This window comes from Allobaculum stercoricanis DSM 13633, from assembly GCF_000384195.1.
Classification (GTDB): Bacteria; Bacillota_I; Bacilli_A; order Erysipelotrichales; family Erysipelotrichaceae; genus Allobaculum; species Allobaculum stercoricanis.
On record NZ_KB913034.1, the window covers coordinates 663,460 to 721,130 of the forward strand.

A 57,671-nucleotide genomic window follows, 5' to 3' on the forward strand; every position below is an offset into this window, starting at 1 on the left:
CAAAATCGCTATGGTCATCCGAGTATTGAAGTTTTAGAACGATTAAATACATTAGGAATTGATCGAATCAACACTGCGGATCATGGTTGTATTCATATGATGAGTTTTCAGGGGCTGATGAGTATTGATACAGGTGATGGGATGGTTAGTTGGATCTTTGCGAATGAATCAGAAAAGTAATCATTGCAAATTCAAGAAGAAACAAAAGAATTAGAACAATGATTTGTTGGTCTCTTTGAAAAAATGTTATGAAATGGCTTCGTTTTCTGTAAAGTTGAAATAAAATGGAGGTATAAAGTTGTGGCAAATTTGCTACATGCGTCTTGAGAAATCAAGGCGCTTTTTTTGTGCCGGAAAGTAGGTGGTTAAGATGAGGGTTTGAATGAGAAGGACTAAATAGCCAGGTATGGCTTAGAAAGGAAAACATGATACATCTAAAATTACGAAAATTATGGTTCTAAGTAAAACTGTGTGGGATTTGTCTTTTGGATTAAAAGTTTAAATCTCTTTTTTCGCAAAAGAAAAGAGATCTCTTTAAAATTGTAATAACCACAAAACAACTTAAGGAGATCTCATATGCATACTAACTGTTCTGTGACGATCAGTCAAACTATTCCTGGGGCTATTGTTTATCCTGAATCACTGACTGGATTCATCAATCAAACAACTGATCTAATCGTCAGCGATTCCGGACAACTTTTTTATCATATTTATGGTGAACAATTCATTACTCCAGAAGATTCTGTTTGCCCTTGTTGTAAAACGACGATGCATGTTCATGGTCAAATCACTCGAGTACTCAAGCATGAATCCAAGGGAAATTCAACTTGCAGAATTTTTGTGAAGGTTACTCGATTCAAATGTCCAAAATGCCATAAAACCCATGTGCAGCAGATCCCTTATGAATGCCCCAATCATAGAATGACCACTGATCTTTATAAACAGATCACCTATCATCTTGAACGACACGATTTATCGCTTAAAAAGATCGCACAGATCTGTGGAGTGGATCCACATACTGTAAAAGCGATTGATAAAGATCGTCTCTCAAAGCTCTACACGACAGAAGATGGATCTCATCGCAAACTCAAGAAACCTATGGAGTATTCTCGTTATCTAGGCATTGATGAATTTAAACTTCATAACCATCATCAATATGCCACTCATATTATCGATCTGGATACAGGACATATCCTATGGATCGCTTTTGGAAAGAAAAAACAGATTGTATATGATTTTATCAACCATGTAGGATACAACTGGATGCGCCACGTTAAAGCGGTGAGCTGCGATATGAATGCCTATTTCTACTCGGCATTCCATGAAAAGTGTCCATGGATCCAGGTTGTGTATGATCGTTTTCATTTGATCAAAAACTTTAATGACAAGGTCATTTCTATGGTCAGAAAAGACGAGCAGCGCCGCTTAATAGAAGAAGGTAATCTTTGTAAGGCTCGTTCATTAAAACAAACCCGATATATTCTTCTATCCTCTCCAGAAACACTTGAAAGGAAGGATGCGTTAGCGAGTCAAGGAACTCTTCTTGATTCTGGTCATGTCCTATTTCGAAAAGAACCAAAAATTCGCAAAGGCGGGTTAATGAAGAAATATAAACAACTATTGAAAGAGAACGAACTGTTTTTCGCCATAGATCTCATTAAAGAAGAACTAAAAGAGGCATATGCGACAAGTGACGAAAATACAATGGCAAATCATCTTACGCATATTGTAGAAATCTGTAATGCGACAAAGAATGAACATTTTAAATGGTTCTCTAACTTAATCCTCAAACACTGGAATGGATTGATTAGTCATGCGATTCTACGCTTGTCTAATGGCAAAATAGAAGGGATCAATAATAGAATCAAAACGGTTCGAAGAATGTCTTATGGTTTTCGAGATGACGAATATTTCTTCTTGAAATTAATTGACATGAGTCGTTATCGATCAGCTTGATTTATAGATAATCCCACACGATTTTCCATAGAGCCAAAATTATTAGCGCTATGCATAACGGGCGTGATGATGATCAGTTCTGGATTGTCATCCTTTCCGATCTATGCAGCAGAACATACTCCTTCTGGCACGATTGGATAAAATGGTTCTGGACGTACAATGATTGACAGAAAAATAAGAAAAGGACAGGGATGGCTCCGAAATATGGAGCTATCTCTGTCCTAAAAAAGACACATCTGCATGTTTTATTTAAATTCAATAAGATTATTTATTTGTTTCCTGGTCACCTTTGAATAATTGTTGCAGTTTTTGCCAAAAGGAAAGATCTTCTTCTTGGTTCACTACTTCTTCAGTCTTTTTTTCTCCTTCGATCGCTTCTGTAGAAATCACAAATTGTACTGAATCGACATGGGTATTTTTATCAGAAACGAAGGAAGTAGGGTTATCCATATTTCCACCGATGGAATTCAAAAGACTGTCGATTTGTTTATCTACATCACTGTTCATATTGGATGTTTCGGAACGGAATTGACTAGTTCCATCGGCCATTTCTTGGGCACCATCGCAAAGGGTTGCAACGCCATCGTATAATTCTACGGTTCCGTCATACAATTCGCCAGAACCGGATACTAATTCTTTGCTACCTTCAGCTAAAGAAGATACGCCGTTCATGACTTGTGTGTATCCTGCTACGATTTGTGCTACACCATCCGTGTAGTCATTAATACCGGTATCTAGAGTTTCATAATTCGATACAAGTTGATTAATTCCATTTGCTAACGTAGACAGGTTTCCCGTCATACTGCCTAGGCCATTGACAAGTTGGCTGATTGAACTATCAAAGGTCGAATATTGCGTATTTAAGGTCGTTAGACCTTGAGTAAGTGCAGGTACTTTAGCGGAGATGCCATTCAAATAGCTTTGCATGCCTTCAATAGCAGCACTGTTGCCATTTAATAAGCCAGAAATTTGGCTTGATGCGGCGGATAATTGACCTTGAATAGCGGCAACCTGTTCTGCTACGTCTGGATTAGATGCAGCAAGACCATCTAGTTGTGCTTCAATTCCTTGAAGAGAAGCTGCAGCACTTGAATTTCCTGCAAGCAAGGCATTAAGATCCACTCTATTTTGAGCCATGATTGCTGCATATTGAGAATAACCAAGGCTTGATTGCAAAGTGTTTGCTCCATCATAAAGATCACTGATCGCTTGTTTGATTTGGCCGGAGGCTTTTGTCAGTTCGGATAAATCTTTATTTGTTACAGAAACAGAGTTAACTGCTGATTGGATTGTCGTTAACGCGGATTTAAATTTTGCTGAACCAGAAGTTAGACTTTCTGATTTTGAGTTGAGGGTATCCAATCCGTTTTGAACTGTAGTTAGACCATTTTGCAATGTAACTACGCCATTATCCAAAGAGGAAATTCCACTTTTCAAAGAGGATGCACCATTCTTTAATTGAGAACTTCCGGTTAATAGATTTTCAGAACCACCGGAAATTGCTGATGCACCATTATCGAGCTGATCTACAGCACCGATCAATTCATTGACTTTGCCTTTGAGATCTTTATCGTTGACTTTGACATTCAGATTCAAATGAACCCCATTGATGGCCACAGCAGGCATTTCAAAATCTTTTACATCAGCAGTAATGGTCGTATCAATGCCTTCGCCAGGAAGGATTGTATAAGTCAATTGCTTTTTGCTTCCGACATTGGCAACTGTTGCTTCTTTTGCTGAAATGTTGCTGCATTGTTTTGTATCCAATGTGAAATTGGTTTGCAGGGCATAATCGTTATAAAAGGAGCCTTTGCAATCCGCGTTTTTCGTAATTTGAAAACGGATTTTAAGTTTTCCACTTTTTCCTGCAATCTCATTTGCCGGGTATTCTTTCCCATCCAAATAGTAATGTAGAGAAATATTCCAAGGGATTTTTGTATCTTTCAATTTTCCTTCATAATACGCTTTTGGAGCAGAGGTAGAGAAGGTAATCGTATCTCCATTTTGTTTAATCGGATCGCTAGTGTTTAACATCTTTACCGAATCGTAGTTGCCATAGTCGGTAATGTCTCCTTTGGAAAAACTGTTGACGACATAGCCACTTTTTGGTTTTCCGTTGGCATCTAGCGTAATGTAGATCACTTCTTCTTTTTCAGAAGGAGCTTTTTTTGTTGGTTGGGCAGCAAATGCTGGCATTGTTGAATTCAAAATGAGCAAGTTCGCAAGTGCTAAAGGTAATACTCGATTTAATCGTTTCATTTCGCAATCTCCTCATGATTTGGTTTATAAAACTGTAAATGTAAAGTTGTACGCTGGATAAAGCCATCCAGTAAGTACATAAATCCTGGTAATACAAATAGGACAATGAACAGGGAGAGCAAGCTTCCAATTCCTAAAAACATTCCTAATTGGGCAAGTACGCCGTGAGTGGATAGATTTCCAAGTAAGAATCCAACTACTGCAAGAACGGTACCCGAGGTCATAATCGAAGGCGTTACTGTTGCTATAGTATTGATAATTGCCTCTTTCTTTGCCATCTTTTCTCGGTACTCGGTATAACGTTCGGTGAATAAAATGGCGTAGTCCACTGTTGCTCCAAGTTGAATTGAGCTGATAATTAAGTAAGAGATATAGAAAACAGTGTTTCCTTGGAAATATGGAATGGCCACATTAATCCAAACAGCCGTTTCTATTGCTAATACTAAAATTACAGGCAAGGAGATAGATTTCATCGTCAACAGAAGTACAAGGAATACTGCGCCAATGGCAATCATATTAACCTTGACGGTATCTGCAGTAATGGTATCCATCAAGTCATAAGTACTTACGCCACTTCCGGCTAGATAGTAAGAGTCTGGGTAATATGTATTCAGGGTGTTTCGGATTTTTTCGACGAGGTCAAAGGTTTCTTTACCTTCATAATCAGCGTCTACTGTAATGACGAATCGGCTGTAATGATCAGAGATCAGCTTTGAAACTGTTTTTTGATCTAGATATTCCATAGGAATTTCCGCTCCAACAGTATCGACATAGGAGAGGATACTTTTGACTTGGGGAATATCATGAAGGGCATGGGATAGTTTTTGTTCAGTAGCGAAATCGCCACGAGGGACCATCGCTACATAGGTGTCGCTTTTGCCATATAGATCTTCAATAGCGGCTGTATCTTGTCCTAACTGAGTTTTAGGTCCATAAATTTGTGATGCGCCATAGTAATAATCGTTGGCGTTGGAAGCAAGATAACTTGGCGCGATCATCACAATAAATACACAAACCATAGGGATCATAAGCCGGTAGACAAATCGTCCAAAGCCTTTGAAGCTTGGTAAAAAGCTGCGGTGTTTGGATTTTTGTAACCATTTTTGAGTGGCTAAAATCAAGACAGGCATAAAGACAAATACGACAATTAAGCTAATCGCAACACCTTTGGCAAGCACTCGTCCAAGATCTGGTCCAATTTCAAATTGCATGAAGATTAAAGCGAAAAATCCAATGACGGTGGTCAGCCCACTTGAGAGAATTGAACTTGTCGATTTACACAAGGCATCGACCATCGCTTCTTTAGGATTTGGGTTTTCGGTTAGACATTCTTCAAATCGGTGGATTAAGAACACTGAATAATCCAACGATACAGCGATCTGTAAAATAGATCCTGCGGCATTGGTCACAAAGGAAATTTCCTTGAAAATTAAGTTGCTGCCGGAGTTGATCATGACCGCTACACCAAGTCCTAACATGACAAGAACCGGTTCTACCCAAGAAGTCGTAGTGAGAATCAGCATCAAAAAAACGAACAAAACCGCAAAGATAGCAATTTTTGTTACTTCATTGACTGTTCCCACGGTCGCAACTGCTGTAGAAACAGCATCGCCGGTCAGTGAATTTTTGTCGCCAATTACCGCCCGAATGGCATCGACAGCTTCAACTTGCTTGCCATCCTCGATCGTTACGGTAAAAAGCGCGGCTTTATCTTTGTAGTAAGTGTCCACGGTATCGGCATCCATCGTTTCAATAGGTTGCAGAATATCGTTTACATCATCCAACCACATTACATCGCTAACACCTGGGCAGTCGGCGATTTTTTTCTTGTATTCCAAAGCTTCAGGAATGGTAACGTTTTGAACCATTACACGGGCGTTAGGAATTCCACCATCGAATTCATCTTCCATCGTTTTTAAAGAGACAGTAGAAGCTGTTTGGGCTGGTAGATAATCAGTTAAGTCATAATTGACTTTGACCATGCTTTGCAAGCCAGCACCAATGAGTGCTAACATTAGAAAACTAATCAATATCTTTTTGGGGTTGTTTACAATCTTCTCAAAAAACTTTCTCATATGCTTTCCTCCTTTTTTATGGTTGGAACATGAGCAGAAGCTGTGCCGGAAAGATCAAAGATTTCATGTTCACTTTTGAGTTGTAGATCCATTTTTTCTTTGGTGATTCGGCCAGTGGCGTGATAAGGAATCGTTCGCATGAGTGTTGTTACTTTTCCTTTGATCGAACAGTCGCCATTTTCATCGATGTTTCCGGAAAATGGGTTGGATTTCTTCAAAATGACGAGGACACCTTTGATTTTGTTGTTCTCAATGGAAACGGACATCGTTCCATATCGAGCTCCAATAGGTGTTCGCATTTTGACATCGTAGTCGCGATTAAACATACGCCATCGCTCCTTTCCTAAAAAATAAGGTGTCCATCATCATACCTGCCTGACCAGAATAGATCGTGTCCTTGCGATCTTTTGGATCATATGGTCAAGATAGAGGCCGTTGTGATCGGGTGTGTTCCAGTTGTTAGAGGAGTAGAAGTTATGGTTGTTTTTTTGATGTTTATCCATCTTGCAAACCAATTCTTTTACAGCGTGTTTTGCATAACTTTTTAGGATTAAGTTTTGCCAGGCATAGTCACATATCGGATTGATGGTTGCCTTTATGAACAAAGCTTGATCGTAAAAATTGTATCTAGATGTATCGGCGAAGCGTTCTTTGAGTTTGGGGTTGTCGCTTGCCCATACAGGCTTGATACAAGTGAACATATCTTTTTCCTCCATTCTTTCTATTACGGCCTTTAATATAGCCATGTAGTTCAATAGATAAAACGGGCAAATACTATGCAAATGGGAGATATGGGACAAATCTAGGCATCTGATGAAGAAAATATTGGACAAAGCTTTATGATTGTCCGTAGAAAAATTTATCAGTCAGCTGTGTAATAAGTTGCCAGGTAAATGTGGAGGAAAAAACACAATGACCAATGAAGAATTGTCACTCAAAACCAAGCAATCGCTTGCCCAAGCACTGAAACAGGAAATGAAGCATAAACAACTTTCTAAAATCACTATTACGGAATTGTGTGATGTCTGTCAGATCAATAGAAAGACGTTTTATTATCACTTTGAAGACATCTATGATCTTTTGAAATGGACTTTGGAACAAGAAGCGATAGAAGTGGTCAAGAATTTTGATTTGGTCGTCAATACGGAAGAGGCCTTACGCTTTGTTATGGCATATGCGGATGAAAATAAAGACATTATTAACAGTGCTTTAGATTCTATGGGCCATGAAGAGATTCAACGCTTTTTCTATAATGATTTATTTGATGTGATTTATGGAGCGATTGAAGAAGGGGAATACGATTTGAAAATTGTAGTGGATCCGCAATTCAAAAACTTTTTAGCAGCGTTTTATACAGAAGCGTCCGCAGGTATTTTGATTGAATGGGTTAAAAATAGGATGAAACAAGATAAAGAAACAGTGATCAAAAGTCTTTTATCGATTTATACAGTTTCCATTCCGGCAGTTTTATTAGAAAACAAACTTTCAAACTAGCTCTTTACAAATGCCCATTTGCTTAACCTACAAAGATTGTTATAGGACAATGGATTTGCGTGTCGTTAATAGGCGAAACTTATCTTTAAATGGGGAAAACAAAAATGCTATGCAATGAGAAAATCCTTTTGCATAGCATTTTTTCTTGATTGAGAATAAATTTTGGATCGGGAACGATGGATTAAGATTAGGATTTGAAGTCTGGCGTGTCTTTTTTATTGGCATCATTTTTATGATGAATAACATGAGAAGAAGCTTTGTTCAAATTCGCACTTGTTTTAGTGATAAAAGAAGAAATCGCATTCGATAAGCTACTTACCCAATCTTGTTCATTCTTCGGTTCTTCTAAATTTAAATTTGGATCAGGCAATGTTGTTGGCAAAAGAAAGTGCTTTTTTTGCTCGATCATATCCAAATCCCTTTGTTTGGAAGCAATGACTTCAAGCGTGATTTGCAGTTCGACGCCTAATTTTTGAATCTCTTCATCGGTATCTTCAATAACATGTTTATAATGAGTGATCACCATCGATTCAATCCACTTTTTAAGTGGATTGGTCTCTTGATCTTTTAATTCGGTATAGCTTTTGATTTTATTTTCGGCTTTTTGAATGGCACGTTCTTTAAGATGAATGCTCTCAATGATTCGTTCTTTTTCATTTTCTATCATTCAAATCACCTTCCTTTTGTGTAATGTCTTTTTTTAATTTTAAACCTATTTATCGTATTTTATGGGATCTTTGAAAAATAAAGTATGGATTCTATGAAATAAAACTTAAATGGGTTACATTTTGCGAGAATCAACAGTTCACTTTGATCAATAATAAAAATGCAGAATGGAGAAATCATCCATTCTGCATACATTTGAATCATGAAGATTTGGACTATGCTAGATGCAAGAATTGTAAAAGGAATAACCAAGCTAGTCCATAGTAGGTAACGACACCGACCATATCGTTGACTGTTGTAATCAATGGTCCACTGGCAACGGCAGGATCGACACCAATTTTTTTGAAGAATAATGGAATTGTGGTTCCTGTTAAAGAAGAGATAACCATGGAAACCCACAAAGCAACGCCGATGCAAAGGGAAATCGCATAAGCTTGATCCCAAACATAACCTTTGAAGAAGTGGATATATACACCAAGTGATGCACCAGCAACAAGACCGATGATCAACCCATTGGTAATCCCGACGCGAAGTTCTTTCCAAATTAATGAGAACTTCTGTTTGCGATCTAATGTTTCATCCATTAAAACACGGATCGTTACGGCTAGTGATTGCGTACCGGCGTTTCCGGACATCCCTAGAATCAAGGACTGGAATGCCATGATGACGGTCAATTGAGCCACGACACCTTCAAATAAGGAAACGACTACGGAAACGATTAAGCCAAGGAATAATAAGATGACAAGCCAAGGTAAACGTTTCTTTAAAGATTGAGATAAAGATTCTTCTAAATCTTCTTCAGCGACTAAACCGGCAAGCTTGGCGTAGTCTTCTCCCATTTCTTCATCCATGACTTCTAACAAGTCTTGGGAAGTAATGGCCCCTAATAACAAGTTGTCATTGTTCAAAATAGGGATGGAGTCTTCATTATAGTCTTTTAATTCTTCAACGACTTTATCAATAGGTTCATTGGCATATAAGTAAGGGTAACTTGTGACAATGATTTCTTCTAAAGGCGTATCTGGTTTTTCGATAATTAAATCTTTTAAGTTTACAGCACCATAGTACATCCCATTTTCATCATGGACATAAATGGTGGTGATATTGTCGTTTTCTGGAGCTTGGCGAATTAAATCACGCATAGCTTCGCGAACGGTTAATCCTTTGGCAACTTCGATGTAGTTAGTTGTCATTTTTGAACCGATCTCATCTTCATCATAAGAGAAGATCACAGAAATTTTCTTACGAACTTCAGGTTCCAATAATTCAAGAATGATTTCGCTTCTTTCTTTATCGAATCCTTTTAATAAGTCGGCTGCTTTGTCTGTTTCCATTTCATTGAAAATGGCAATGACTTTACGGATGTTCATCTCACTTAAAAAGCGAGCTTGATCTTGATCATCCATATACTCGATAATTTCAGCAAGTTGTTCTGTATCGAGCATTTTATAAAGCTTTTCACGTTCAAATGAAGTCATGCTGTTGAATGCTTCAGAAATGTCATAAGCATGATATTCATCGAGTTTTTCTCGTAAAAGTTTAGGGGAGTTGACGTTACGAACTAACTCTAAAATTTCGCTTTCATAGTCAGGACGAGAGTGGATGACGTCTTCTTCTAATTCTTTTGTTTCTGTTTTATCTTGAGTTTTGGATTCAATAAGTTCATTGGAATGGGTTTGTTCAAGATCTTGTTTTGCATCCAATTTTTCTTTTAAATCGTTCATCATCTACACCCCTTTCTATAATTGCATCACTTGAATTAAGAAGAACCAAACCATTGAATAGTAGGTGGTTGCTCCAATCAAGTCGTTTAAAGTTGTAATCAATGGACCACTAGCTGCAGCAGGGTCAACTTTGATCATTTGGAAGAAAATTGGAATGACCGTTCCAGTAAAGGAAGAGATCACCATCGCAACGACCATCGCACAACTAATGCATGTTGCGATCGCATAAGATTGATCCCAGGCAAAGCCATTAAAGAAGTGAATGAATGCACCTAAAACAACGGCGGATCCACTTCCGATAATAACCCCGTTGGTCAAACCGGTTTTAACTTCTTTACCAATTAAATATAATTTTTGTTTTTTCGTGACGTTTGGATCCGCTAAAACACGAATAGAAACGGCTAGAGATTGGGTTCCGACGTTTCCGGCCATGTCCAAAATCAAAGATTGGAAGACAAGCGCAACCGTTAATTTGGCAACGACGGATTCGAATAGAGAAATGACACCCGAAACTAAAAGGGATAAAACTAACAATAATAAAAGCCAAGGTGTACGTTTTTTGATGGATTCGAATGTCGTTTCGTCTAAGTCTTCTTGAGCAGATAAACCGGCTAACTTAGCGTAGTCTTCATCCATCTCACGAGCAAAAACTTCCAGTAAGTTTTGTTTTGTGATAATCCCTTCGATTTGGTTATCGTTATTTAAAACAGGGATGGAATCTTCGGCATAATCTTTTAAATCTTCCATCAAGGAGTCAATCGTTTCGTTAGCATAAACGATCGGGAAGTTGACCTCGATAATATCTTCAAGTTCGGTCGAATCAGCGCGAGCTGCAAATAAATCTTGAATGCGGATGGCACCATAATAAAGATCATTTTCATCGACGACATAAAGAATAGATAAGTTATCCGTATCTGTTTCGCGAACTTGATTGCGCAAAGCGCGCATAGTGTCTTTGATATCGTAGTAATGAGGGATTTTGATAAAATCTGTCGACATTTGCGAACCAATTTCTTCATCACTATAGGCGTTGATTCGCTTAATCATCTTTCGAGTATCCGCATCAAGTAGTTCGAAAATAACATCACGTCTAGTTTTGGATAGACGCTTTAAAATTTGACCTGCATCTTGCGGTTCCATTTCCGATAAAATGGAAAGACTTTTTTTGATGTTAATCTCATTTAAGTACTCCACCTGCTCATCCATTTCTAAATATGGAATGATTTCAGCTAAGCGGTCCGTATCGAGAAGTTTAAAAAGCTTATCCCGACTTGCGTCATCAAGTTTTGTGAAGGCGATCGCAATATCGTTAGCGTGGAATGCTTCTAGTTCTTCGCGCAATGCTTTTGGAGATAACGTTTTTTGAATCAAATCGAGAATTTGATTTTCATAGTCTGGACGCTGTTGCTGAAGGGTGTTTGTTGCAGGAGTTTGTTGTTCTGTCATCGTTCTTCTCCTTTCAACAATTGTGCATCATCAGAAAACCGAGAATTCAAATTAAAATGTTCCAATTGTTCATCTTGTGCTGCGATAAGCGCAGATCAGACTGATTGTCGAGAAAAGTGCTAGATGGACAAAAACAAATCATTTTGAAATCGGGTTTTGCATAAAAATCTAGTTTGAATCTAGATCATTGGTGTCGATCTTTAAGACTTCAAATCTAGAAAGAATATAGGAAAGATCAATCGCAAGTATGATCGGCTTAATCCGATCAATACATTCGATTTTTCGTTGGGGTTAAAATTGAAAAAGACAAACAAAAAGGGAAAATGATGAATAGCTCTGTGATATTCAATATCCAAGAGATCAGTAAAATGGATGTTCATCCACAAAGAAATATTCAATCATTTACAAAGAAAAATATTTGTGAGTCAATTGAACCCCAATCAACACAAATGTCGCATCCGGAGCTGGATCATCATTATTTAACATTGGGGTCACCTCACTTTCGTTCTCTATTATAGACTAAATAGGGTAAAATCGATGTGATAATCTCCCCATAAATTGAAAAATTTTTGTAAAAAATATCGATTGTTTGGCAACGAAAAAAACACCTATATATATGGATCAGCACATTTTACAATGAAGTGAGAAACATTCATTCCGAATCGAAATGGATTTCGTTATAATGCTAACATTGCGCAAAAATGAGAATGTGCAAAAATAAACTTGAACCGATCAAGGGACAAGGTTGAAACAAAAAGGATTTGAATGGCCAATGACCATTCACTTTAAACAATAGAAAATCTGGAGGTAAATAAATATGAAATGTCCAGTAGGAAAATTATGCGGAGGATGCGAATATCTTCCAATTGAATATGCAAAACAAGGAGCACTCAAACATCAAGCAGTTTGTGATTTGCTAGAACAAAATAAATTACATTTGAATGTTAATCCAGTTCACATGGCAAAATCTCCTGTTAGCTATCGCAACAAAGTGATTTATGGCTTTGCTAAAGATCGCAATAAGAAAGTTTATAGCGGATTATATGTCCCAAAATCCCATCGTGTGATCAACTCAAAAGGCTGCAAGATGCAACCTAGAATTGTGAATGAAATCCTCGACGAAATCACAACTTTAGTCGACTCGATGAAAATCCAGTTATATTCTCCAAAAACAGGAACTGGATTATTAAGACATGTCATGATTCGTTATGCTAAGGCAACGGATCAAGTGATGGTTGTCTTTGTCACAGCCGCAAGAGAATTTCCATCACGCAAAAATTTGGTCAATGCTTTACGCCAAAAATTCCCACAGATCAAAACAATTGTTCAAAATGTCAATTCTCGCGATACATCCATCGTTATGCAAGATCAAACTTTGTTGTTATATGGTGATGGCAAAATTACCGATGAACTTTGTGGCATGAAAATCACATTCGATTCTTCATCGTTCTACCAAATCCATCATGACCAATGCGAAGTGCTCTATAACTTAGCTAAAGAAATGTTGGATTTAAAACCAACAGATGAAGTTCTCGATACGTATTGTGGTGTAGGAACAATTGGTTTATCTTTAGCAGACGCTTGTAAACAAGTGACTGGTGTCGAAATTAATAAACAGGCCATTGAAAATGCGCGCTTTAACGCAAAACAAAACCATATTAAAAATATTCGCTTTTTAGCGATGGATTCGACTCGCTTTATGCAAGAAGCAGCGCGCAACCATAAACCATATAATGCGATTATCCTTGACCCACCACGCGCTGGGACAAGTATGGAATTTATTAAATCCGCTTGTTCTTTAAAACCAGAAAAGATTCTGTATATTTCTTGTGATCCAAAAACGCAAGCTCGTGACTTACGACAATTTGCGCAAAATGGATATCGTGGTCAAGTGATGGAACTTGTGGATATGTTCCCTTATACAAAACATGTGGAAAGCTTAGTGCTTTTGACTCCATATAAACCGAAAAATAAAAAACGTAGATAAGTAAATGTTAAAAAGAGATGTAGGCTTTGGCTTACATCTCTTTTTAAGTGAAGCGAAAAGTACGTTCAATATGATAAATTATTGATACTTTATATAGGACATGTATTCATGCAGGTAAGTTTTGAATAAGATTTCTATAAGCGCAAAGAAATTGAAAAAGAGTAGAAAGATAATCGTTTATAAATATTTGTAACAGGCAGTGAGGTGATACGTTGTGAATAGAGATCCGTTTGAAGAATATATGAAAGAATCAGAGCCGGGAAAACGGGACAAGGGTTATGCGTGGCATACGGCTATTGGCTTGCAGGCAGTTGACGGACTCAAAACGTCAAACTATTTAGTACAGACGGCTGTTCGCAATATTGAAGGAGAAATTACCTTTGAGCAAGCCAAAGCGCTTTTGCAAAGTTATTATGAGCAGAATCCGGTTTCTGATTTAAATGATCGCACCGAGGAAGCGGATAAAGTCGCTGCTCGAATTGCGAGACTACTTTCAGAAAAAGCGTTCAGCTTTACACCAAATGAGTATCTTTCCATTCACAGGAAGTTGTTTACTGGAATTTATTCTCATGCTGGATGTATTCGAGACTATAACATTACGAAAAAAGAATGGGTATTAAATGTCGCAACCGTACTATATGGAAGTGCTACGGAGTTACAGGCAACGCTTGATTACGATTTTTCACAGGAAAAGATGTTTTCCTATAAGAATTTGACGATGAATGAAATGATTCATCACCTTGCACTATTTGTGTCTAGACTATGGCAGATTCACGTGTTTGGTGAAGGAAATACGCGAACGACAGCAGTGTTTTTTATCAAGTATTTACGGACACTAGGTTTCGAAGTGACCAATGATATTTTTGCCAAGAACGCCTGGTATTTTAGAAATGCATTGGTTCGGGCAAACTATAATGATTTAAAAAACGGTATTCACGAAACGACAGAGTACCTTGAGTTGTTTTTACATAATCTTAGGTCAGTTTACAAGGAACTACACGCAGACCGTGAAACGGGCTGCTGACAACAAACGGCGCTATGCTCCCGGCTGGGTGCATAGCACCTGTTTGTTGCGGGGGTTTCCAAAGGGGGCAGCGCCCCATTTGGCACACGACTTTGCGGAGCAAAGTGTAGTGTGTTATACGCTCTGTCGGCGTTGCCCTGAAAATACCGTTGCCGCCGGGGAGGGCAAGGGCATTTGACGCGGCAGGAAAGCAGGGCTTTGTTTGGGGCTGGTAAGCCGGAAACAAAGGGCTGATTTCAGCAGCAGACAGGGCGTATTATGAAAGCCCCCGTCCCTCGTCCTCCGCCCCCGGCCTATGGGACAAAAAGTCCCAAAGCTCTGGACACCGTGACCAGATGTGTGGCCACACTCCGGGAAAAGTAGCAGGACGGCAGGAAACCGTCAAGGCTGAAATGAATGGGCTGACGCCTGGCTTTGCTACTGCCCGTAAGAGATGGAAAAACAAGATGGAAAACAAGATTAAAAATGGTTGACAAGTCTATCGGATGTGTGTTATACTGTGCGACAGTTTGAGATTGGAAGGAGGCTTACGTGTGTTAATTTGTGTACGCTAATAAGCAATAAAAAGTAGAAGTACCTTTCCACATGATGGTGGGCTTTTTTTGCGTGCGTATGCAAAGGAACACGTAGGTTTGACACGAGCAGTCTTTGAACTGTATCGTGGTGTTTTTTCGTGCTTTGTTGTTATGCAGGCGTCTGCCCTCTCTGTGGGACAACGCCTGCTTTTTATTGCAGAAACAAAGGAACAATGCAATAAAAAAGGAGGTTCGCATTATGACCCAAAACAACAATTCATGGAGAAAAACTTATTTTACACTTCTTGCCGGACAAGCAATATCCTTTATTAGCAGCGGTATTTTGCAAATGGCCATTATCTTTTATTTGGTTGCGAAAACTAATTCTGCAATCATATTGACGGCGGCAACACTGATTGGATTTTTGCCGCAAGCCTGTTTAGGCCCGTTTGCAGGTGCTTTTGTTGACCGGCACAGCCGTAAAAGCGTAATGATTGGTGCGGATTTGATAATTGCCGCCGCTGGCGGTATTCTGGCGCTGGTGGCGTTTTACATGGAATTGCCCGTATGGTCTATTATGGTTGTCCTGTTAATCCGAAGTGCGGGAACTGCTTTTCATTCTCCAGCATTCAGCGCAGCAACACCTATGATTGTGCCAAAAGAGGAACTTACAAAATGCGCTGGTTACACGCAGACCATGCAAGCAGTAAGTGCGATTATCAGTCCAGCTGCCGCAGCGTTTTTATATGCTGTTTGGCCTCTTAATGCAATTATATTGTTAGATATTGTGGGTGCAATCCTTGCCTGTGTGACTGTTGCGATTTCGTCCATACCAACGCCTGAACTATGTCCAGAAACGAAAAGACAACAGTTTTTACAGGATATGAAAGAGGGGTATGTGGTATTAAAGCAAAACAGGGGCCTCTTTGCTCTGCTCTGGATTGGTGTAATTTATATGTTCTTTTATATGCCAATCAGTACGCTTTTTCCTCTCATCTGTATGTCATACTTCAAAGGAACACCGGCCCATGCCTCTGCCGCTGAAATTGCTTTTGCGGTTGGTATGCTGCTTGGCGGAGTCATTCTGAGCATTTGGGGCGGTTTTAAGAAACGGCGGTACACCATCGGTCTTTCCGTTCTCCTGATGGGCGTTAGCAATATGCTCTCCGGGCTTTTGCCGCCAGACGCATTTCTTGTCTTTGTTGTGTGCTGTACTGTTATGGGAATTTCCGCTCCATTTTACGGTGTGCAAAATGCGATTTTTCAAGAAACGGTCAAACCAGAATATCTGGGGAGAGTTTTTTCTCTACTGACAAGCGCCGCTTCCCTCGCCATGCCGTTTGGCCTTGTCATTTCCGGGCCTCTGGCGGAGCGGCTGGGAGTTGAGAAATGGTTTGTCATTTGCGGAATTGGCATTATCATCGTTGCGCTTGCCGTATTTTTACTACCCGGTTTGAGAGAGATTGACAATACGCAATAATCAACTGCACCTTTTTCTATTACTAAACAAAATGCCTGGATGGTGGTTCTGAAAAACCAGAACCGCCGTTCAGGCATTTTTTATCTTCGTCCTCTCTGCGGTTTTGGATTCTTCAGCAAGTCGGATTTTTCCGCAATCTTTTTCAGCCACTTCCGTTCTTCTACTGACAGCTTCCTAAAATTCAGCTTGAGCCGTTTGCAGATAAACGCCAAGTACGCTTGTTCCGTGTCGCTGTCCTGGCTGACGATTTCACCAGCAGTTTCCAGCATTTCTTTTAGCGGGTTATCCTCTGGGACGCTGAAAAAATCGTCCTTGTGTGTTTCCCGCAGAGCAAGGGCAATCCCGTTTATGTCCCGTTGTATCACATAGCGGCAAAACTCGTCCTCATCAATATGGGCGGTGATAAGCTGTCTTAACTGCGTATCACTCATGCCAGGATTATGCTTTTTTATAACAGTTGCGCTCATCGTGTCCACTATGGCGTTTGCACCCTGCGCCTGTTTCAGTGCCGTTCCGTTCACATAGATTTCAAGGTCAGCCATCAGCCGGGGGAAATCCGGGTGCGCCGCCAGCTCACACAGCAGGGTATTGTCTATCCTCCCGCTTTTCAGCAGGTCAATCATTTCATCACTCAAACGCAGGTCTGCAAGATCGGCGTTTGGGTGATTTTTCATTTCAGACAGCCCCAGCAGATAATCAGCGGTCACACCGTAAAACTTCGCCAGCCGGATAAGGGCATAGTGGCTGATGTCCTTGAAGTCTTCCGTTTCGTAACTGCCCAGCGCAGACTTGGAAAGCCCGGTCTGCTCCGCAAGCTGCCCCAGCGTCAAGCCACGCTCCACACGTAGGTCTTTTAATCGCTCTTGTATGGATAAAGACATATTCACCCTCCTTGCTAGCTCAACGAAAGAGAAGCCGTTATGCTATGTACTATGCTCATAGCATAACGGCATAGGCATTTACAGTTTTATTTTACCATTTGCTACATCTTCACGAAATTTATCAACAAGCTTCGCTGTCAGCTTGGATTTACCGTAGTGTTCAAGTACAAAAGTACGATAACTTCTTTTAGACGAAACAAATCCACTACATAACCGGACAATGCATATCAGTAGAATTTTCAAAGAACGAGAAAAAGTGAACATTGATATGGAAAAAGCGAACATTGGGTTGAAAAAAACGAATCTTGGAGAAGAAAAAGCGAACATTGAATCTGTGTTCACAGCAAAAACCGCTTCACATATTGATACGTTACAAAAAGCATTGAAAGCACAGTTGTTCTTTGGAAGATCAGATGTTCAACGCTTGCTCAACTTAAAGCCGACAAGATGTTCAGAACTTTTACGTGAAATGGCAGAGCATGGAATCATTGAACCAGTGTCAGGACATGGAAAAGGTAAGTATCGATTTCGATATCAAGAAAATAGAGACAAGATAGAGCAATAATTGACTTGTTATAAAGAAGGTCAGAGGTTAAATAAAAGTTAGTGTTTCTTACTTTATGTAAACCTAAAAATAAAAAACGCAGACAAGCAAATGTTAAAAAGAGATGTAGGTTAGGCTTACATCTTTTTTTCTAGGAAAAACAATGCGATGTTTATGATGAAGTAACAATAAAATTTTTTTATAGGCAAAGGTAAACAATCCAATGATTCAGAACATTTTATGTGAGCGAAATTTCTGTTTTAGCACTATGGGATGTTAGAATGAAAACGATTTCCTTTTTTTGCATGAGTGAGTGGATTTTCTCGTTTGTCGGCCTTGTTTTTCAAAAAGACAAGCCGGTGGTCCGTTTGAAAATTGTAAACTTGTGACAAAATGCGAGTATTGAGTGAAGGTGACATAAATGAAAACGATGAAGGATATTGTATTCGAATTTATCCAACGAGAAATGTTGTCGAATGGAACAAGTAAAGAAGGCGTAACGACCAAAGAAATTGCAGAGGCTTTAAATTTACAACGATCCAATGTGTCTACACTTCTCAATGATTTGGTGAAAGAAGAAAAATTAGAAAAAACAGCTACCCGTCCTGTTCTCTATAAGATTCGCAATAATACAACATCGGATTATGGATTGTCGCAAATGAAATTCATCGGGATTGATGGAAGTTTATCGAAGGCAATTCAAATCGCAAAAGCAGCGATTTTGTATCCTAAACATAGCTTAAACGTTTTAGTTACGGCAAAGGCAGGGTGTGGGACGAGTTTCTTTTGCAATTTTATGTATATGTTTTGCAAAGAAGCTAAAATCATGCAAGCCGATGCACCTTTTATTAAGGTGAATTGTCGCCATTATCGAAATCATATGGATGAATTAGATAACCTTTTATTTGGCCAAGAGAAAGGCAAGTTGGATAACTGTTATTTCTCTATGGCCAAAGGGGGCATGTTATTTATTGATAATGCGGAATTACTGAATGCCCACCAACAAAGCTTAATCTTCGATTTTTTAGAAACTGGAATGATCTATAGTGCAGATCGAAAAGAGTATATGGATTGTAAAGATGTCTATCTTGTCCTTTCTTGCAATCCATCCCATGTTGGCCAATATAATCAACGCATTCCGATGATTATTGAATTACCACAATTAAAAGATCGTCCGCTAATCGAACGATTTGATTTTGTAAACTATTTTTTCTCCATTGAGGCTAACAATGCAAAACGCAATATTGAAATCTCGCAAGAAGTGATGCAGGCATTGTTATTAACAGAATATTCGCGAAACATCAAAGAATTAGAGATGGAAATTAAAAAAGCTTGTGCGACTGCTTGTGTCCGAGTGATGGATGTTCCTAATTCACCAATTGTTGTGGATTTACATGACTTCAATTCCAATATTCAAAAAAGCTTAGTCAAAATGCGGTTTCGTTCGCAAGACATTTTATCTCTAGTCGGTTCGCAAAATTGCTTTATTTATGATTGCAATGGAACATTCCAAAGCAATCATCATGATGAACTCTACAATGAGATGCATACGCAATATAAAGAATTATCGAATCGGGGAATTAATGCCAAAGCAATCCAAGATGTGATTAATAATCACGTAACAAATTTGTTTAAACAATATAACTATAATCATGGTTATGATGAATCGTATGACACGGAGCAGTTATCCAAGATTGTAGATTTTCGTATTATTGAACTCGTGCAAAAGTTTTCAGAAATGACGAAGACAGAATTAAAAATCATTTTAAAACCGAGCGTCTTTTATGGGCTTTGCTTGCATATGAATTCACTATTAAGTATCAAGTCTTCACACTCGCGAGTAGATAACGATCAACTTAACTTTATTGTTCAAAATTATCCAAAAGAATATGCATTATCCGCACAATTTGCTTTAGATTTTAAGGATATGTTTGGGATTGAACTGCCCCCTGAAGAAATTGCGATTATTACGATGTTTTTAGTCAAAACAAAAGATGAGATCGATAATGGACATCCTGTTTTACTCTATATTTTGCATGGTTCGGGAATTGCGGAAGCTTTAAAAGAAGTGACGATTAGTTTAACGCATTGCAATAATGTGTATAGCTATGATTTACATTTAGAAAAAGATAACTTGAAAGCAATGGACGAAATCCGCTCATTGATCTTAAAAATAGATGAAGGTCAAGGGGTGATTGTCATTTACGACATGGGTTCCATTCGAACAATGCTCGATACGATTTCCCAAGAAAACGATGTCAAAATTCGTTATATCCATATTCCAATCACCTTAATTGGGATCGATGTGGCTCGAAAATGCCTGCAAGAAGAAGATATTGATTATGTATACCATACGACTTTATTAGAGATGAAATCGCTCGATGATAATAAAAATTATAAACGAGAAGTCGTAATCACCTTATGTCAAACGGGTGATGGTGGGGCATTCCAGTTAAAACAATATATTGATCAATATTCTAAGTTAGGCTTCAAAACGATACCGCTAGCTATTTCTAAACGCGATGAATTGATTAAAAAAGTCATGGAGATCAAAAAAATCTATACGATTCATTGTTTTGTGGGAACATATAATCCTAACTTACTTGGAATTCCGTATATCTCCATTAATAAGGTGTTTGAAAATAGAGCAGAAGACATTGATCGCATCTTAATGTTTGAACCTCTTCAATCGAAATGTATGGGCTATTCTGGAATTTATTCATTTTTAGAAGAACAGTTTAAGTTTATCTCTGTCTCGAAATTAAAATCGATTTTGCCATCGATTGTCGACCAGCTAGATGTTGTTTATTCATTGAATTCAGAACAAAAAATTGGCTTATTTATCCATATCGCTTGTCTTTTAGAAAAGTGTAAGGAAGGAATTCATTTTGCGCTTGGCAAAGAAGAAAGACAATTGATTGATTTGTATGAAGACGACTATAAAACAATATCGAAAATTATTAAACCTTTAGAGAAAAGCTTTAAAGTCATCATTGATGATTCGCAGATTGCTTGTATCATTCGAATTGTCAACAAAATATAAAAAAAGCAGCGAATTGATAAGTTCCCTTTTAGTAGACACTCGAAATAACTCAATCGAGATGTCACTAAAAGGGAACTTTTTTATGTCTAGAAAAACAAAATATACTGCTGAACAAAAACTTTGGGCAGTTCATCAATACCTCAACCATATGATGTCTGCTTCATCTATTGCGTCAGCCCTCAATATGTCTGCGACAGGGCGCAATTTAATTTTCACTTGGGCTCGGCAATATAAATGTAATGGCGTCGACGCATTTAAAGCCAGACCATCTAATAGCTCATACACTAAAGAGTTCAAAGAACTTGTTTGCCAAGAATATCTAAGTGGGCAAGGTGGGTTAAAAACCCTTGCTACTCGTCATGGAATTCCATCTGATTCGATCGTTTTCAACTGGGTTAAGAAGTATACTAAAAAAACGAACGAACTGAAGGATTACACTCCTCAGCCGGAGGTATACGTGGCACCTAGAAAGAAAACAACTTTAGAAGAAAGACGCAAAATTGTTGCATGGTATTACGCTCATGGTTGTAGCTATAAAGAAACTGCTGCTCATTTTGAATGCAGCTATTCTCAAGTCAGAGATTGGGTTATCAAATTCAACGAGCAAGGTGAAGAAGGTCTGCTGGATCGACGAGGGAAAAGAGTCCCTAAAGAAGAACTCGATGAGAATGAACAGTTACGTAGAGAGTTGAAACGACTACAAGCGATTAATCGTCATCTTGAAATGGAGAATGAACTCTTAAAAAAAGCCGAAGCAACAGAAAGGAGATGGTGGAACGATATAGTCGAGTCAAACGAAATCAAATAATGCAAGAATGGAAAGAACATGACTATAAACTGATCGAACAATATCACGTTCAAAAAAATTGGCCGATTCGGGAAATGTGCCAAATTTTAAGTATTAGTCGTGCGGCTTACTATAAATGGCTTCATCGCAAGGAAAAAGGACCAAATCCATATGAAATCGAGCTGATCGAAAAAATCCAAGAACTCGCAAAGAAAAAGAAACGTTTATATGGATGTAGAAAAATGTCCAGAAAACTGAAGGACATCTATGGAATTGAAGTAGGTGTCAAGAAAGTGTATCGGATCATGGCGAGATTGAATCTTCTTTCTGTTTATCGTCCAAAGAAACATACTTGGATAAAATCTAATCCTGGACAAACTGCAGAAAATATTTTGAATAGAGATTTCGAAAGTACTGCACCGAATCAAAAATGGGTAACTGATATTACTGAAATCAAAGTACCGAAAACAAATCAAAAACTTTATCTTTCTTCGATTTTAGATTTGTATGATCGCAGCGTTATATCATGGAAAGTCAGTACGAAAAACAATTCCGTGCTTGTTGATGAAACATTAAGAGAAGCATTAGAGAAGAATCCAGGAGGATGCCAGCTATTCCATTCAGATAGAGGTTTTCAATATACGCGTCCCGTATTCTGTCATTGGCTAGAAGAAATGGGGATTCAACAATCTATGTCTCGGGTTGGAAGATGCATAGACAACGCAAGTATGGAAGGATTTCAAGGAATTGTAAAAGACATACTCTTTATTCTGCACCCAGAAATCAATTCAATAGAGAGTTGCATCCAAGCTGTATCAGAGACCATTGAATTTTATATGAATGAATATCCACAAGAACGTTTTCATGGAAAAACACCAGCCGTAGTGCGAGCAGAGGCATTCAAAACGGATCATCCAGCAGAATATCCAATTCAACCGAATTTGAGAATCCAGAAATTCTGGAAAAAAATCGAGCAAAAAAATTGGTAATGAATGGCTAGCCATTCATTACCAATACACAACTATATTTAGTTATTTCATAGTGTCTACTTTACAAGGACGCATCAAATTTAATTTTTGCTGCTTTTTTCATATTTCTGTTCAATTTTTTTACGGATTCCTTTAAGTGGTTCAATCGGTTGCATCGGTTTAACAGGTGCTCGACCTTCCCGCAGGGCAATGATTTCATCTTGGATTCCATACAGTGTTTGTGACATACGCCCAAAAGTAACCCAATCGTGCCATGTTCGAGATAAGAAGTTTTTTTGATCTCTTACATCGTCATAACCACTCATAAACTGTTCAAATATAATTTCAAGTCCTTCCTCAGTTTGTTTTGTCGTATAGGTTACGGTGACATAGTCCGTTAAAGATCGAGCGGTTGTTGAATAAATCGAACCACGTACATAGTCATTGATGATGATTTTCGTTCTTAATTCTTTCTTTTCGTATGTGAATCCTTTTTTGATCTGTTTTGGAGAAACTTTTTTATTTGTTGTTCTATGAATATCTTCGCATAAATTTTTTTCGAGATAATCATAAAATTCGTCTTCGGTGATTTCAAATGTTCTAATTAGCTTCATGTCTGTATTTTATCAAACTAAACCATCGTGGCTAGCCAACTGAATGGATTCTAAAGGAAACGGGCAAAGCTATACATAAGATTATGGATTAGACACTAGGGCGTTTTTAATGAAAAAAAGCTATACACAATGGATAACTTTTAAAAGAAAACGCGAAAAACCGGGAAAAAAGGGCAATATACACAAAAAATTAGTGTATAGACACCGGACATTTGAGTAATGAAAGCGGTTTGACTGTTATTTGTGTATGAAATAAAGTGCAATCAGATAAACCAAGAAAGGAGATGAGTGCTGATGGATAATAAAGAAGAACAACCGATCGAAATGGTCTCATTTGAAATTATTGCGAATGCCGGTGAGGCTAGATCGCTTGCTTTTCAGGCATTAGATGAAGCCAAACAAGGGCACTTTGATGTTGCAGATGAACTGATGAAAAAGTCAGATGAATCTGCCACTTTAGCCCATAAAGCGCAAACAGACTTATTGTTTGCTGAAATGAATGGCAAAAAGACGCCAGTCGATGTACTGCTCGTCCATTCACAAGATCATTTGATGACAAGCATGTTAGCCTCAGAACTGATCAAAGAAATCATTGAATTATACAAAAACAAATAGGGGGAAAAGTTGAAATGAAAATCTTATTAGTATGTGCCGGTGGAATGTCAACAGGTTTATTAATGAAAAAAATGGAAGCTTATTGGAAAGAAAATAATCAAGATCATTCTATCAATGCAGTTGGATTAAGCGAATACAAAGATGTTTATAAAGATTACGACATCGTCATGGTTGGTCCACAAGTTGGTTATCGTTTGAAAAATATCAAAGCTGACACTGGATTACCTGCTGAAGTCATTCCTTCATATGACTATGCAATTGCCAATTGTCCAAACATCATGAAAATCGCAAATAAACTTTATTCACAAAAATAATTAGAGAAAGAGGAAAGAAAATGGATGGGATTTTTAATAATCCAATTATGATTAAACTTCAAGAGTTTGGTCAAAAATTGGGATCGAATAAATTTATGGCTGCTTTACAAGGCGCAATGATGTCTTGTATGGCACCAATCATGGTCGGAGCAATCTTCTCGATCATCTGTGCTGTAGGACCAATGTTTGGTTGGTTTGAAAATGGAGATGCAATTTACAATATTTTATATGCACCATACCATTTCACAATGGATTTACTTTCCTTGTGGGTTGTTACACTGATGGCCTTCCAATATGCCAAAGCAATTGGACTAAAATCGCCAGTGATGTCCGCTGTGCAAACAACAATCGTATTTGCACTAATCGCTTCTAGCTGGGGTGTTAACGAAGCTGGAGCAAGTGCTATTGATGTTACATATTTAGGATCTTCTGGTATGTTCGTCGGATTCATTATCGTATTTGTCGTTTGCCAAATCGAAAAATTCTGCGTTGATCATAATGTACGAATCAAAATGCCAGATGTATGTCCACCTTCATTAGTGAATGGCTTTACAGCAATTCTGCCTTTAGCATTTGCAATCATCTTAGTGTATGGATTACAAATTCTCATTTCTACTGTATCCGGTGGTACTTTAGGAATTTGTTCTGGATTTATGGCATTACTTTCTGCGCCATTAGGTGCATTAACTTCCGTTCCAGGTATGTTTATCTTATGTACTTTCGCTGCAATCTTATGGTGCTTTGGTATTCATGGAACAATGATCATCATGTCCGTTTTAATGCCATTGATGATTCAAGCAACTACAGCAAATGCAACAGCATATGCTACAGGTGGTGTTGACGCGTTAGTGTTCTATCCAGTTCTGTTATTCGGTGCAATGGGTATGTGCGGTGGATCCGGAAATACTTTGATGCTTGCAGTATTTGGATTAAGAGCAAAATCTGAACAAATCCGTGCGGTTTCTAAAATTTCTTTAGTTCCAGGATGGTTTGGTATCAATGAACCAATGACATTTGGTATGCCAATTATGTATAACCCAATCTTATGTATCCCTTATATCTTGTCGATTATCGTTGTCATGATCTGCATGCTGATTGGTTATAACACAGGCTTCTTAATTCCAGGTTTCGTTCCAATTATGAGTTTAATGCCTATGGGATTTGCTCGATTCTTTGGAACATTAAGTCTTAGAAACGCACTCTTTGAATATTTAATGTTAATTCCAACAGGTCTTGTTTGGTATCCATTCTTCAAAATTTATGACAATCAATTAGCGAAGAAAGAAGCTGAACAAAAAGCATTAGAAGAAGCAGGCGAGTAATTGGAGTCAATTCATGTTATTAGGCGTATCTGTTTATCCTGAACAAGTTTCGATGGAAGAAATTGATGCATATTTAGCGCTTGCCTCTAAATATGGATTTAAAAAAGTCTTCACCAGTATGTTTTCTGTTGAAGGAACAAAAGAAGAAGTATTTGCCTACTTTAAAAAATTCTGTGATATCGCCCATCAATATGGCATGGTCGTTGATGGGGATTGCAATACGATGTTCTTGCACAAAATGGGGGCAACAGAAAAAAATCTAGCCGTATTTAAAGAGATGGGAACTGACATCATCCGTATGGACATGTGCTATATGGACCAAAGAGATGTGGATTTAATCAACAATGAATATGGAATTCGCATTGAATTATCGGCAGCATTTGTCAAAGCGATTGATACGGCGTTAAAAAATGGAGCAAATCCCAACAACTTCTCGGCTTGTCATAACTTCTATCCAGAACGATATACAGGTGCTGATTTAGCAAGTGTAATGGATGTCAATGAAAAGCTCAAAGCTCTAAATATCCCTGTAGGTATATTTATTTCCAGCAATGTAGAGAATACACATGGTCCATGGCCGGTTCATGATGGCTTGCCAACTTTAGAAGACCATCGTTGGATTGATGTCGAACTGCAAGTACGTCATTTATTATCTTTAGGAAACGTAGACGAAATTATGTTTGGAAATGCGTTTGCGAGTGAAGAAGAGTTCAAAGCAATCGATCAAGTGATGAAAGCTAGCCATGTTCATGTGCCAAGAAATGATGCATTTAAAGATTTTGCGGATTTCTTCCCACATGGTGACTTGGAAAGAGTTCCATTTCGAGTCGATTTAGCAAGCGATGTAACGGATTTAGAAAAAGAAATTTTATTTGATTATCCAGTTCATAGTGCTGGCGAATATACATACTATATGCTTCGTTCTCGATTTACGCGCATGATCTATAAAGATAAACCAATTCCACCTCGTGCTTATGATCAACCTTGTTTTAAACGTGGGGATGTGGTGATTGTCAATGATAATCTCAAACACTACGCTGGAGAAATCCAAATCGTATTACGCGATGATATGAAAGTAGATGGACAACGCAATTATTTAGGAAGTATTCCGCAAAAAGAATTATTCTTATTAGATCAGATGAAATCAGGCAGAACATTTACTTTTATGAAATAAATAATTAAAGAAAGGTGCCTTGTATAGGCACCTTTTTTAAAAGAAAAACCTCTTGATCCAATGTAAAAATCATAAATTGCTCATCCATGATCCAAATCGAATCAACCCATAAAATTTGTGGGGAATTGAATTGGAAGATGAGTATTCATAGATCAAGGGATATTACGAGCAATATCGTGATGTTTCAAGAAATATAGGAGAAGAAAAATGAGTTTTCCAAAAGATTTTAAATGGGGCGCAAGTAGCTCAAGTGCTCAAATTGAAGGGGCATATGATGTAGATGGAAAAGGTTTAACAACTTGGGATTATGAAAAGAAAAAAATTAATCCCGGAACTTGTTCGTTTAAATATGCATCTGATTTCTACCACCATTACAAAGAAGATATCGCTTTGATGGCAGAAATGGGCTTTAAGATGTTTCGTATGTCCATTTCTTGGGCAAGAATCTTTCCAGAAGGGGAAGGCGAAGTTAATGAAAAAGGAATTCAATTCTATAAAGATGTTTTCAAAGAATGTCATAAACATGGAATTGAACCTTTAGTAACGATTTATCATTTTGACCTTCCAGCCGCTTTAGAAGAAAAATATAATGGTTGGCATTCTCGCAAAACGGGCGAAGCTTATGTCGACTACTGCAAAGTTTTATTCGAAAACTTTAAAGATGATGTTCATTATTGGTTAACGAACAATGAATATAACGTCATGATTTATTATGGCGCAATCGATATGATGACTGGAAAAGCGAACGATTTAAATGCTTTATATAATACAGGTCATATCCAGCTCGTTTATATGGCAAAAGCAATTTCTTTATGTCATGAACTGTGCCCAGATGCCAAAATTGGTCCAGCTCCAAACTTATGTGCATGTTATCCAGCAACCGCAAATCCAAAAGATACAATTGCGGCGATGAATATGGAAGATCTGCGCAACAACATGTGGGTGGATCCACTTGTATTTGGTGAATATCCAAAATCGATCAATCAGTATTTCAAATACAACAATATCGTATTAGATATCCAAGATGGCGATATGGAAACGATGAAAAACTGTCATCCAGACTTTATCGGATTTAACTGCTACTCCGATGAAACGATTGAACATTGTGACTTTTATGAAATGGATTGGGATAGTTTAGTCGGTGCAGACAATCGTGATATGTCATATCTTGTCAAACTGACAGAAAAACCAGGTGTTGGAAAAGCCATCAGCAATCCATTCTTTGAAGTGGGTGAAGATGGACACAAATTCGATCCTTATTGCATTCGTGTAACAGCGAGAAAGTTAAGTGATCGTTATCGTTTACCTGTGATTATTACCGAAAACGGATATGGTCGCCCAGATACACTAGAAGAAGATGGAAGTATTCATGATCGTTATCGTATTGAACATTTAAGACGAATGATCGAAGAAATGAATACGGGTATTGAAGAAGGGGCACTCTTATTTGGATATTGCCCATGGTCTGCTGTCGATTTAGTTTCAACACGTGAAGGCATCTCTAAACGATATGGCTTTATTTATGTTGATCGTGATGAAGATGATGAAAAAGCAAAAACAGCCGAAATGAAACGTTATCGCAAAGACAGCTTCTATTGGTACAAAAACGTCATTGCTTCTAATGGAAAGGACTTAGACTAAGACGATGAAACAAGCATCTCAAAGAGTAAAAGACATCCTAAATCGGATGTCGGTTGAAGAAAAAGCGCTACAACTATCTTGTGTTATGCCTTCTTTCGTTCTAGAGCAAGGCGTCTTTGATCGCAAGCGTGCCGAAAAAGAAATGCCTAAAGGAATCGGGCGCATGACCCAATTTGCGGCCGGCTTTAGCGAAGGTCCAGAACAAGCAGCCAAAGGATATAACGAGATCCAAAAATATATGATTGAAAAATGTGGACTTCCAGCTTTAATTCAAAATGAAAGTTCATCCGGAACTGTTGCCGCCGATGCGACAATTTTCCCGGTTCCAATTGCTTTAGCTAGTACTTTTGAACCGGAACTGTCCTACAAAATGGGCAAAGTGATCGCAGATGAAGGAAAAGCGATTGGCGTGCATGCGATGATGTCACCAGTAGCGGATATTAGCCGTGATGCAAGATGGGGTCGTGTGGATGAAACATTTGGTGAAGATCCTTTATTGAGTGCCCGTTTTACCAGTGAAGAAGTTCGTGGGATTCAAGGTGAAGATTACACAAAACACTGCCAAGCTTTAGCAAAACACTGGGTTGGTTATGGGGCAAGTGAAGGCGGCATTAACTGCGCAACGATCAATATTGGAAAAAAAGAATTGTTTGAAGTATATGCCACCCCATTTGCGGCTGCGATTCAAGAAAATGATATGCAAAGCATTATGGTGACCTATAGTGAAATCGATGGTCGACCAATGTCGATCAATCCTGAATATACGCAAAAGATTTTACGTGAAGACTTAGGTTTTACGGGTATTGCGGTTTGTGATGGTTTGTCCATTCCACGTGTAATTGAAACACAAGGCATTAGTGCTTCGCGAGAAGAACTAGCTGGTATGGCTTTAAAAGCTGGAATTGATGCCGACACCATGATCACAACGGTGTATAACCATATCGTTGAAGGGGTTAAACAAGGTTTAGTCGATGAAAAAGATTTAGATGCAGCCGTATTAAGAACATTACAAGCGCGTGAAGAAATGGGCTTATTCGATAATCCATTTGTGGATCCAACAAAAGCCAAAGAGATTTATGATGATCCAACTGCGGATGCTTTAAGTGAAGAAATCGCCCAAAAATCAATTGTATTATTGAAAAATGATGGCATTCTTCCACTTCAAAATGAAAAGAAAAAGATTGCGTTGATTGGACCATTTGCCACTCGTCTGCAAACTTTCTTTGGTGGATATGCTTATCCAGCAATGATGGGATCGTTCTTGGAAATGTGTGTTGATCCAAGTGTTGCAGTTCATATGGAAGGATTCCGTGAAATGGCGCAAAGAATGTTTGATATCGAAAGCATGAAAGCCAAGATGTATAAAGATCCTTCCAAATCCTTTGCACAAAACTTCGATGACTACCTCCATGAAACACTCGGCACAATGTCTTTAACTGACGCTTTACAAGAAGAATTATCCAATGTTGAAATCGTTAGCTATGGTGCTTCTTTAAATTGTGAAAATTATAAAGACCATCTTGAACAAGCAAAACAAGTTGCCCAAGATGCCGACATTGTTGTTTTGGCCCTTGGCGAAGTAACAGGACAAGGAAAAGATGCGACAAGTGGTGAAGGCGTGAATCATCCTGATTTGACATTGCCATTCCATCAAGAAGAACTGGTCGATATCGTGCATGAATTAGGTAAGCCAAGCGTTCTCGTGTTATTTAATGGTCGTGCTTTAGCGTTGGGAAATGTTGAACCAAAAGTGAATGCGATTGTCGAAGCATGGTATCCAGGACCAGCGGGGGGAAGACCGGTTGCCAAAGTGTTATCAGGACGCTTTAACCCACAAGGTCATTTGCCAGTTACATTCCCACAAATTAGTGCACAATGTCCAATTTATTATGGCCATAAAACGGGAAGTGGGTATATGACGATTAAACAAACAGCAGATCCGGCAGTCATGCAACCGTTATATCCATTTGGCTATGGACTCAGTTATACAAACTTCGAATTATCGAATTTACATTATGATGAACGTGTCGAAACAGGCGCTTCATTTAAAGTGAGTATCGATATCAAAAATACCGGTGCCATAGCGGGAAGTGATGTGATTCAAATTTATACTCATTCAAAATGTCCAACCATCAATCGCCCAATTAAAGAATTAAGAGCATTTACAACGGTTGATCTTCAACCAAATGAGAAAAAAACAATTGAATTCGAATTAGATACAAGAGCATTTGGCTATTTTAATTTTGAAGATCAATTCGTCATTGAAAATCGCCCGCAAGAATTGTTTATTTGTGATCATTCAAGCAACATTGTATTGCGTGGGGAAGTTCAATTTGTTGGAAAAACAAAAGAGATCTTACATGATCGCGTATTTAACTTTAAAGTAGAAGAAAAATAGGAGGAAGAATATGTTTCCAAAAGACTTTTTATGGGGTGGTGCTACAGCAGCAAACCAATTTGAAGGAGCATGGGATGTAGATGGAAAAGGTGTCAGCACATCCGATTGTTGCACACGAGGCTCTTTAACTTCTGTGCGTCATGTCACTTATCAAACAGAAGATGGTCAAGTGGAATCCAAAATCATGTTTGGATTGGATGCGCCAAAAGGGGCAAAATTCGGAGCTTTTGATGGATATGATTATCCAAGCCACGAAGGAATTGATTTTTATCATCATTACAAAGAAGACATCGCTTTATTTGCGGAAATGGGATTTAAAACATTCAGAATGTCAATTAACTGGACACGAATTTTCCCAAATGGTGATGATGAACAACCAAACGAAAAAGGATTACAGTTCTATGAAGACGTCTTCAAAGAATTAAAGAAATATGGCATTGAACCACTTGTAACGTTATCTCATTATGAAACACCAATCGCACTAACCAACAAATGGAATGCATGGGCAGATCGGCGCACGATCGATTGTTTCGTTCGCTATGCCAAAACTTGTTTTGAACGCTATAACGGATTGGTTAAATATTGGCTGACCTTTAACGAAATCAACTGCATTTCCTTTGGTGGCTTTATGGCTGCGGGGGTAGCATCTAGAGATCCACTGATGATCGCAAATGCGACAAGAAACCAATTGTTAGCGAGTGCTTTAGCTGTGCAAGAGGCACATATAGTCAACCCAGATATGATGGTTGGAAATATGATTGGCTATGGCGCAAGTTATCCTTATACATGTAATCCAGAAGATGTTCTCAAACAAAGAAAATCTCAATACAATGTCGACTTCTATTCTGATGTACAAGCAAGAGGATATTATCCAAACTACAAATTGAAAGAATACGAAAGAGCAAATCTTGATTTTGAATTAACAAAAGAAGATCAAGAAATCTTAGCAAATGGGACAGTCGATTTCATTACGTTCTCTTACTACATGTCAAATTGCGTGAGCGCAGATCCTGAAGTCTTAGCAAACCAAAAAGGAAATATGTTAATGGGGGTTAAAAATCCTTATTTAACAGAAAGTGAATGGGGATGGCAAATTGACCCAGTTGGATTACGCATTTCTTTAAATGACTTCTATACAAAATATCGTAAACCATTAATGGTTGTCGAAAATGGTTTAGGTGCAAGAGATATAGTCACTGAAGATGGCCAAATCCACGATGATTATCGTATTGATTATTTAAGAGCACATATCGAACAAATGGATAAAGCAATCAATGAAGACGGTGTAGATTTGATTGGCTATACACCTTGGGGTTGCATCGATTTAGTCAGTGCTTCTACGGGTGAAATGGCAAAACGTTATGGATTTATCTATGTCGATATTCAAGATGATGGAACAGGCGATGGCAAACGAATGAAAAAAGATTCCTTCTACTGGTATAAAAAAGTCATCGCATCCAATGGAGCGGATTTAGATTAATGAGTCAGTTTGCGGTATTTATCGATATTGATGGAACACTGATTGACGATGAACAAAAATATCGTCCAAGTGCAAAATATGCGATTCAACAAGCACGGAAAAATGGCCATAAAGTGTTTTTGAGCACCGGTCGCTGCAAAGCGGAAATCTTTGATTATATTTTCGATATCGGATTTGATGGTTTGATCGGCTCAAGTGGGGGCTATATAGAAGTGGATCATCAAGTTCTTCGCCATTTAACTTTTAAAGATGAAGATATCCAACGATTAGTAGAATATTTCAAAGAAAATGGGATTGGTTATTATTTAGAGTGTAATCATGGAACATTTGCGGATGAAATTTATCGCGATTGGTTTATTTCTGTTTTAAAAAGTCTTGGAAATGACTTTGATTCATCACTTTTTGAAGCATTTATGAGTCATGTTAATTGGATCGATGAAACAACAACGATCAAAGAAGTGAACAAGATTTCGTTTGCGACATCTAAAATTCCTTATGATTTGATCTATAAAAAGTTATGCGATGACTTTGATGTCATTCGCAACACAGTCGGTATTTTAGAAGCCGATAGTGGTGAAATTAGCCTAAAAGGAGTCAATAAAGCTCAAGCGATTGAGTTTGTCATCCATCATTTAGGATTGAACGACGTAAAAGTAATGGCCATTGGCGATTCGGAAAACGATATTGAAATGTTAGAGTATGCCAATATCGGTATTGCGATGCGCACAGGAAGCGAAAAACTAAAAGCAATTGCGGATGAGTTAACCGGATCTCCTAAAGAAGATAGCATTTATGATTGCTTTGTGAAACACGGTTTGATTGAACCGATGCAATAAAAGCAGGATCCAAGTAGAACTGGATATAGTTTAGTCCGATTCAATCCTGCAAGTGGTAAAGTCAACAAACTGTTTAAAAGTTTGTTGTATTAGAATTTAGATATTTATATCAAGACGAGAATAAAAGAAGAGTCGACCTTCTATAAAAGGAAATTGATTCTCGATTAGATTCTCGTCTTTTTTAGTGTGTTTGTCGATTTGATTTATTCTTTTGGATCTTGATGAAGCCGAATACTAATAGAAGAAAAAATGAACATATATAAATAATTATTGTGAAAAGTTAGAAATAAGGAGAGAAGCGTGGTATAAAAAAGTCAAAGAGATTGTTAAATAAGAAAGGAGAGCAGGTCATGGGACAATATGATAATTACGATAATACTGCAAATATCGAAAGGGCACAAAAAAGACTGGATAAACTGATGCGTAAGCGTAAACCCAATCCACAAAAAATCGCCCAAGCAAAACAAGAACTTGAAAATGAGAAGTTATTTCAGCACTGTCAAATTTTCAAAAGTTTTAATGGCCGAGCGCCAAATGAAAATGTCAGATTCAACGATGATCGCCGACTGATTTGGTTTTATGGAGATGTAATTCCTTATGATGCACTTTCTGCCTATTCGATCAAAGAGAAAAAAATTCAAAAGTCTTATACAAAAACGAAAACGAAAGGGGCACTTTCCCGAGCGATTGTTGGGGGCATGCTTGCAGGGGAATTAGGGGCAATTGTTGGAGCGGCATCCGCTGATACGATTACCGAAACTAAAGATTATGAAATAGGGCAAGGTTTTGTGATTACTCTTCAAACAAAAAATGGAAATGCGTACTCTATGGATATTGAAAATGATGGTTTTATAAACAATAAGTTCCATCCAAAGTGGTATGAAGTAGCAGAAAAACTATCATCGATTATGCATCAAAAAATCTAAACGAAATAATAAGGCGCAAGATTTCAAGAGTTTTAAGCTCGATGAATCTTGCGCTTTTCATATATGAAAAGAGAGATCTTCTTTTTCGTCTAAAAAAACAAGTTTAGGGAATATGAAACTCAGAAATTAAAAATTGACAGAAAAGTTCTCGTTCATTAATATATAAGTAATAACTTATATATTAGGAGGGCATATGCGCAAAAAACGACTTGCGAGTGTACAAACAGATTGCGTAGCTTGTGGAACTTGTATGAAAGTTTGTCCACGACAGGCGATTAGTATTTATAAAGGGATTAGAGCGATGATTGATCCAAATCGATGTGTTGGGTGTGGATTATGTAAAAAAGAATGTCCAGCGAATGCGATTGTCATTGAGGAAAAAGTGTATGAAGAAACATTGGTATGATTATTTATGGATCGTCAGTCCAATCTATTTAACGTTAGGTTTCTTCAATATTATATATGCGTGGATCGGGCTGATCTTTTTCTTTTTACCTTTACTCTTTGCGATCTTTAAAGGAAACAAAATGTATTGCAACCGATATTGCGACCGTGGCCAGTTTTTATCCATCCTTGGTAAAAAGTTAAAATTATCAAGATATCGAGATACTCCATCCTGGATGAAATCAAAAGCGTTTCGATATGCCTTTTTAGTTTTCTTCTTAGTGATGTTTGCGAATATGTTATACGTTACGTACTTAGTGATGACTGGGGTTAAAGATGGTGGTTCATTTATCAAGTTATTCTGGACTTTCAAAGTACCATGGTCCTTTGCGATCGATCCAACAATCACGCCTTGGGTGAATCAATTTGCGCTAGGTTTTTATAGTTTGATGCTAACGAGTACTTTGATTGGTGTCATTGTGATGATCTTATATAAACCAAGAACATGGTGCGGCTTCTGTCCAATGGGAACGATGACGCAAACGATTTGCGCAATTAAAGCGAAAGAAAAATTATGATAGAACATGCTCGAAAAGTATCGGAACTTTTAAAAGCGATTGCGAATGAAAATCGGTTAATCATCTTATGTGTTTTATTAGAAAAAGAAATGAGTGTAAATGAAATTCATAACTATGTACCGAACATCACCCAACCCGCTTTATCTCAACATTTAAACTATTTACAAAAGCACGAATGTATCAAGTGCCGTAAAGATGGACAACACGTGCTTTATTCAATTAAAGATGAACATCTAAAAGCTTTGTTTAATACGATTAAGAAGGAATACTGTCAATAAGATTGGACTTTAACTAAGGATATGTTATTTGCGAAATATACATAGTTCTAAATTTATGAATAAACGACTTCTTGATTAAATTTTAACTGATCTTATTTCATCAATTTATTTATCCAACTCTGAAGCTCTTTTTGAAATCAGACACGACGATTTAAAGTGTGTCATTTTCAAAAAGAGCTTTTTTGCATAAGAAGTAGTATGTTAACTCTTTCTTTGGCAAAGTTAAGCAGTCGAATAAATATAGAAGTGTTTCATCAGTATGTATGATTTACGGTTGTAAAGTAACAAAATGATTCATGATCATAAGGCAATTGAAACTGGAAAAATAAAGAGGGAATTTTGCAACTCACAATAAATATAGGAAAAGGAAATCAATTATAGAATGGTTTTCTTAGGTTTGGCACTTGGGAAAGTTGACTTTTCTTTTCTACATCAATCATATGTTCAATGAGTTATTATGTTTGTTGAATAAGGAAACATTGTTCTAGTTTTATCAATTTTAGAAATCTAATATACGTCTAAATTTATCGCTTATTTGAGATAAGTAGATTAAATTTTGATTGAATTAAATAATGAAAAATCGTCATAATTAGAAATATGCATATATAATTGTAATTATGCATATTGAAGAAGAAAGAAAAGGGAGTGATCGTTGTGCAAAATCTAGAAAACAAAATAGAAGAAAAGAATGTCTCTAAGGAAATAATAGTGAATGATCAATCGGATCAAGTCCAAACAACAACGTTAGATTACTATGAAAAAAATGGGGATTTATTTGCGCAAGATGTCGATCACGTGAACTTCTCACAAATGCAACTAAGGTTTATCTCAAAACTTCCTCAACAGGCAAAAATTCTAGATTTCGGATGTGGTTCAGGAAGAGACTCTCATGCTTTTTTGAATGCAGGATTTGATGTAGAAGCAATTGATGGATCAAAAAAGATGTGTGAAATCGCTCAATCTAAAACAGGATTATCTGTTCGCAATATCCGTTTTGAACAACTGGATGATCAGAACAAATACGATGGAGTATGGGCATGTGCGAGTCTTCTTCATCTGCCGAAAAATGAATTGCCGAAGGTGTTTTCAAAAATCATTGAATCATTGAAAGAAGAGGGAATCTTTTATTCCTCTTTTAAATATGGATCATTTGAAGGCTATCGAAACGGAAGATACTTTACTGATTTTACCGAAAGTTCAATGAATGAATTATTAGAACAATTTCCAGAACTTAAATGTATAGAATCCTGGATTTCTTCAGATGTCCGACCAGGAAGAATGGAGCAAAAATGGCTGAATATCATCGTCCAGAAACAAACAAAATCTTAACTTATCCAGAACGAGTCAATAAGCGGTTTTGGAGTGGGGGAGAAAAAGAAAGCAACAAACTCATTCATCCTATGAAACAAAGTATTGCTCATGCCAAACAAATTGATTTGGTTGTTTCATTTTTAATGGAGTCAGGAGTTCGTTTACTTTTAGAAGATCTTCGAGATGCGATGAACAGACAAGTCCCCATTCGTATTCTTTGTGGAGCTTATATGAGTATTACTGAACCATCTGCTCTAGTCTTATTAAAAAACGAACTCGGACCACATGCAGAATTGCGCATGGATGTGAATTTACGTCGCTCTTTTCATCCGAAGTGCTATATCTTCCATAACGAAAATGGATGTCATGCCTATATCGGTAGTAGCAATTTATCTGCAAGTGCTTTAACGAGTGGAGTGGAATGGAATTATAGAGTCGATTCACAAACGGATTCAATGAACCTTAATCAGATTTGTGAAGAATTTGAAGAACTCTTTGAACAAAGTCGAATCCTCGATGAAGAACTCCTCAATACGTATTGCCAATCTTGGAAAAAGCCACCTATTGTTCGCCAAATTGAATTTGATGATCGGTTAAATGATCAAGAACTTGTTAATCATTCATTAGATACTGTGAAGCCCCATGGTGTACAGATTGAAGCATTATATGCATTAAAGAAAACGAGAGAAAACGGAAACAAAAAAGCAATGATACAAGCGGCAACCGGTGTTGGAAAAACATATCTTGCTGCATTTGATTCTCTTGAATTTCAAAAGGTTCTTTTTGTCGCACACCGTAAAGAAATATTAGAACAAGCTGCAAGAAGCTTTTATCATGTAAGACCAGATCAATCTTTGGGCTTTATTGATGGCGATCATAAAGATATGGATCAAGATCTAACTTTCGCATCCGTGGCAACGCTTTGTTCAGACAATATCTTACAAGAAGATGCCCTTGCTCCAGATACGTTTGATTACATCATCATTGATGAGTTTCATCATGCGGCTGCGCACTCTTATTCTAAAATTTTAAATTACTTCAAACCAAAGTTTCTTTTAGGATTAACCGCAACTCCACAAAGAATGGATGGCCGATCTGTCTATGCACTTTGTGACTTTAATGTGCCTTATTCCATTAACTTACAATCAGCCATTAATCGCGGACTCCTTGTCCCATTTCGCTACTATGCCATATACGATAAAGTGGACTATTCGATAATGCGTAAGTCCAATGGAAGATTGAATATTCAAGATTTAGAAGAAGCTTATTCATTGAATATTGAAAGAAATCAAAACATCCTCAAACACTATCGAAAATATCCTTCTAAACAAGCAATCGGATTTTGCGCAAGTAAAAACCATGCTCTACAGATGTCTCGCTTCTTTAATGAAAATGGAATATTAGCAGCTGCAGTATATTCAGGTAGTAAAGATGATCAATATACGATGACCAGACAAAAAGCACTAGATGAACTTCGCCAAGAAAACCTGCAAATCATCTTTACTGTAGACTTGTTTAATGAAGGTTTAGATGTCAATACAATTGATCTTGTTCTTTTCCTTCGCCCAACAGAATCCCCAACTATTTTTCTTCAACAACTGGGAAGAGGATTAAGATTAGCCCCCAATAAACAGTATTTGACCGTCCTTGATTTTATTGGCAACTACGATAAAGCAGCAATGGCGCCTGCTTTATTAGCGAATATCACCTCTAGACAAGTGTGTTTAAAAACAATTCAAAATCCGATTCTTCCCGACAATTGTTTCATGGATTTTGATCTCGAACTCATTGATCTATTTGAAGAAAATCATAATCTTATGAAATCTGATACTCAGTGGCTTCAAGAAGAGTTTGGACGAATTCAAGATTTACTTGGACATCGCCCTACACAAAAAGAATTGTTTGAAAATCTAGATGATGATTTATTGCACAAAGTACTCGCCAATTCAAAAATCAATCCATTTCGCGATTATTTGCGCTTTTTAAAGACACTTCAAGTACTAACTCCAGAAGAAGAAAAACTCCAAAATTCTGTTGCTGGAAAGTTTTTGATTTGTCTGCAACAAACGAGTATGACTAAGGTTTATAAAATGCCCGTATTAATGAGCTTTATTGAACCATTAGGTAAACACATACGAAAAACTATTACCGAAAAACAAGTGTTAGAAGTATGGAAAGAGTTTTTTGATCTAAGAGAAAACTGGCGAGATTTAGCGAAGAAAAATCAAACCAACATGACCTATCTAGATTTTAAAGACATTACTGATGCCCAACACTTAGCGAAGATTAAAGATCAACCAGTTAAATTTCTTTTGAAAAGCGAATCAGAGTTTTTCAAAAAATCGGCTAACGGTGTCTTAGAACTTTCTGATCATCTCGATCCCTGGCTAGATGATTCACTCTTTATCGAACATATACTCAATTGTTTAGAATATCGAATCGAATCTTATTACTTTAAAAAAGGATATCTAACCTCAAAAGAGAGTCCACTGAATTAAACGAAAAGGTCTATTTTCACTATCTGGCGATTTCATAAATGATGATTTGATCGCTAATTATATGTTAAGGAGGAATAGCATCGATGCAGTTAGGAAGACTGAAAGAAATTAAAGATTTAAGAAGAGTATGGAAACATGAAGCGTTAGATTTTACTCCTTGGCTTGCACAAGAAGATAATCTTGCGCTCCTCGCCGATGCTGTGGATTTGGAAATTACTCTTGATGAAACTGAGTCAAGTGTTGGGAATTTCAATGTTGACATTTATGCAACTGAAACAGGCACAGATCGAAAAATTATCATTGAGAATCAACTTGAAGATACTAATCACGATCACCTTGGTAAATTGATTACATATGCATCAGGTAAATCTGCCGATATTGTGATTTGGGTAGTAAAAAGAGCAAGGGAAGAACATCGCTCTGCTATTGAATGGCTAAATAATCATACAGATGAAAATATTGCCTTCTTTTTGGTTGAAATCAAACTATATCAAATTGGCAACTCGGACATTGCTGTTAAATTTGAAGTGGTGGAAAAGCCAAATGATTGGGTAAAGGAAATTAAGCGCAACACCAGTAATTCTCCCACGTTACAAGCACGATATGATTATTGGGTTGCTTTCAACGATTATGCATTTCAAAACCAGGCATTCGCAGGAGAGTTTGGTAAAAGAAAGGCGAGTACCGACCATTGGATGGATATGAGTGTGGGGTCTTCTGCTTGTCATATTGTAATAAACCAGATTCGCAAAGATAATCGGTTAGTAGTGGAATGGTATATATCTGATGATAAAGATTTATTCCATAAGCTATATTCATTCAAATCTGAAATTGAGTCAGAGATGGGGATGAAACTAGAATGGAGAGAATTACCAGAAAAGAAAGCAAGTAGAATTCTTATTTCTCATCCAGTAGATTTTGATCATAAAGATAAGTGGGTTGAACAGTTTGATTGGACCATCGACGTAGCAATGAAGATGAAGAAAGTATTTAAGAAATATTTATAAATAAGTAAATCCTCGATTTGATTTGAGATTTATTAATTGATCATGTTAATTCGAATGAAGTTAAATAGACGATAAAACTTCTGACTAACTAAATTGTTCGAAAAGTTGTATGGGTTAACGATCATACAGTTTTAACTAATGGAAAAGAAACAGAATTTGATATATGGAAACTAAAACTATTGTCTTATATTTTGATCATCACGTAATATGGTTCAAAACGAGATAATTGAAATGTGCTCAATACAGGACAATTGCTTACTCAGGATATTAAATGCGACGTTTGGGTTAGGTATTACATAAGAAAATTAAACTTGTAAATCCCCAATGCAATATGTGTGCAAATGAATACTAAAGATTCTTAATCAAAATAGGCATATAACGACATAGTAAGCAAAAAATTAGGCTGTTTAATGTTACTTCTGAAGATAAACGTCAGAAGAGAGATTCATTATAGACTTGACGATCATAACATGATCGTCAAATAAAGGAGATCTTTAATATTCAAAAAATTAATCTTCGCAGTTGTCTTAAAAGGAGGTAGTGCTTAGATGGTGATGAATTTACCTTATAAGGCAGTTATAACAAGAGAACAATTTCTTTTTCACGAAATGCGTATTGTAGCCAAACTAATGATGGATGGAATTGAAGACAAACAAATCATTAATTTAGTGACTAGTGAAAACTTATTCCAATATCCCACTGAAAAAATGATAAAAAACATAGCTAGAGTTTGTATTGCACGTTTACGTACAATTGATAGTGATTTATTAGTAGAACAAATCGCAAGAGGATCAAGTGAGAGTGCAAAACAAATATGTTTGTATGCAATGATTAAGTATTATCGTATTGTGTATGACTTCATGGTTACGGTGATTGGAGAAAAGTATCGTACAAAGGATTATTCGTATTCAAAAGTGGACATTAGCATATTCTTTACTCGTTTACAGGAACAAGTAGAAAATGTATCAACATGGAAGGTTTCTACGATTTCAAAAAATAAACAAGTGTTAACTAAATTACTTGTTGATAATGGATATTTAGATTCTATAAAATCAACACAATTAAATCCTATTTTGATTGATTTGAATTTAAAAAAAATATGTAAGGAAAGAAATGAGTATGCGATTTTAGCAGCATTCAATTGTTTTGAGTAGGTGAATATATGAGTGGTATAAGCAAACGATTAGATGATTTAAGAAATGCAATTCAACAAGATGATTTCTTAGAAGGAAAAGGTTTAAGCAATGAAGTGAATATACGTATGTTTTGTTATGAACCAAAAGAAGAAATGATAGTTCGACATTTCTTAGATCAATTAGCGAATGATCATTTAAATTGTCGCATTGTGCATTACGATTTATACGAAGTTTTTCTAAAAATTTGTGAACAAAAGCGTATCTTAGATGGTATTCCCAAACTTGAAGAAAAAAGAGGAAAAGAATTTTTAGAAAAACAATTTATGAAGATGTGTGATTCAAAGATGTTTGCTTCTATGCTGAAATATGACAATGAAACAAAAAGAGATGTGATCATATTATCTGGTGTTGGAAAAGTATTTCCGTTTATGAGAGTTCATAGTTTACTTGAGGCAATGCAACCGATGTTCAGTGTTCCGATTGTTGTTCTATACCCAGGAACATTTGATGGACATTATTTAAAACTGTTTAACAAATTAAAAGCGAATGAGTATTATCGTGCCTTTAATTCACTATAAGGGGAATAATTATGAAAATTAAAGAGATGTTTAAAGATGATATTAATCGTCAGATTAATGGAGTCGTACAAGTAGAACAAAAGAAAGAAGATGTAATTGAACAAGAATTACGAGAATATGTTGTTACATCAGAATTGAAAAAGCATTTTGTGAAATTTTTTGATTCGTACTCTGATTCTTTTGATAATCCTACTGACAATGTTGGGGTATGGATTACAGGTTTTTTTGGTAGTGGTAAATCTCATTTCTTAAAGATGCTATCTTATTTGTTATCCAATAAAATCGTTGCCGGTAAACCAACGATTGAATACTTTAGAGAGAAATTTGATGATGAATTAACATTCATGAATATTGAGAAGTCTACAAGTGTTCCTACAGAAACAATTCTATTTAATATCGATGTAGAAGGATCAATTAATAAAGATGATACAGCGGTTTTACGCGTGTTTTCTAAAGTTTTTTATGATCATTTGGGTTTTTACGGAAATGATTTAAAAGTAGCTAAACTTGAACAATTTATTACTAAAAAAGGAAAAATGGATACGTTTAAACAAGTATTTGAAGACAAAAATGGGGATACTTGGGAAAACACTCGAAATACAATCGCTTTCTTTGAAGATGATGTAGTTGAAACGCTTGTCGAAGTTTTAGGAATGAGTGAAACAGCTGCTAGACATTGGTTTGATTCAAGTGAAGAAATTGATTTGAATATTGGCCAATTGGTTGATGAAATCAATGAATATGTAAATTCTAAACCAGAAGGATTTAGATTATTATTTATGATCGATGAAGCTGGTCAATATATTGGTACCAATACGAGTATGTTATTAAATCTTCAAACCTTGATTGAAAAGATTGGATCGACTTGTCGAGGAAAAGTGTGGATTGTAGCGACAGGACAAGAAGCGTTAGACGACATGATTAAAGTACGCCAAGATGAGTTTTCGCGTATTATGGCACGTTTTAAAGTACGTTTAAGTTTAACTTCTTCCAGTGTAGGAGAAGTAATAGAAAAACGTTTATTAACAAAAACTGAATCTGCAACGAACACGTTAGAAATGGTTTATGAAAATAATGATTCTATATTGCGCAATCTTTATGCTTTTGATACAGACGTTAAAGATATAAGGGGATATTCGAGTGAAGATCAATTTGTAAAAGTATTCCCATTCGTTCCTTATCAATTTGTTTTGATGCAAAAAGTGTTTAACGAAATCAGAAAACATGGACATGCAGGTAAGCATCAATCAAGCGGAGAACGTTCTATGCTTAACGGATTCCAAGAATCAGCGCAAAAAGTTCAAGAACGTAATGAATTAAGTGTTGTTCCATTATATGAGTTTTATGACACCTTACATAGTTTCCTTGATACGGCAGTACGTGGAGTAGTTGAAAGAGCTGAAAAAGCAGCTAATGATCATTTGGGATTAACAAATAAGGATGTAGATTTATTAAAATTATTGTATTTAATCCGCTATATTGATGATGTGAAATCAAATGTTGAAAATATCACGATTTTAATGGCAGATTCCATTACTGTTGACAAATTAATGTTGAAAAAAGAAGTCCAAGAATCATTAGAACGACTACAAAGACAAAACTATGTAGCTCGAAATGGTGAAATTTATACTTTCTTAACAGATGAAGAACAAGATATTGCCCGTGAAATTAAAAATACACCAGTAGATACCGCCAAGATTATTAGTGGTATTGGTAACGTGATTTTCTCTGATATTTATATGTCGAAGAAGTTTCGTTATGAAGGAAAGTATGACTTCTCATTTGATGAAGCCATTGATAATACAAATATTGGTAGTACAACAGGTGGCATGAAATTACGCTTTGTGACCATTGCGGCTGATCCAAATGAATCAGAAGAACATAGTTTGCTTGTGAAATCTAAAAATCATGAAGCTATTTGCGTATTGTCCAATGAATATCCATATTTTGAGTATTTAGAAATGGCTTTAAAAATTGAAAAATATGCATCTCAAAAAGGTTCGGCTCATTTGCCAGAAACAATCGAAAAAATTATAAGGGATAAAAGAACAGAAGCAAATCGACTAAGAACCCAAGTTAAACAATTTTTAGAACAAGCAATCATAGAAGGTAAGTATTATATTGATGGACAAATCGTTTCTTTATCTGGTTCCAATGCTAAAGATAAAATTAATAAGGCATTAGAATATTTAGTGAAATACACTTATACGTATTTAAATATGATTGAAGTTAATCATGAATCGGATAACAATATTCTTTCTATATTAAATGAGGCACAAGAAAGAAAATATGATGGAAGATGTAATAACCAAGAAGCGTGCGATGAAGTAGAAAATTATTTGGGAAATCAAGCGAAGATGAATCATTCTACCTCTATGGCAGAAATTCATTCTCGTTATTCAAGTATACCTTATGGTTGGCGTGAGATTGATATAGCAGCTGTTATCGCACAATTAATTCGTGATCAGAAAGTGACGATAAAATATTCGGGAATGACAATTCAAGCAACTGATCATCGTATCGTGGAATTATTACGTAAAAAAAATGAAATTGGAAAGACAATGGTGTCTAAACGAGAAGAAATTCCTACTTCTAAGTTACAACGGGCTAAAAAATTATTAAGAGAATATTTCGAGGTTATGGATTTGCCAAATGATGAAGATGGTTTGATCCATTTTATCAATTCTAAATTTGGTGATCAAAAAATTCGTTACTCCCAATTGTTAAAGGAATATAATACAAGGTTATATCCTGGAAGGGAAACAATCACTGAAGCAATAAATATAATTAATGATATAAAATTGTGCTCAACTGATAATATCGCTTTGATCAATAAATTAGTGGAATCAGAAGATGATTTATTGGATAACAAAGATGATATGCAAGACGTAGAAAACTTTTTTGCGACGCAAAAAAACGTATATGATAACGCTCTGAATTTTATTGAAAGAGTTAGAGAGGAAAGTGATTATTTCGAAAATTTAGATGACGTAAATCATGCAATTTCAGAAATTAAGCGCATAACAACACCATCAAATCAATATAAGTATTCCAAAATTAAAGATTTAAATACCTATATTTCAATAATCAATGATGCACGAGAAAAATTGATGCTAAGTAAACGCAATGAAGTAAATGATTTAATTGAGCAATGCATAACAGAATTAGAATTCAAAGCCCAAGAAGATAAAAGAATGCAATCAATTCTAGAACAAGCTATAAATACTTTTAGTGAAAAACGTAATGAAGTATTACGCATCGATGGCTTGGCATTGTTGGATGCTAAAAAACAAATATTGAGTCAGTTAAAAGATCAATATATCTCCAAAATGGATAAATGTATTGTTAAAGACGAACAAAAAATACCGGGTACTAATGGTAATGCAGAAACAAGAAACATAAGAAAACAATTTTATAAACAGGTATTATTCCCAAATACAATAATCACTAATGAAGAAGATGTTAATCATTATGTTGAAGAAATGAGAACGAAATTATTAGAAGTGTTAAAAGATGTTGATGAGTTAACGATTAAATGAGGAGTCCAATGATGAAAGCGATTAAATCTTGCGTGAATAAAGAATGCAACTCTTATATCCATAAAATGAAATACAAAGATGAATATGTTTATTGTCCATTTTGTGGAGAAAAACTATTTTATGTATGTGCTGATTGTTGGATGCCACTAGACCATAGTACTGAAAAATTCTGTCCTGATTGTCAAAAGAAAAGAACTGATAAAAAAGAAGAGAATCAGCAAAAAATGATGGATAAGAGTGTAAAAGCAGCAAAAGCAGTAGGTACAGTTGCAGCTGTAGTTGGCGGAGTAGTTAAGAACGGTAAAGATATCATTAAAATTGTAAAAAAATAATTTTCAGATGATAAAGGAGATTTGGTTTATGAATAAATCTACAATAAAGAATTTTGCTATATGGGCTCGCGACGAATTGATTGCAAATGTTTCTCAAAAAGCATTCGAATATGGTGTATCAAAGGAAGAAATCTTGGAACAAAATTCTGAAAGTATACACGGTAAGGTATTATCATCTGAAGAAAAGGAACAAAGACAAGTACTCATTAAAAAAGTAAATGAAAAAGGATTTGATCAAGTCATCGAAGAAGTAGCATATACATGGTTTAACCGTTTTATTGCCCTCCGTTATATGGAAGTGAATAATTATCTTCCAAACAAGATTCGTGTATTTACTAACGAAAGAAGTGAATTTGATCCTGAGATATTAAAAGAAGCACTAAATCTAGATATTAAAGGTTTAAATAAAGAATATATCTACGACTGTATTCAAAATAATAAAAGAGAAGAACTGTACAAATATTTATTAATCACAACTTGCAATGATATGGGTAACTACCTTCCCGGTATGTTTACAAAGATTAGTGATTACAAAGTACTATTATTCCCCGATAATCTTTTAAGAGATGAAAGTGTACTGGCCAAATTAATATCGGAAATTGATGAAGATGCATGGCTTGATCAAGTGCAAATCATCGGTTGGCTATATCAATATTACAATACGGAACCGAAAGCTAATGTGTATGCTAGACCTAAAGGAAGTAAGATTTCAAAGTATGATATTCCAGCAGTGACGCAGTTGTTTACACCAGATTGGATTGTTAAATATATGGTGGAAAACTCTCTAGGTAGATTATGGTTAGAGGGACATGAAAATAACGCCTTAAAAGAGAACTGGAGATATTACTTAGAAGAAGCAAAACAAGAAGAATCTGTTCAAAAACAACTAGATGAAATCCGTTTAAATAGAAGAAATCAAAAGATTGAAGAAGTAACAGTCATTGATCCGTGTATGGGTTCAGGACATATTTTGGTATATGCATTTGATGTGCTCATGCAAATATATGAATCAGAAGGTTGGACACAAAGAGATGCAGCCATTTCTATTCTTGAAAATAACTTATATGGTTTAGATATTGACGAAAGAGCTTATCAAATATCGTATTTTGCGTTGATGATGAAAGCTAGATCGTATAATCGTCGTGTTTTATCTAAGGGTATAAAACCACATGTATATCAAATTCAGGCCAGTAATAATCTACCTATGCAAAACCTTGAATTTGCTATAAAAGATGAAGTTATATTAAAAGACATTGAAACATTAATACATGAAATGACAGATGCAGATGAGTATGGATCATTACTTACAACATCTAAATTAGATTATGAAGCTATTTACAATTATTGTGAAACACATAGAGATGGTTTATTTGGACTATTTGTAGAAAACCAACTATTACCATTTATTCGTTGTGCTGAATTGTTATCAAGAAAATACGATATTACTGTGACAAATCCGCCATACATGCCTCCGACAGATAAGCAAAAGGCTTTTGCAATAAAAAATTACCCGAATGCAAAAACTGATATGTTTGCAATTATGATGGAGCGAGGATTGATTTTTTCACAAAAGTATGGATTTAGCTGTATGGTAACTATGCAATCGTGGATGTTCTTATCCAGTTACGAAAAAATGAGAGAAAATCTGATTAAAAATTATTCTATTGCAAACTTAATGCAAATGGAAAATATGGTAATGGGAATAGCTTTTGGGACAGCAGTATCAAATATTTTAAATGTGAAACTAAATGAGTATAAAGGAACTTATAATTATATTAAATTAAGTGATATTCAAAATGATGTACCATTTGAATTTCCAGTTAGAGAAAATAGATTTGCGCAGATTTCAGCAACCAACTTCTCTAAAATACCAAGAAGTCCGATTGCGTACTGGGCAAGCAATAGGTTAATAGATTCATTCGAGCAGGGAGAAAAACTAGCCAATAAATGTGAAACCAAGAAAGGATTGGTAACTTCGGATAATAACAGATTTTTAAGGTTATGGCATGAAGTAAGTATAAATAACTTGTCATTCTTTACTAAATCAAATGAAGAAACAAAGAAAATACATTTCAAGTGGTATCCTTTGAACAAAGGTGGAGAATTTAGACGCTGGTATGGAAATAGAGATCATGTTATCAACTGGAAAAATGATGGATATGAAATTAGAAATTTCAGGGATAAAAAAGGGAAACTTCTTTCTCGACCACAAAACACTCAATACAACTTTCGTAATGCATTGACATGGTCCAAAATTACCTCGGGAACATTTAGTGCAAGATATTCTGAGGGAGGTTTTTTGTTTGATGATGCAGCTGCCATTTGTTATCACCCAGAAAAAATAACGCTGTTCTATGTGTTGGGTTACTTAAATAGTAAATGTTGCCAAATGACTTTAAATGTATTAAATCCGACCATCAATATTCAGATAGGAGATATTGGTAATCTTTCCTTGCTTGAAGAAAAAAAAGATAAAGTTATTGATTTGGTGAAAAAAAATATAGATCTTTCAAAACAAGACTGGGACTCATTTGAAACATCATGGGACTTTACTGCACATCCATTAGTTAAAAATCAAGTGTCTAGTATTAAAGAAGCGTATTCATTGTGGAATATAGAGTGTAATGAACGTTTTAATACTTTAAAAGCGAATGAAGAAGAATTGAATAGAATCTTTATCGATATTTATGGATTAAATGATGAGTTAGATCCATATGTAGAAGATAAGGATGTAACAGTAAGAAAAGCTGATTTAACTAAGGATATTAAATCATTAATTAGTTATGCAGTCGGATGTATGTTTGGCCGTTATTCCTTAGATGTTGATGGCTTGGCATATGCTGGTGGTGATTTTGATTGGAGTAAATATAGTAAGTTTATTCCGGATAAAGATAATATTATTCCAATTAGTGACGATGAGTATTTTGAGGATGATATTGTCGCTCGATTTATTGACTTTATCAAAGTTGTTTATGGTGAAGATACGCTGGAAGAAAACTTAGATTTTATTGCGACTGCCTTAGGTGGAAAAGGAACAAGTAGAGAAGTCATTCGTAATTATTTCTTGAATGAGTTCTATAAAGATCATTGTAAGATTTATCAAAAACGTCCGATTTATTGGATGTTTGATAGTGGTAAGAAAAATGGCTTCAAGTGTTTAGTTTATATGCATCGTTATCAACCAGATTTAGTTGCTCGTATTCGTACGGATTATGTGCATAATACTCAATCTCGATTAAATTATTCGATTGATACATTAGAAGGACAATTAGATCATGTATCTACTTCAGAGCGGGTTCGAATGAATAAAGAGATTATTCGATTAAAAGGACAAGCTGATGAAGTTCGAAAATATGAAGAAATTGTGCATCATTATGCGGATATGATGTTGTCAATCGATCTGGATGATGGAGTTAAAGTTAACTACGAAAAATTTAAGGATTTATTAGCAAAGATTAAATAGGTTGTTTGGAGGGCTTGTTATGGCTTTAGAAGATATAAAAAAAGAATTGGAACAAAAGTTTAATGAGCCTTTAGAGGAGTTTTATAAAAGAAGAATCATCTTTTGGCAGGATGAAGCAAAAGAATTTATCAATGAAATTGAAGATTTGACTTTATCGAATGCGAAAGTATTAATTCTAAATGAAACAAATCAATTTGTATCCAAGAAACTCTTATCGCATGATGATCTAGAATCAAATTATTTGGTTTATAATCCATTGACCAGTGATATGGAAAATGATTGGTTTTTAGATATCAAGTTATATAGTGAAGAATATAGATCGGATATCACATCACGTTATATGCAGGAGTTAAATATAGAAAATACTCCTGCATTACGTCATGTGGTTAAAGGTTATAGTACATTCCTAAATGCGGTTTCGCGTCGTCGTGCGCTCGCAAAAGTTGAATGTGATATTGAGAAACCATCTAAATTTCATCTTGCGGTTATTGCGGCAATATGCGGTTTAAAAACAATAGATCACCAAGAGATTATCCGATCTGTATTAATGGATGGCGAAGATATAAGTAATCATGCAAAATTAGAAATGCTTAAATATGGAGCGAGTGATGCATTTTGGGCACTTGTAGACAAAAAAACTGGCTACATAGATGAGAAGCGTAATATTGATGATTTGAATCTTCATATTGTATTAAGTGCTGTGTCTAAAACTTGCGATAAGAATTTATTAGATGGATTAGATGATTATTATAATCCAATGCAAAATGAATTTTGTTATGATTTAGTGACAGAATGGGCTCATAGCAAAGATAAAGAATCATTTTATGATATCGCTCGATTCGTAGAAGAAAAACTTCAACTATTAAATCGCTTTAGAAAAAGCGATGTTGATGCATTAATGGGTATTGAATGTTTACCTTGTATCGAAGAAGTAATCTTAGAAAAACTGATGAAAGATGTTTTAAACCATCTTATTGATGCAGATAAGCTAATTCATGTTATTGAGAATAGACGTACTACTGTATGGTACGAAAAATATGCTTGTTATTATGATGGTTTAATGCAAGTTGCAAATATATTTAAATTCTATAATGAACATATGAATAGTTTCCATGATGTAAAAGCCGAAGAACTATGGAAGAAATACACCCAAGACTATTACAAGATGGATACATATTATCGTTTGTTCCACGTTGCATATGCGCTAGTCTTACAAGATGCTACTCCGTTACTTGATGATTTATTTAAACAAGTTGTTGAAGAAGTAGAAAAAGAATATAAAAATTGGTTCTTAGATAAATTAGCTTCAAATTGGACAAACGTAATTGAAAAGGATTTAGATACAGTTGGATATGTAGAAGGAATTGAAAAACAAAAAGACTTCTATTTAAATTATGTAAATAATGCTGAAGGTAAAATATATGTCATTATTTCAGATGCACTACGTTATGAAGTTGCGGCAAGTTTAGCTGATGAGTTGCGTTTAGATCGTTCTAAAGTTGAGCTCAATTCTATGCAAAGTGTATTCCCAAGTATTACGAAGTTTGGTATGTCTGCATTACTTCCACATAAAAAAATATCGATCGATAATAAAAATGGCATGATCAAAGTATTGGTTGATAATAAAACTTCAGAAATGAGCGATCGCGACTCTTTGTTGAAAGCTTATAACCCGGCAAGTGTTGCGCTAAAATATAAAGATTTTATCGTTATGAAGCGTGATGAAAAACGTAATGCTGTAAAAGGTAAGGATGTTGTTTACATTTACCATGATACGATTGACAGTGCGAGCCACAACGATGATACAGGTGTTTTTAAAGCATGCGATGAAGCAATTGATGAAATTAAGAATTTGATTAATATCATTACGTCCACACTTAATGGCATTAATATCATCGTTACTGCAGATCATGGCTTCTTATATACATATGATTCATTAAATGAAGAAGATAAAGTAGAACGAAGTAGTTTTGTCAAAGATATTATCGAACAAGGAAGACGTTATGCACTATGTAAAAATGATGCTAAACCGGATTATCTAATGCATGTTCATTCTATTTACGGTAACGAAAATGTTGAAGGTTTTACACCAAGAGAAAATATTCGCATTAAGGGTGCTGGCGGTCAAAACTTTGTTCATGGTGGTGTTAGCTTACAAGAAATGGTAGTTCCTGTGATTCAATATCGCTATTTGCGTGCTGGATATAAATCATATGTTTCAAATAAAGACATGTATGATACAAAATCAGTTACATTATCACTCTTATCATCGAGTCATAAAATCACCAATAAAATCTTTACTTTAAGTTTCTATCAGAAAGAAGCTGTACGGAATAATTTTGTACCTTGCGTATATGAAATCTTTATGACGGATGAGTCAGGACAAACTGTCAGTGACAAACACAAAATCATTGCCGATCGGACGAGCGAAGAAAATAAAGATCGTGAATATAAATGTTTGTTTAATTTAAAACCAATTAAATTTAGTCATAAAGAATTGTATTACCTTGTAATTCAAGATGAAAAGGGACTTCAAGTTCCTGTTAAAGAAGAATTTACAATTGATATTGCGATGGCTTTTGACGACTTTGATTTTTAATAAAGGAAGCAATCTCTTTTGTATGAAGAGATAGCGCGTCGGATGGGATTTCATCAAATTTAATGATGAAGGTAGATTGGTTCGATTCTCACGCTTCTCAATAGATTATTTAAATGGAGGTTTCTTTTGTGAGTGATAGAGTAGAAATAAAAGAAAAACTAAGACAATATTTTGATGGAAAAATTGTTAGGAAAGATTTAGCCAAGAAAATAAAAGAAGGTGCGAATGTACCTGTTTATGTATTGGAATTTTTGTTAGGACAATATTGTGGAAGTGATGACGAAGAAATAATTGCTTCTGGGGTAGAGAAAGTTAAAAAGATTTTATCAGATAACTTTGTAAGACCGGATGAAGCACAAAAAATATTATCTACTTTACGTCAAAGAGGAACCTATACTGTAATTGATAAAATTACAGTGAATTTAAATATAAAAAACGATCGATATGAAGCAGAATTTTCAAATTTAGGAATAAAAAATATTTCGATCAATGAAGACTATCCATCAAAGTATGATCGTTTATTATGCGGCGGTATATGGTGCATTGTAAGTTTAGAGTATGATTTTGATGAAGAAGATAAAAAATCTTCACCGATTCATATATTGAAATTAAATCCGATTCAAATGCCTCATGTTGACATTAAAGAATTAGAAGAAGGTCGATCTTACTTTAGTAAGGAAGAATGGATCGATATTATGCTTAGATCAATCGGTATGGAACCAGATCAATTGTCCGAACGTGAAAAATGGCTACTTTTACTTCGTATGGTGCCACTTATTGAGAATAACTATAATTTGTGCGAACTGGGACCAAGAAGTACTGGTAAATCGTATGTCTATAAAGAAATTTCACCAAATAGTATTTTAGTATCTGGTGGTCAAACAACGGTTGCTAATCTTTTCTATAACATGGCAAAAAAACAGGTGGGTCTTGTTGGATTATGGGATTGCGTGGCTTTTGATGAAGTTGCAGGTATTAACTTTAAGGATAAAGACGGAATTCAAATTATGAAGGACTACATGGCTAGTGGTTCTTTTGCTCGTGGTAAAGAAGAAAAAGCAGCGAGTGCCTCTATGGTTTTTGTTGGAAATATCAATCAAAGTGTCGATGTTTTACTAAAGACATCGAGTTTGTTTGATCCATTTCCTACTGAAATGGGAACAGATACTGCCTTCTTAGATCGAATGCATTGCTATTTACCTGGTTGGGAAGTGCCAAAGTTTAGGCCAGAACATTTTACTGATGATTATGGTTTTATTACGGATTATTTAGCGGAATTTATTCGTGAATTAAGAAAAAGTGGACAAGGTGACGCATTAGATAAATACTTTAGATTAGGTAAAAATTTAAATCAGAGAGATGTAATTGCGGTTAGAAAAACAGTATCTGGATTAGTAAAACTCATTTATCCAAATGGAAAATACACCAAAGAAGACGTAGAAGAAATATTGAGAATTGCTTTAGAGATGCGAAGACGTGTAAAAGAGCAATTAAAGAAAATAGGTGGTATGGAATTTTACGATGTGAATTTTTCATATATTGATCAAGATACATTTGAAGAAAAATATGTATCAGTGCCTGAGCAAGGATCAAGCACATTAATTCCAGATGGCATATCAAACCCTGGTCAAGTATATACCGTATCAGAAGGTAAAAATGGAATGATTGGATTATTTAAACTGGAGTCACAAATGTTACCAGGTAGTGGGAAATTTGAAAAGACTGGTCTAGGTAGTGACCGTGAATGTAAGGAAGCATTAACAACGGCATTTAGTTTCTTAAAAGCTAATAGTAAATATATTTCTCAATCTATTAGCACCACAACTAAAGACTATTTTATTGATTATCGAGACTTACAAGGGATTGGGATGACTAGTAAGTTGGCTTTACCGTCTTTGATTTCCATTTGCTCAATTGCGTTAAGTAAACCTACTCTAAGTTCTTTAGTTGTGCTGGGTGATATTACGATTAGTGGTTCAGTAATGAAAGTTGATAATCTAGCAAATAGTTTACAAGTTTGTTTAGACAGCGGAGCTAAGAAAGTTTTATTACCAATAACATCCGCAGCAGATATAGCAACTGTACCCAGTGACCTTATGGGGCGTTTTAATATTAACTTTTACAACAGTGCACAAGATGCTGTTTTTAAAGCTTTAGGTGTTGAATAAGATCACGAGAAACAGTATTTTGTTATTCGAAGTTTGTAAAACTAAGGCGTTCAAAATTTGATAGATTTTGATAACCATTGACTATGAATTTGGATGGAATCATTTTAAATCTCAAATATTTTATAGCGAAGAATTCGGCCTGATTCTTCGCTATTTTTAGTGTTTTTTCACTTGGTGTAACTAAATTGTCGAAAAATATTTTTAAAACATAGTAAACATGATTCGTAATTTTTTATATTTCTTGATTTGTTATTTTTGTTCTTATCAAATTTACAATCTTATTTGATTTTTGATGGCTGAATTAATTAGGTGACAATTGTTTTTGTCAATTGAAAATTGGTCCACTTGCGTAATTGAAATCTGATCCACTTAAGGGAGAAGAATACTGCTCTTTCATAGAGCAGTTCCTTCTCCTTAACACCCCCTAGGGGGTGGCGCGTTTTTTAAAATTTATTTCTCTGATTTTTCTTCAACCCATTTCTTTGTTTCTTTTAGCCTGTAGCTCTGGCCAGTCATATTGATCATATGTGCCTTATAAGCAAGTCTGTCTATCATAGCCGCTGTCAGCACTTCGTCCCTAAAGATCTCTTTCCATCGATTCAGCTCTAGGTTACTGGTGACAACGATGGATTTCTTGCCATTTCGGCTTGAAATCAAATTAAACAGTATTTCTCCTGATTTCTGATCAAATGAGCAGTAACCTAGTTCGTCTAATATCACGAGATCAAAACTTTCAAAACGTTTCTTATAGCGCAGAATTTGGTTCTGACTCATTGCTTCTCGGATCTCAATCAAAAGATCGGATACACCAATAAATAGAACGCTCATGTTGTTCAAGCAGGCTTCTACACCTAGACAGATTGATAACGCACTTTTTCCTGTCCCTGGATTCCCGATAAGTATTACGTTTTCTCCTTTTTGGATAAACTCCAAAGTCGATAGCTCTTTTACTTTCTGCTGAATTTCAATTCTTAGATGTTCCGTCTGAAAATCTTCGAGTGTCATTCGATTGGGAAAATGCGCTAACTGCAGCCGTTTTTGGATACAGTTCTCATTCCGACTCATCGTCTCTCCCTTAAGAATCTCTTCTAGGAATTCTGCATAATCTGGTTTATTTTCTCTTGCATCCGCGATGAGATCTCTATAGTTATTCCGAATAAAGGGCAAGCGAAGTCTTTTGGCATATACTTCTATCATCATTTTCATACTCACTTTCTAGGCAAATAGTGCCTGGTATCCCTGCAATTGATCAGCTAAGGGCTCGTAAGCTGGTTGAGGGGAAGGGGCTTGGCAAGCTTCTATTTTGAGCAGTTCTTTCAGTTGATCTAAAGGCATATTCTTATTCCGAGTGAGTATAGCTATGAATTCTCTCGGTTTTTCGCTAAAATAGTTGTCGTAAATAGTTTTAAGTTCTGGTTCAGCTTTGAGGGCGGCGCTGTTTCTCAAAGCTCCAGGCTTTTTTCTCAGCGTGCTTAGATAGTGTCGTATATCGAAGCACGTTTTTTGTTTGTCATCATTGATTCTTCTGTGCTCGGCCACTTGGCTATGTTCGTAATAGACCTTAACTGTTTCTGTGTAAATTTTTACTCTGACTTCTTTGCCGACGAGATAGTCAGGAACCGAATACTGATTTCCATCTACGCTAATCAAAGAATACTTGTTGACTGTCCGGTCGACTATTTTTGCGGCTTCGTAATCAGGAAGAAGAGGAATCAGAAACAACTGTTCTTCCTTCCATTTTGTGTCCTTATTCAGATCGGAAAGGCAGTTTTTTAGCCATATTCTTGCTTCTTCCAAACTGTCAAACTGATATTTCAAGGCAAAGCTCCTATTTCTAACCACCTCTACTGACCGTTCAACCGATCCTTTCTCATTTCCAGAGAATGCGTTAGTCACATTGATCCGAAAGCCATAGTAATGGGCAAAACGGATCAATTCTGGATTGATTTCTTTTTCAGTTTTACCGATGAATTTTGAGACCACGTTTCTCATGTTGTCGAAAACACCTTCTTTAAAGCAACCTCCTACTTCATGAAAGAAACGGATCATTGATTCGAAAAACACCTGACTTTTTTGATTTTCATATAAGTAAGCAGCTCTATATCCTGACCATGGAGAAGTCATAACCGCTAAGTAGAATGTTTTTTTCTGACCATTAATCATCAACTTCACTTCGCCAAAGTCATATTCAAATCTATCTCCTGGTTCATACTCTTGGCTGATGAAGCATTCTTTGTGTCGGTTTTTCTTCTCTTTGATCTTTTTTGTGATCGTCGATAATCCAACATCGAATCCAGCGTTTTTGATCAATTCCCAAATCTGCATACAGGTCAACTGCTGCTTATGAGAATTCCCCAACAGACGCGTTTTTTCTTCTTCGTTTTCAAGAATTTGATCCAATAAAGCATCAACTTCTGGAGTGTACTTTCTTGGGCACCGTGTTGAAGTGTTGTAAGAAGGAGGAGTGAGACACTCCTCGATCAACACCTGACTGTTTTCCCAAGTTGGATTAGCGATTAGAGAAGCTCTATTCTCTATGAATTTGCGATAATACTTTTCTCCAGTTGTTCTCGATATAGCGCACAGCTCAGCAGCTTTTCTAGATGAGATTCCACTCTCTCGCAAATCTATATATTCAAAAATCTTCATGATTGAAAGCACCTTTCCTGTCCTCCTTTACGGAGAAACATTACAAGCAAGGTGGCACAGATTTCAAATCCGATCAGCACTTTTTTGGCCCATTTTTAAAATACGAAAAACAACAATCAATTATTTGATCAAGCAATCTTTATTACTCGCTTTATGATGTTTTTGACAAAGTGTATCGAAATGAGAATCTCCAGATGTCACCTAATCAATATTTCCGCAATTTGATGGCTTTAAAGTAGATTAAACAAAATCTTGAGTCATTAAAATAACAATTTTTGAAATGGAGAATTATTAGAGTGTTGAAACATTCAAAAAATTTAATTACCTAATATAAATCCATGTTACTTAAATCATCCTAGATAATATGAGTTGATTAAGCTTTAAAGACAAATTGGCTTCAAGTATGGGTAGTACATATCAATTTGCTAGTGAATACGATCTCTATTCTATTATATCGTTTGATGTAGTATGAACTTGGATTATATCGCCATTTGAGTGAAGAATTCAACTTCATGTTTAAAACTATTAAATTTATAAATATTTACACGTTTTGTTTTAATAGGAAGACAATGAGATTATTTAATAAGTTTTACGTCATCTAATTATTTCAAGGTTATTTATCTCATTGGGTAGGGAGATTTAAATCGATGATTATGATTGCTTAATTTGCCTTTCGTTTTGATACTTATACCAAAGCGTTAACATATAATTATAGTAGATACGACGCATAGGTTTGAATTGAATAATTAGAATGTAAAATCTTCATGTTTTAAATAAGGAGGGACTATGCCTTTTGAAATTGTATGTAATGATTTGAATGATTTGCAGGTTGATGCAGTTGTTCGATTAGTGGATTCTTCTGAATTTGGTTTAGGTGCTGAACAGAATGGATATACCAAAATTGAGTCTGAGCTATTTGATTCTAAAGATCAAAATGGTTGTTTTCTGCTTGATGATGTAGTGATTGTTCCAGTATGTAATC

43 protein-coding genes (2 of these 43 only partly in view) are annotated in these 57,671 nt (G+C 36.0%); 33 read left to right on the plus strand and 10 right to left on the minus strand.

The annotated features are described in order from the left end of the window. Together ALLST_RS0103155 and ALLST_RS0103160 are read left to right on the plus strand one after the other, a co-directional pair. Positions 1–180, plus strand: the end of a protein-coding gene (locus ALLST_RS0103155; protein WP_019892603.1) for a ComEC/Rec2 family competence protein. Its footprint begins 1,824 nt before the window's first position; 180 of the gene's 2,004 nt are visible here — the last part of the coding sequence; its start codon lies off the left edge, out of view; its stop codon occupies positions 178–180. A gap of 396 nt (positions 181–576) precedes the next feature. Further along, complete coding sequence (locus ALLST_RS0103160; RefSeq protein WP_019892604.1) at positions 577–1,956, plus strand: ISL3 family transposase; 1,380 nt, start codon at positions 577–579, stop codon at positions 1,954–1,956. 264 nt (positions 1,957–2,220) lie between these two features. Here ALLST_RS0103160 and ALLST_RS10975 read toward each other — a convergent pair whose 3' ends face one another. From ALLST_RS10975 to ALLST_RS09910, 3 genes are read right to left on the minus strand one after another with little or no spacing between them, the layout of a single operon-like run. Continuing rightward, positions 2,221–4,215, minus strand: a complete 1,995-nt coding sequence (locus ALLST_RS10975; RefSeq protein ID WP_019892605.1) for a YhgE/Pip domain-containing protein — start codon at positions 4,213–4,215, stop codon at positions 2,221–2,223. Then, entirely contained in the window at positions 4,212–6,290 is a 2,079-nt protein-coding gene (locus ALLST_RS0103170; protein WP_019892606.1) for an efflux RND transporter permease subunit, read from the minus strand. The genes ALLST_RS10975 and ALLST_RS0103170 overlap by 4 nt, the downstream gene beginning before the upstream one ends. Then, positions 6,287–6,616 (minus strand): hypothetical protein, encoded by a 330-nt coding sequence (locus tag ALLST_RS09910; RefSeq protein WP_019892607.1) that lies wholly within the window; start codon positions 6,614–6,616, stop codon positions 6,287–6,289. Before ALLST_RS09910 ends, ALLST_RS0103170 begins: the two co-directional genes overlap by 4 nt. Before the next feature lie 586 nt (positions 6,617–7,202). Between ALLST_RS09910 and ALLST_RS0103185 the strand changes: the two genes are divergently transcribed. After that, entirely contained in the window at positions 7,203–7,784 is a 582-nt protein-coding gene (locus ALLST_RS0103185; RefSeq protein WP_019892611.1) for a TetR/AcrR family transcriptional regulator C-terminal domain-containing protein, read from the plus strand. A 187-nt stretch (positions 7,785–7,971) separates the two neighbouring features. Here the strand turns inward: ALLST_RS0103185 and ALLST_RS0103190 are convergent, their stop codons facing one another. The 3 genes from ALLST_RS0103190 to mgtE (ALLST_RS0103200) form a co-directional block, all read right to left on the minus strand. Then, on the minus strand, positions 7,972–8,451 hold the full coding sequence (locus ALLST_RS0103190; RefSeq protein ID WP_019892612.1) for a hypothetical protein: 480 nt from the start codon (positions 8,449–8,451) through the stop codon (positions 7,972–7,974). A gap of 214 nt (positions 8,452–8,665) precedes the next feature. Then, a complete protein-coding gene (mgtE, locus tag ALLST_RS0103195; RefSeq protein WP_019892613.1) occupies positions 8,666–10,177 on the minus strand; it encodes a magnesium transporter in 1,512 nt (503 codons plus the stop codon). A gap of 12 nt (positions 10,178–10,189) precedes the next feature. Beyond that, a complete protein-coding gene (gene mgtE / locus ALLST_RS0103200; RefSeq protein ID WP_019892614.1) occupies positions 10,190–11,620 on the minus strand; it encodes a magnesium transporter in 1,431 nt (476 codons plus the stop codon). Between the two features lie 817 nt (positions 11,621–12,437). Here mgtE (ALLST_RS0103200) and rlmD point away from each other — a divergent pair. The 3 genes from rlmD to ALLST_RS0103225 all read left to right on the plus strand — a co-directional run bounded on the left by rlmD (position 12,438) and on the right by ALLST_RS0103225 (position 16,626). Continuing rightward, entirely contained in the window at positions 12,438–13,607 is a 1,170-nt protein-coding gene (gene rlmD / locus ALLST_RS0103210) for a 23S rRNA (uracil(1939)-C(5))-methyltransferase RlmD (RefSeq protein ID WP_019892615.1), read from the plus strand. Between the two features lie 214 nt (positions 13,608–13,821). Further along, positions 13,822–14,631 carry a Fic family protein gene (locus ALLST_RS09915; protein WP_156816555.1) on the plus strand — a complete coding sequence of 270 codons (810 nt, stop codon included), beginning with the start codon at positions 13,822–13,824 and terminating at the stop codon, positions 14,629–14,631. 774 nt (positions 14,632–15,405) lie between these two features. Further along, the gene (locus tag ALLST_RS0103225; protein WP_002584949.1) at positions 15,406–16,626 is read left to right on the plus strand and encodes a Mef(A)/Tet(V) family efflux MFS transporter; all 1,221 of its coding nucleotides are present in this window, start codon (positions 15,406–15,408) and stop codon (positions 16,624–16,626) included. Positions 16,627–16,706: 80 nt separating this feature from the next. On the opposite strand, the gene ALLST_RS0103230 is transcribed toward ALLST_RS0103225, so the two are convergent. Continuing rightward, positions 16,707–17,507, minus strand: coding sequence for a helix-turn-helix domain-containing protein (locus tag ALLST_RS0103230; protein WP_002575858.1), 801 nt, complete (start codon positions 17,505–17,507; stop codon positions 16,707–16,709). 268 nt (positions 17,508–17,775) lie between these two features. Between ALLST_RS0103230 and ALLST_RS0103235 the strand changes: the two genes are divergently transcribed. From ALLST_RS0103235 to ALLST_RS0103250, 4 genes are all read left to right on the plus strand, one after another. Next, complete coding sequence (locus ALLST_RS0103235) at positions 17,776–18,072, plus strand: hypothetical protein (RefSeq protein WP_083922001.1); 297 nt, start codon at positions 17,776–17,778, stop codon at positions 18,070–18,072. Positions 18,073–18,472: 400 nt separating this feature from the next. Then, complete coding sequence (locus tag ALLST_RS0103240; RefSeq protein WP_019892620.1) at positions 18,473–21,094, plus strand: PRD domain-containing protein; 2,622 nt, start codon at positions 18,473–18,475, stop codon at positions 21,092–21,094. 82 nt (positions 21,095–21,176) lie between these two features. Continuing rightward, positions 21,177–21,902, plus strand: a complete 726-nt coding sequence (locus tag ALLST_RS0103245) for a transposase (protein ID WP_019892621.1) — start codon at positions 21,177–21,179, stop codon at positions 21,900–21,902. Further along, positions 21,902–22,870, plus strand: a complete 969-nt coding sequence (locus ALLST_RS0103250) for an IS3 family transposase (RefSeq protein WP_019892623.1) — start codon at positions 21,902–21,904, stop codon at positions 22,868–22,870. Before ALLST_RS0103245 ends, ALLST_RS0103250 begins: the two co-directional genes overlap by 1 nt. 80 nt (positions 22,871–22,950) lie before the next feature. On the opposite strand, the gene ALLST_RS09925 is transcribed toward ALLST_RS0103250, so the two are convergent. Further along, positions 22,951–23,463 (minus strand): DUF3284 domain-containing protein, encoded by a 513-nt coding sequence (locus ALLST_RS09925; protein WP_019892625.1) that lies wholly within the window; start codon positions 23,461–23,463, stop codon positions 22,951–22,953. A gap of 294 nt (positions 23,464–23,757) precedes the next feature. On the opposite strand from ALLST_RS09925, the gene ALLST_RS0103260 reads away from it, so the two are divergent. The 22 genes from ALLST_RS0103260 to brxL all read left to right on the plus strand — a co-directional run bounded on the left by ALLST_RS0103260 (position 23,758) and on the right by brxL (position 54,040). Further along, positions 23,758–24,078, plus strand: coding sequence for a PTS lactose/cellobiose transporter subunit IIA (locus tag ALLST_RS0103260; RefSeq protein WP_019892627.1), 321 nt, complete (start codon positions 23,758–23,760; stop codon positions 24,076–24,078). Positions 24,079–24,092: 14 nt separating this feature from the next. Next, positions 24,093–24,392 carry a PTS sugar transporter subunit IIB gene (locus ALLST_RS0103265; protein WP_019892628.1) on the plus strand — a complete coding sequence of 100 codons (300 nt, stop codon included), beginning with the start codon at positions 24,093–24,095 and terminating at the stop codon, positions 24,390–24,392. 20 nt (positions 24,393–24,412) lie between these two features. Then, on the plus strand, positions 24,413–25,714 hold the full coding sequence (locus ALLST_RS0103270; protein WP_019892629.1) for a PTS sugar transporter subunit IIC: 1,302 nt from the start codon (positions 24,413–24,415) through the stop codon (positions 25,712–25,714). 13 nt (positions 25,715–25,727) lie between these two features. Beyond that, complete coding sequence (locus tag ALLST_RS0103275) at positions 25,728–26,888, plus strand: MupG family TIM beta-alpha barrel fold protein (RefSeq protein WP_019892630.1); 1,161 nt, start codon at positions 25,728–25,730, stop codon at positions 26,886–26,888. Positions 26,889–27,095: 207 nt separating this feature from the next. Continuing rightward, complete coding sequence (locus ALLST_RS0103280) at positions 27,096–28,529, plus strand: glycoside hydrolase family 1 protein (protein WP_019892631.1); 1,434 nt, start codon at positions 27,096–27,098, stop codon at positions 28,527–28,529. A gap of 4 nt (positions 28,530–28,533) precedes the next feature. Continuing rightward, a complete protein-coding gene (locus tag ALLST_RS0103285) occupies positions 28,534–30,927 on the plus strand; it encodes a glycoside hydrolase family 3 N-terminal domain-containing protein (protein ID WP_019892632.1) in 2,394 nt (797 codons plus the stop codon). A 10-nt stretch (positions 30,928–30,937) separates the two neighbouring features. After that, positions 30,938–32,407 carry a glycoside hydrolase family 1 protein gene (locus ALLST_RS0103290; RefSeq protein WP_019892633.1) on the plus strand — a complete coding sequence of 490 codons (1,470 nt, stop codon included), beginning with the start codon at positions 30,938–30,940 and terminating at the stop codon, positions 32,405–32,407. Next, on the plus strand, positions 32,407–33,243 hold the full coding sequence (locus ALLST_RS0103295; protein WP_019892635.1) for a Cof-type HAD-IIB family hydrolase: 837 nt from the start codon (positions 32,407–32,409) through the stop codon (positions 33,241–33,243). Before ALLST_RS0103290 ends, ALLST_RS0103295 begins: the two co-directional genes overlap by 1 nt. Before the next feature lie 323 nt (positions 33,244–33,566). Next, on the plus strand, positions 33,567–34,169 hold the full coding sequence (locus ALLST_RS0103300) for a hypothetical protein (protein WP_156816557.1): 603 nt from the start codon (positions 33,567–33,569) through the stop codon (positions 34,167–34,169). Between the two features lie 193 nt (positions 34,170–34,362). After that, entirely contained in the window at positions 34,363–34,575 is a 213-nt protein-coding gene (locus ALLST_RS0103305) for a 4Fe-4S binding protein (protein ID WP_019892637.1), read from the plus strand. Continuing rightward, positions 34,556–35,131 (plus strand): 4Fe-4S binding protein, encoded by a 576-nt coding sequence (locus ALLST_RS0103310; protein ID WP_019892638.1) that lies wholly within the window; start codon positions 34,556–34,558, stop codon positions 35,129–35,131. Before ALLST_RS0103305 ends, ALLST_RS0103310 begins: the two co-directional genes overlap by 20 nt. Further along, on the plus strand, positions 35,128–35,409 hold the full coding sequence (locus ALLST_RS0103315) for an ArsR/SmtB family transcription factor (RefSeq protein WP_019892639.1): 282 nt from the start codon (positions 35,128–35,130) through the stop codon (positions 35,407–35,409). The genes ALLST_RS0103310 and ALLST_RS0103315 overlap by 4 nt, the downstream gene beginning before the upstream one ends. 654 nt (positions 35,410–36,063) lie before the next feature. Further along, positions 36,064–36,738 (plus strand): class I SAM-dependent methyltransferase, encoded by a 675-nt coding sequence (locus tag ALLST_RS0103320; RefSeq protein WP_211215112.1) that lies wholly within the window; start codon positions 36,064–36,066, stop codon positions 36,736–36,738. Beyond that, complete coding sequence (locus ALLST_RS0103325) at positions 36,699–39,218, plus strand: DEAD/DEAH box helicase family protein (RefSeq protein ID WP_019892641.1); 2,520 nt, start codon at positions 36,699–36,701, stop codon at positions 39,216–39,218. Before ALLST_RS0103320 ends, ALLST_RS0103325 begins: the two co-directional genes overlap by 40 nt. Positions 39,219–39,301: 83 nt before the next feature. After that, positions 39,302–40,225 carry a DUF4268 domain-containing protein gene (locus ALLST_RS0103330; protein ID WP_019892643.1) on the plus strand — a complete coding sequence of 308 codons (924 nt, stop codon included), beginning with the start codon at positions 39,302–39,304 and terminating at the stop codon, positions 40,223–40,225. Positions 40,226–40,773: 548 nt separating this feature from the next. Next, positions 40,774–41,379, plus strand: a complete 606-nt coding sequence (locus tag ALLST_RS0103335; protein WP_019892644.1) for a DUF1819 family protein — start codon at positions 40,774–40,776, stop codon at positions 41,377–41,379. An 8-nt stretch (positions 41,380–41,387) separates the two neighbouring features. Beyond that, positions 41,388–41,939 carry a DUF1788 domain-containing protein gene (locus ALLST_RS0103340; RefSeq protein ID WP_019892645.1) on the plus strand — a complete coding sequence of 184 codons (552 nt, stop codon included), beginning with the start codon at positions 41,388–41,390 and terminating at the stop codon, positions 41,937–41,939. Positions 41,940–41,950: 11 nt separating this feature from the next. Beyond that, complete coding sequence (gene brxC / locus ALLST_RS0103345; RefSeq protein ID WP_019892646.1) at positions 41,951–45,478, plus strand: BREX system P-loop protein BrxC; 3,528 nt, start codon at positions 41,951–41,953, stop codon at positions 45,476–45,478. A gap of 8 nt (positions 45,479–45,486) precedes the next feature. Continuing rightward, a complete protein-coding gene (locus tag ALLST_RS0103350) occupies positions 45,487–45,810 on the plus strand; it encodes a hypothetical protein (RefSeq protein WP_019892647.1) in 324 nt (107 codons plus the stop codon). A gap of 28 nt (positions 45,811–45,838) precedes the next feature. Continuing rightward, complete coding sequence (pglX, locus tag ALLST_RS0103355; protein ID WP_019892648.1) at positions 45,839–49,273, plus strand: BREX-1 system adenine-specific DNA-methyltransferase PglX; 3,435 nt, start codon at positions 45,839–45,841, stop codon at positions 49,271–49,273. Positions 49,274–49,292: 19 nt separating this feature from the next. Next, positions 49,293–51,872, plus strand: a complete 2,580-nt coding sequence (gene pglZ, locus ALLST_RS0103360) for a BREX-1 system phosphatase PglZ type A (protein WP_019892649.1) — start codon at positions 49,293–49,295, stop codon at positions 51,870–51,872. A gap of 128 nt (positions 51,873–52,000) precedes the next feature. Further along, the gene (gene brxL / locus ALLST_RS0103365; RefSeq protein WP_019892650.1) at positions 52,001–54,040 is read left to right on the plus strand and encodes a protease Lon-related BREX system protein BrxL; all 2,040 of its coding nucleotides are present in this window, start codon (positions 52,001–52,003) and stop codon (positions 54,038–54,040) included. A gap of 450 nt (positions 54,041–54,490) precedes the next feature. On the opposite strand, the gene istB is transcribed toward brxL, so the two are convergent. After that, the gene (istB, locus tag ALLST_RS0103370; RefSeq protein WP_019892562.1) at positions 54,491–55,246 is read right to left on the minus strand and encodes an IS21-like element helper ATPase IstB; all 756 of its coding nucleotides are present in this window, start codon (positions 55,244–55,246) and stop codon (positions 54,491–54,493) included. A gap of 9 nt (positions 55,247–55,255) precedes the next feature. Continuing rightward, entirely contained in the window at positions 55,256–56,689 is a 1,434-nt protein-coding gene (gene istA / locus ALLST_RS09930; protein WP_019892652.1) for an IS21 family transposase, read from the minus strand. Between the two features lie 786 nt (positions 56,690–57,475). On the opposite strand from istA, the gene ALLST_RS10765 reads away from it, so the two are divergent. Next, positions 57,476–57,671: the start of a macro domain-containing protein gene (locus ALLST_RS10765; RefSeq protein WP_051087239.1), read on the plus strand. The gene runs 554 nt beyond the window's last position; only the first 196 of its 750 coding nucleotides appear in the window; the start codon lies at positions 57,476–57,478; its stop codon lies beyond the right edge, outside the window.

Coding starts and splice junctions, on each gene's coding strand:
- ALLST_RS0103160 (WP_019892604.1), top strand. CDS start 577: ATGCATACTAACTGTTCTGTGACGATCAGTCAAACTATTCCTGGGGCT.
- ALLST_RS10975 (WP_019892605.1), bottom strand. CDS start 4,215: ATGAAACGATTAAATCGAGTATTACCTTTAGCACTTGCGAACTTGCTC.
- ALLST_RS0103170 (WP_019892606.1), bottom strand. CDS start 6,290: ATGAGAAAGTTTTTTGAGAAGATTGTAAACAACCCCAAAAAGATATTG.
- ALLST_RS09910 (WP_019892607.1), bottom strand. CDS start 6,616: ATGTTTAATCGCGACTACGATGTCAAAATGCGAACACCTATTGGAGCT.
- ALLST_RS0103185 (WP_019892611.1), top strand. CDS start 7,203: ATGACCAATGAAGAATTGTCACTCAAAACCAAGCAATCGCTTGCCCAA.
- ALLST_RS0103190 (WP_019892612.1), bottom strand. CDS start 8,451: ATGATAGAAAATGAAAAAGAACGAATCATTGAGAGCATTCATCTTAAA.
- mgtE (WP_019892613.1), bottom strand. CDS start 10,177: ATGATGAACGATTTAAAAGAAAAATTGGATGCAAAACAAGATCTTGAA.
- mgtE (WP_019892614.1), bottom strand. CDS start 11,620: ATGACAGAACAACAAACTCCTGCAACAAACACCCTTCAGCAACAGCGT.
- rlmD (WP_019892615.1), top strand. CDS start 12,438: ATGAAATGTCCAGTAGGAAAATTATGCGGAGGATGCGAATATCTTCCA.
- ALLST_RS0103225 (WP_002584949.1), top strand. CDS start 15,406: ATGACCCAAAACAACAATTCATGGAGAAAAACTTATTTTACACTTCTT.
- ALLST_RS0103230 (WP_002575858.1), bottom strand. CDS start 17,507: ATGTCTTTATCCATACAAGAGCGATTAAAAGACCTACGTGTGGAGCGT.
- ALLST_RS0103235 (WP_083922001.1), top strand. CDS start 17,776: ATGGAAAAAGCGAACATTGGGTTGAAAAAAACGAATCTTGGAGAAGAA.
- ALLST_RS0103240 (WP_019892620.1), top strand. CDS start 18,473: ATGAAAACGATGAAGGATATTGTATTCGAATTTATCCAACGAGAAATG.
- ALLST_RS0103245 (WP_019892621.1), top strand. CDS start 21,177: ATGTCTAGAAAAACAAAATATACTGCTGAACAAAAACTTTGGGCAGTT.
- ALLST_RS0103250 (WP_019892623.1), top strand. CDS start 21,902: ATGCAAGAATGGAAAGAACATGACTATAAACTGATCGAACAATATCAC.
- ALLST_RS09925 (WP_019892625.1), bottom strand. CDS start 23,463: ATGAAGCTAATTAGAACATTTGAAATCACCGAAGACGAATTTTATGAT.
- ALLST_RS0103260 (WP_019892627.1), top strand. CDS start 23,758: ATGGATAATAAAGAAGAACAACCGATCGAAATGGTCTCATTTGAAATT.
- ALLST_RS0103265 (WP_019892628.1), top strand. CDS start 24,093: ATGAAAATCTTATTAGTATGTGCCGGTGGAATGTCAACAGGTTTATTA.
- ALLST_RS0103270 (WP_019892629.1), top strand. CDS start 24,413: ATGGATGGGATTTTTAATAATCCAATTATGATTAAACTTCAAGAGTTT.
- ALLST_RS0103275 (WP_019892630.1), top strand. CDS start 25,728: ATGTTATTAGGCGTATCTGTTTATCCTGAACAAGTTTCGATGGAAGAA.
- ALLST_RS0103280 (WP_019892631.1), top strand. CDS start 27,096: ATGAGTTTTCCAAAAGATTTTAAATGGGGCGCAAGTAGCTCAAGTGCT.
- ALLST_RS0103285 (WP_019892632.1), top strand. CDS start 28,534: ATGAAACAAGCATCTCAAAGAGTAAAAGACATCCTAAATCGGATGTCG.
- ALLST_RS0103290 (WP_019892633.1), top strand. CDS start 30,938: ATGTTTCCAAAAGACTTTTTATGGGGTGGTGCTACAGCAGCAAACCAA.
- ALLST_RS0103295 (WP_019892635.1), top strand. CDS start 32,407: ATGAGTCAGTTTGCGGTATTTATCGATATTGATGGAACACTGATTGAC.
- ALLST_RS0103305 (WP_019892637.1), top strand. CDS start 34,363: ATGCGCAAAAAACGACTTGCGAGTGTACAAACAGATTGCGTAGCTTGT.
- ALLST_RS0103310 (WP_019892638.1), top strand. CDS start 34,556: ATGAAGAAACATTGGTATGATTATTTATGGATCGTCAGTCCAATCTAT.
- ALLST_RS0103315 (WP_019892639.1), top strand. CDS start 35,128: ATGATAGAACATGCTCGAAAAGTATCGGAACTTTTAAAAGCGATTGCG.
- ALLST_RS0103325 (WP_019892641.1), top strand. CDS start 36,699: ATGGCTGAATATCATCGTCCAGAAACAAACAAAATCTTAACTTATCCA.
- ALLST_RS0103330 (WP_019892643.1), top strand. CDS start 39,302: ATGCAGTTAGGAAGACTGAAAGAAATTAAAGATTTAAGAAGAGTATGG.
- ALLST_RS0103335 (WP_019892644.1), top strand. CDS start 40,774: ATGGTGATGAATTTACCTTATAAGGCAGTTATAACAAGAGAACAATTT.
- ALLST_RS0103340 (WP_019892645.1), top strand. CDS start 41,388: ATGAGTGGTATAAGCAAACGATTAGATGATTTAAGAAATGCAATTCAA.
- brxC (WP_019892646.1), top strand. CDS start 41,951: ATGAAAATTAAAGAGATGTTTAAAGATGATATTAATCGTCAGATTAAT.
- ALLST_RS0103350 (WP_019892647.1), top strand. CDS start 45,487: ATGATGAAAGCGATTAAATCTTGCGTGAATAAAGAATGCAACTCTTAT.
- pglX (WP_019892648.1), top strand. CDS start 45,839: ATGAATAAATCTACAATAAAGAATTTTGCTATATGGGCTCGCGACGAA.
- pglZ (WP_019892649.1), top strand. CDS start 49,293: ATGGCTTTAGAAGATATAAAAAAAGAATTGGAACAAAAGTTTAATGAG.
- istB (WP_019892562.1), bottom strand. CDS start 55,246: ATGAAAATGATGATAGAAGTATATGCCAAAAGACTTCGCTTGCCCTTT.
- istA (WP_019892652.1), bottom strand. CDS start 56,689: ATGAAGATTTTTGAATATATAGATTTGCGAGAGAGTGGAATCTCATCT.